Genomic DNA, 54090 nt, shown 5'->3' on the forward strand with positions numbered 1-54090 from the left:
CCGACGTTGAAGTTCCATTCGACACCTCCGGGCTCTACGAACCTACTACAGGTGTCCACTCATTCGGAGGAGGTTCATAACTTCTGGCGCAGGATTCAACGGCATCACCGGCTGTTGCATCGGCGAAACCTGGAGTGCGATCTCAAGCCAATTCGGAACGACGTCCGTATCCGGGACGTCAGCGAACGGAGGATCCGGGCAAGCTGCTTTTACCGCGAGCACCTCTCCCTCAGCCCTGGCCACTCTCAGTTTGCAGGCCGGACCCACGAACGCTCCCTCTAGTGGCTACATGGGAGGAGCTGCGAGCGGGGCCGTCACTTACTACTTCGAAGTTCTGAGCTCTCAAAACCGAAACGTCACCCTGGATGTCAGCGCGGCGGGCCGGATCTCGGCCTCAGGCACTCTGCTGAACATCAGAGACGACTCCGCAATTTCCATGCTGCTCATTGACCGCGGATACGCGACGCAGGCTGTCGGCTCCGGTCTTCGACTCGGGCTCAATCAAACAGTGGATTGTTGCGGGGCGCCGCTTCACTCGGCAACCTGGTCCGAAACCGACAAACTTTTTACGGTCTCAACCAACGAGATCTATACGGTGACCTTGTACACCTATCTGTTTGCGAATGTTTACTTTGGCAAAAGCGCCTCGATATCGTCGTTCGTTGATCCGACATTCGCGATCAATCCTGCGACGTTCGACCCCGGTGAGCTGAACCTGATTTTCAGCCCCAATATCGGAGCCGTTCCTGAACCGGCGACATGGGCCATGATGATCCTCGGCTTCGCGGGTGTCGGCTTCATGGCATCTCGACGTCCCAAGAGGGCGATGCTCGCAGCCTGACGGTTTGCAGGTCTCGATATCGAACGATCCCTCGAACGAAGGACGCGCGCTTTCACCGCATCGGTTATGGAATCATCGGGCAGGCCCGTTCCGGCGTTGCACGAATTGATTCCCCGACCGGCGCTGGCATCGGGCCGACCCAATCGAAAATTCAGCCATAGCGCTCGTTCGGGCGCGGCGCATCTTTTGGGGTACAGGAATGGCGAGCTTGAGAACGGCTGCCGCTACGGCTTTTGCTGTGGCGATCTCGGTCAATACCGCGTCTGCGATCACGGTTTCGGAAAACTTCGACAACACGGCCAACGGTGTCAACGGCTGGATCGCGGCGGACGCGAATTCCTCGTTGGGTCTCTCTCCGTTCAATTCGCTGGTGTACAACGCGACAGGCGGCATTGGAAACAGCGGGTACATCTCCACCATCGATCCGAGTGCCGGAACGACAGTCTTCGTGGCTCCCAAATCCTTTGCCTCGAACATGACCTCCTATTTGGGCGGCACGCTCAGCTTTTCGCTGTTCGACGCCCAGCGAGCGGATATCAACTCGCCTGTCGTCATCGTCTATGGCGCCAATGGCAAGACGATCAGCTTCGCGCTTGGAGACCTGCCGAAGCCCGGAACGACTTTCACGCCCTACAGCATTGCGTTGAATGCGCGCGGATGGACGTTCTACAACGGCACTGATGTTAACGGAACGGTGCCGGTCAGCGCTGCCGATTTCGCTGGTATCCTTGCCGACGCGACCTTGACCATCCAGGCCGATTGGCACACCGGCGATGACAACACCGGATTGGACAGGGTCTCGCTCACATCGGCGGTTTCGGCCGTGCCTGAGGCCTCGACGTGGACGATGATGATCCTCGGCTTTTTCGGCACGGGGTTCATGGCCTACCGCAGGAAGAGTGCGCTGCGCTGGCTTTGACGGCACGACGGGGAAAGTTCGGCGAGGCCGCCCCTGAGCGGCCTTTTGCTTGGTGGGGCTCGCGCTTAACCGTGGCCACCATTCGCCGCTGCAGATCACTACCGCGACTAGCCTCCCTGACGCAGAGCCTCGACAGGATCGAGCCGCGCGGCGCGCCATGATGGGTAGAGCGTCGCGATGAACGACAGCGTCAGTGCCATGGTGACGACCGCCGCGGTTTCCAAGTAGTCGACGTCCGCCGGCAGCTTGGACAGAAAATAGAGTTTTGGCGGGAACAGGTCGGTGCGCGTCAACCAGGACATGAATTGTCGGATCTGTTCGATATTGACGCAGACGAGGAGCCCGACGACGAAGCCGACAAGCGTTCCCGCCACGCCGATTGCAGCGCCGGTGATCATGAACGTTCGCATGATCGCCCCCCGCGAGGCGCCCATGGTCCTGAGGATCGCGATGTCGCTGCCCTTGTCCTTCACCAGCATGATCAGGCCGGACACGATGTTCAGCGCGGCCACCAGCACGATCAGGCTCAGGATGAGAAACATCACATTGCGCTCGACCTCGAGGGCGCCAAAGAAGGTCGCATTGCGCTGCCGCCAGTCGACCAGGAAGATCGGCCGGCCAGCGGCTTCCGCGACCGTCTTGCGAAACAGGTCGATGCGATCGGGATTGGCCGTGAACACCTCGATTGCCGTGACGTCCTGATTGCGGTTGAAGAACGCCTGCGCCTCCGTGATCGGCATGAAGATGACGCCCGCGTCATATTCGGACATCCCGATCTCGAACACGGCTGCGACCTGATATTTCTTGACGCGCGGCATCATGCCCATGGGCGTCACTGCGCCGCGCTGCGCAACGAGCGTGAGACTGTCACCGGCGTGGACCGAGAGTTGATCGGCGAGGACCTGGCCGATGGCGACGCCCTGGCCGTCGTCAAAATGTTCGAGTGATCCCTGCTTGATGCTGCCAGCGATCGAGGGAAGCGCATCGAGATCGGCAGCCCGAATGCCGCGCACCAGGACGCCGAAGGCGTTTGACGACGAGGCAAGGGCCGGACCGTCAACGACCGGTACCGCCAGACGAACGCCCTCTACCTGGCTGATGCGCTCAGTGACATCCTTCCAGTCCGTCAACGGCGTTTCCAGCGGCTGCGCCACGATATGCCCGTTGAACCCGAGAATCTTGCCGAGCAGTTCTGTGCGAAAGCCGTTCATCACCGCCATGACGATGATCAGCGTTGCGACCCCGAGCATGATGCCCAGAAACGAAAACCCGGCGATGACCGAGACAAACCCTTCCTTGCGGCGGGCCCGCAGATAGCGTGCGGAGAGCATCCACTCGAAGGGGGCAAAGGGGCCGGCTTTTGCGGAATCCATCGCTATCTCGTCCGTCATCCGATCAGATCGTCATTCTCCCCTGATGTGGCCGGATTGGCTACGGTGGCATGCCGGGGGCGAAATCCGTACCCCGCCGGGCTTTCCCTTGGGGCCGGTATGGCCTATTACGCTGCAACGCAAAATTCCCCAAAAAGACCCCATGATCCGCCTCGACAACGTCAGCAAGCAAGCCGGCCACCAGATCCTGTTCATCGAAGCCTCCGCCGCCCTCAACAAGGGCGAGAAGATCGGCCTCGTCGGCCCGAACGGCGCCGGAAAGACCACCCTGTTCCGGATGATCGCCGGCGAGGAAATGCCCGACGAAGGGCAGGTCTCGACCGATCGCGGCATCACCATCGGCTATTTCAACCAGGACGTCGGCGAGATGTCCGGCCGCAGTGCCGTGGCCGAGGTGATGAATGGCGCGGGTCCTGTCAGCGAGGTCGCGGCCGAGCTGCGCCAGCTCGAGGCTGACATGGCCGACCCCGACAAGGCCGGCCAGATGGACGAGATCATCGCCCGCTATGGCGAGGTGCAGCACGCCTTCGAGGAGCTCGACGGCTATGCGCTCGACGGCCGTGCGCGCGAAGCTCTCTCCGGCCTCGGTTTCAGCCAGGAGATGATGGACGGCGACGTCGGCAAGCTCTCGGGCGGCTGGAAGATGCGCGTGGCGCTGGCGCGCATTCTGCTGATGCGCCCCGACGTCATGCTGCTCGACGAGCCGAGCAACCATCTCGATCTCGAGAGCCTGATCTGGCTGGAGAAGTTCCTGCACGATTACGAAGGCACGCTCTTGATGACCTCGCATGACCGCGAGTTCATCAACCGCGTGATCTCGAAAGTGGTCGAGATCGATTCCGGCTCGCTCACCACCTATACCGGCGATTACGAGTTCTACGAGCAGCAGCGTGCGCTGAACGAGAAGCAGCAACAGGCGCAGTTCGAGCGCCAGCAGGCGATGCTCGCCAAGGAGATCAAGTTCATCGAGCGCTTCAAGGCGCGCGCCTCGCATGCGGCCCAGGTGCAGAGCCGGGTGAAGAAGCTCGACAAGATCGAGCGCGTCGAGCCGCCACGCCGCCGCCAGAGCATTGCCTTCGACTTCCCGCCGGCTCCGCGCTCGGGCGAGGACGTCGTGGCGCTGAAGAACGTTTACAAGGGCTATGGCGCCAAGCGGATCTATGACGGGCTGGATTTCATGATCCGCCGCAGGGAACGCTGGTGCGTGATGGGCGTCAACGGCGCCGGCAAGTCGACGCTGCTCAAGCTCGTCGCGGGTGCGAGCGAGCCGGACGAGGGGACTGTCGCGCTCGGCGGCAGCGTCAAGATGGGCTATTTCGCCCAGCACGCGATGGACCTGCTCGACGGCGAGCGCACCGTGTTCCAGTCGCTGGAAGATCAGTTTCCGACCGCGGGGCAGGGTAGCTTGCGCGCGCTCGCCGGCTGCTTCGGCTTCTCCGGCGACGATGTCGAGAAGCGCTGCCGCGTGCTCTCAGGCGGCGAGAAGGCGCGCCTCGTGATGGCAAAAATGCTGTTCGATCCGCCGAATTTCCTGGTGCTGGACGAACCGACCAACCATCTCGATCTCGCCACCAAGGAAATGCTGATCACGGCGCTGGCGGATTTCGAGGGCACCATGCTGTTCGTCTCGCATGACCGCCACTTCCTCAGCGTCCTGTCGAATCGCGTGCTCGAGCTGACGCCGGATGGCATCCACCAATATGGCGGCGGCTACACGGAGTACGTCGAGCGGACCGGGCAGGAAGCGCCGGGGTTGCGGAGCTAGCCGGGACGGGCGCCGATCGGCGCCCATCCGTTGTCGTCGTCAATCCCTACCGCAAAATCTCGTTCAGCACTTCACCATCGACCCCGTGCGGCCTGACGCCCAGGATCTGCATGATGGTTGGAGCGACGTCGAAATTGTGCATGCTGCGGATGGTCGTGTTGTCGCGGATCTGCGGACCGGAGGCGATGAAGGTCGCGCTCATCACCGGCAGCTTGGGATCGTGGCCGTGGGCCCCATAGAAGTTGGGCATCGACAGTATGGTCGTGGCTGCGCTGAACGGCGCATCGCCAAGGCGGGCGACGCCGGGGTTTTGGATGCCGTCGAAATTGTAGCCCGGCGCCATCAGCGCGAACACATCGCCAAAGTCCTGGCCGATGGTCTTGCTGGTGCACTGCCCGAGGCCGGCCTCGCATTGCGCCGGACGGGTCTCGACCACAGTGAAAATCTTGCCGTTGTCGAGCGAACCATTGAACTTCGGGTTCGGGTCGACAGCGTTCTGTACGGCGGCGGTGATCTGCGCCAGCAGCGCCTGATAGGTCGCGGGATCTACGGTGCCGCCTTGTTCGCGCTGCTGCAAGTTGATGTAGATGTTGGCCGCGGGACCTGAGGTGCGGATCGCGATCTTGGTGGTGTCGATGCCGGCATTCTTCAGGATGTTGGTCATGCTGACCGAGGTGTGAAACGGCGCAAAGCCGTGGTCGGAGACGACGATGACGTTGCTGTCCGGGCCGGCCGCGTCCATGATCCGCTTCACCGCCTTGTCCGCGGTCTGATAGGCGAAGCGGATATAGGAGGCGTAGCGCGCGACCTTGACGGGATCCTGGTTGGCGCCGATTGAGTTCGGGTCCTTCGGGTTGGTGCCCTGGCGGGGATCGGTCAGCAGGAACTGGTGCTCGGAGCCGTCGGGCTGCTCGATATAGACCATCACGAGATCGGCATCGGGATGGTTCTTGATCGCGCGCTCGCCGATCTCGGCCTGATAACGCACGAAGGTCTTCACCATGTCCTCGAACATCGCCTCGATCTCGACGTCGGGAAAGTTGGTGAAGCCCGGGCTCAGGCGCTCCGGAATACGAAAATCAGCCTGCGGACGCCAGAAGCCGATGCTGGTGTTGATGTCGTCGACATCGGCCAGCACCGGCGCATTGCGCGGAATGAAGTTGGCGCCGTAGCGGGCGAAGCGCACCACCGAGAGATCGGACGCGAGCTGCGAGACGAAATAGGCCGCGCCGACCTTGGCGCCGCTCCCGTCGAAGAAGAACGGCGAATTCTCGCCGCCGAACTCGACGTAGGCCGGACCAGTCGCCGGCGGGGCGAATGGTCCCGTCGTGATGCCGCGCGTAGCGTCGAAGAACACCAGCGTGTCGTAATTCACGACGTTGTCATTCGTGGTGTCGAGCGCTGCAACGCGGATGGCGTATTTGAGGTCGAGCGTTGCCGCGCTGGTGCAGGTTGCGGTCGAGGCCGACGCGCAGGAGAACGTCTCGATCGGATTTGCGGTCGTCAGCACCGGGCTGAACGAGAAACGGCCGGCTGCCTGCAGCGCCGCGGCCACCGCCGCATCTGGGGCGAAGTCGGTCCGGGTGAGCGAGAAGCCCTGGGCGCCGAGGCCGCCGAAGGCGCCGAACGGCACGGTATAGTCCGTGACGCGGGTCGGCTGGGCCGGCTGCACGACGGTGCCGTTGATGGAGATGTCGGCGCCGTCGCCGCCCGGCCAGGTCGCGGTGACGACCTTCTTGCCCTGCTGGCGCAGTTGCACCCAAAGCGGCGAGGCCGTCGGTCGCGGCGAGGGCCCGAGCGGGCTCTCGCGATAGCCGCCGATCGGCGCTGCGAAGCCACTCAGGCTCGAAGTGCTCGGCCCGACGATGGCCTGGAAAGTGTTCGAGGGGATGTCGTTGTGGACGGCGGTCGATCCGGTTGCGATCTCGATATGCGAGACAGCGGTGAGCGACGGCGAGGCCGTGATGTTCTGTATCGCAATCGCGCCATGGCGGCTCAGACGCGCCAACCCGCCATCGCGCGGCAACACGCCTTCCGCGATGAACTGCTGGATGAAATCGGGCTTTGCCCCGTCGAGCGAAATGAGGACCACGGGCGGCGAACGATGTCCGTGATGTCCGCCGCGATCGTGGTCACGAAAATTGTCCGATCCGCGATCGCGGCCGTTGCCGTCCTCATCGGCGTAGACGGGCATGGCCGTGCCGGTCAGCGATGCTGCGAGCGAGAGCGACGATATCAGGGTGAAAAGCCTTTTCTTGTCCACGTGCTGCCCCGTGATTTTTGCTGCGCAATCTGCGCGCGCTTCATCTGGAATGACACGTGGAGTATCGAGTGCGGCTGACGACGCGCGTGTGACGCTTGAGCGACGCGTCCGCGTCGCCGGGTGATCGTTGTCGCGGGAGTCCAACTCAATCTCTGTCGTATGAGTAACGGGAACTCAGCAATGCAGTCCTGCGCTCACGCGCCTTGAACGCCGCGAAGGCGTTCGTTACGCTTGAGAAAAATCGGGAGGGGCGCATGAAGCAGCTTCGGATCGGCGACATCACCATCGACGCGGTGATCGAGCGGGAAGGGCCTTGGCGGCGGCCGCAAGATTTTTTCCCGACTTATGACGACGGCGTGTTCAAGCGCCATCTCCCCACGATGGAGCCGGAGACATTCGATGTCGCGCGCGGCATGATGGTCATCACCTATCAGACGTTTGTCGTGCGCACGCCGCGCTACACCATTCTGGTCGACACCTGCACCGGCGAGGACAAGGGCCATCCGCCGCCGTTCGATTTCCCCGGCAAGGAGCGCTGGCGCAACGAATTGTTCGCGCTCGGAATCGGCTTCGAGCAGATCGACTATGTCTTCTGCACGCATTTGCACATCGACCACACCGGCTGGAACACCACCCTGCGCGATGGCCGCTGGGTGCCGACCTTCCCGAATGCGAAATATGTCTTTCACAAAGGCGAGTACGCGGCCTGGGAAGCCGAGCATGCCAAGGGCCACAATCCGCCCGGCACGGTCTTTCGTGACAATTGCCTGCCGATCGTCGAGGCGGGGCAGGCGCTGCTGGTCGACGACGACTATGCGCTGGACGACACCGTGACGCTGACGCCGACGCCGGGGCATTCGCCGTGTCATTGTTGCGTGAACATTCTCTCGAAGGGCCAGCGTGCTGTGGTCGCGGGCGACCTCATGCATCACCAGATCCAGTGCCGCGAGCCGGACTGGTCGGCCAGGCCCGATTGGGATGCGAAACAGTCGGCGGTGTCGCGGCGGAAGTTCTTCGCTTCCGTCGCCGACACCGACACGCTGATCCTGCCGATCCATTTTCCGGCGCCGACGGTCGGCCTGATCAAGCCGCTCGGCGCCGCCTTTGATTACCGCTTCAAGCGGGAATAGAGCCCCGCACGTCGGATGCTCTAATAGGTATAGAACATCCGCTGGATCTCCTTGCTGTCGCTCGTCTTGGTCAGCGCTAGCATCAGCAAGATGCGCGCCTTCTGCGGATTGAGCGTATCCGAGACGATGAAATCGTGTTCGTCGTCCTTGGCTTCGCCATTGCGAGCGACGATGCCATTGCCGACCCGGCTGCTGCGAACGATCGCGACACCTTTCTTGTGGGCCTCGTCGAGAGCCGGCTCAACCGCGGGCCGGGCCAGGCTGCCGTCACCCACGCCAGCATGCACGATCCCCTTGGCGCCGGCGGCGACAAAAGCGTCGATCGCGACCCGGTTCATGTTGGCGTAGCCGTAGACGATATCGACTTGTGGCAGGGTATCGAGATTGGAAACGTCAAACTCGGAATCCACCGTGTGCCGGCGCGTCGATTGGCGATAGAAGTACGGCTTGTTGCCCTGCATGTAGCCGAGAAAGCCAAGCTCAGGCGTGCGGAAGGTGTCGGCCGTCGAGGTATTGTTCTTGGTGACGTCGCGCGCCGCGTTGATCTGATCGTTGAGAGCAACGAGCACGCCCTTGCCGACGGCTTCTTCACTGCCGGCGAGGATCACGGCATTGAAGAGGTTGATCGGCCCATCCGCGCTGATCGCCGTCGACGGCCGCATTGCGCCGACGATGACGACAGGCTTCTTGCTCTTGACGACCAGGTTCAGGAAATAGCTGGTTTCCTCGATCGTGTCGGTCCCGTGCGTGATCACGATCCCGTCCACGTCGTCCTGCGCGAGGAGCGTGTTGACGCGCTTTGCGAGCTTCAGCCAGTAGTCATTGTTCATGTTCTCGCTGGCGATCTGGAAAACCTGCTCGCCCTTGACGTTGGCGACCGTTTTCAGCTCGGGGACGGCGTTCAGGAGGGTCTCGATGCCCACCGTGGCTGCAGTGTAGCCGACCACGGTGGTGCTGCTCGCCCCGCTGCCGGCGATCGTTCCGCCGGTTGCGAGAACCATGACGTTGGGCAGGCCGACGCCCCTCGCGTTTGCGACGTCAAGACTGATGAGCAGTGCAAAAAGCAAGCTCATTGTCGCCAATATCTGATTACGCACTCGAAGTTGCCACATCTTGACGTTCCCTTTCCTGGAAAGCCCTGTCGATGCGCCCCGTTTCGCTCAGCACTCCATGATCCGTCAGCCGACGGTTTCTGTCTAGGGTTGTGATGTTCAGGGATGATTTCGTTTGGGCGCGCGGGGAGGCGGCGAAAGGACTGTCTTCACCTCGCCCCGCTTGCGGGGAGAGATCGAATTTGCGCGTCGCGCAAATTCGGGTGAGGGAGACTCTCCTCGAAGTCCAGCTTGCACCGTGATCGCGGAAGCGGCCCCTCACCCCGACCCTCTCCCCGCACGCGGGGCGAGGGGGTAGATCGCGTAGCGCCTTACGCGCCCATCTCGCATTTCTTCATGAAGCTGTTCTTGGCGGCGCCGGCGAGCGGCTTGCCGTCGGAGCCGACGGCCTTGGGTGCGCAGGCGTCTTCCTTGCACTTCTTCATGAACGAGGTCTTGGCCGCTCCGGCGAGCGCCTTGCCGTCCTTGCCGACCGCCTTGCTCTCGCAGGTGTCGTCGGCAAGCGCCGAGCCCGCCGCAAAGGTGGCAACGATCGCAGCCAGGAATATTCGCTTCATCATGGGTGTCTCCCTAAACCAAAAGATGGCGCTGCGAATTGGAGCCCGGAATCGTGGCGCAATCAAGCAGCGGCGTCCGCGTGCGGCTCATTTTTTCCAGCGGGCGACGATGGCGATGGCCTTGACGAGGGCGTCGTCCAAGGCCGCCTGATTCCCGGGCGCGGATTGGCGGCGGGATGAGGGCTCGTCGAAATCATGGGTGGCGCCGGGATAGACGATGACGTCGATCGGGCTGCCCGCCTGGCGCGAGCGGTCGGCGACGTGCTGGCAGGTCGCCGGCCAGACCTCCTCGTCGTCGGCGCCGAGGAACACCGCGATCGGCGCCCTGGTCGAAATGGTCGAGGTGAGCAGTGCGGTCTGTCCGCAGCCGGGATAGAACACGAGGGCGCCGCGATAGCCCGCTTGGTTGCCTTGCTGGTTGGCTTGCCGGATCATGACGTTCAGTGCGGTGCTTCCGCCGTTGGACCAGCCCTGGAGATAGATCTGATCGGCAACGACGTCGCCGCGGCCGCGCAGGTAAGCGAGCGCACCTTCGGCGTCGAGCGGCCGCACATTGGTCTCGTTGACGTCCGCGCGGTCGGGATCGCCATGGGTGAAGCGGCCAAAGCCATAGGCCTTTCCACGCGGACCAAAACTGTCCGGCAGCAGCGCGAGGTAGCCGTGCGCCGACCAATATTCGCCCCACATCGTATGGCGCTTCGACAAGGTGCTCGCATTGCAGGGTGAGGCGGTGCCGGCGCCGACGAAGCTGCAATCTTCGTTGTCATTGCTGGAATAGGGTCCGCCGCGCCCGTGCAGCATGACGATGGCGGGCCAGGGGCCGGGCGTGGTCGGCTGGAACACATAGCCCGTGAGTGCCGTAAGGCCATCGGCGCTGTGGAAATAGACGGTCTGTGGCGCGGCCGAGACGGCAGTGACCGAGAGCAGCGCGGCGACAAGGCTGACAAGGACGCCGATGAGGGGATGCGGTAATTCAGTTCGGCCCAACGTGATCAGACCCCGCGCGCCAGCAACGCGCTGAAATCGGCGCGTGCACGCTGCGCCTCCATGCGGGCGACCTCGGAGGCGTCGCCGATGCCGAAATAGCCATGGATCAGCCCGGCGCCCTCGTGATGCTTCACCCGCACGCCTGCCATCTCCAGCGCTTTCGCGTAGGCTGCGCCCTCATCGCGCAGCGGATCGAACCACGCGGTGGTCACGACCGCAGGCGCGAGGCCTGCGAGCGAGGTGGCGCGCAGCGGCGAGACCCGCCAGTCGGTGGCGTGATTGACCTCGGCGAGATAATGACCGGCGAACCATTCCATGACGGCACGCGACAGGAAGTAGCCTTCGGCGTTCTCGGCGCGTGACGGAAACCGCGCGTTCTCGCGCGCGTCGGCATAGAAACCCACTGCGTCGGTCACGGGATAGACCAGCAGCTGCGCCGCGAGCTTGATGCCGGCATCGCGGCAGGCGATTGCGGTTGTGGCCGCGAGATTGCCGCCGGCGCTGTCGCCGGCAACGCCGAGACGCCTGGCATCACCGCCAAATTCCGCGACACGGTTGAACACGTCGCTGGCCGCGGCGAAGGCGTCCTCGAACGCGCCGGGAAAGCGCACCTCCGGCGGACGCCGGTAGTCGACGGATACGACGACCGCGCCGGTCTCGATGGCGAGATTGCGCGCCTGCCGGTCGTGGGTATCGAGGTCGCCCGCGACCCAGCCGCCACCGTGGAAGAACACGACGGTGGGCGCCGGCCCGCTGCCAGCCCGATAGACCCGCGCATCAAGCGGACCGGCGCCGCCTTTCACCTTGATATCGTGCACGGCATCGACGGGCGGCGGCGGCACCGCCGCGCGCGCGGCAGCGAGTGCGCGCAAGGAATCGCGGGCGCTCTGTGGCGTCATTGTCGCGGGATCGCGCAGCGGCAGCAGCGGAATGATCTGGGCGATGACGGGATCGAGCGGCGCGGGCATTTGCAGGTCCTCACGGGGTTCTTGGTCTTGCTTGGCCGTTAGCATAGATTTTGCGCACCGCATCGGCAACCGCCGCACGCTGCAATTGCGCGGCCGGCGGAAGACCGGGCAGGGAGGTCCTTGAGGTGGAATTCAAAACGCTGGTCCAGTCGCGCCGCAGCGCGCGCGGTTTCAGGAACAAGCGGTGCGGTGATCGAAGCGTTCATCAAGAGCGCCAAACGTGCGCCCTCGTCGATGAACACCCAGCCTTGGTATGTCCACGTGCTCACCGGGAGTCCGCTGGAAGAGGTGCGCCGCCGTAACATGGAAGGAGATGGTGGGCGGCGGTCGTCATTTCGATCTCGGCGCGCTCTGCTACGGCATCGTGCTCGCGGCCTGGCACCGCGGTCTCGGCTCTGTCGTCAACGGGCAGGGGATCATGCGCTCCGACATCGTGCGCGAGGTCGCACGGATTCCGGAAGGCGAAGTCATCATGACCTGCGTTGCGATGGGTTATCCCGACGACGGCTTCGCCGCGAACGCCGTGCGTTCCGACCGCGAGGAAAATGGCGATTTCGTGCGCTTCGTCGGCTTCGCCGAATAGGGCGTGCGGGCGCGCGAATATCGGAGGGGCGGGATGCCGCTGCTTGTTTCGGCGGCGCCCCGTATCGCTGCCGAGAATATTTGATCTAGATCAAATGCGCCGACGCGATTGGTATCATGAGCCCGCGATGCGATGCGGTGCCGTAGTCATACGGTGTCAATCAGCTGCATGAGCGCCGCTACGTCGCGTGGTTCCTAACCGGATGGCAATTTCGAATCCGTAGTTCATTGCGTTGAGACGTTTCACGCGCCGAACAAGGATATTGCCATGCTCTCGTTGTTTTCCCAGGCTCGTCATAAGCAGCCCGCCCCATCGATCGTTCCGGAAGCTCATGATGACGCGCCGGCTTTCCGTGAAGCCTGTGCGGTCAGGGTGTTGGAAAGCGACGATAGGCTGCAAAATATTTCCGAGGCTGACTTCGTTGTAGAGTGTGCGCGCGCGCCGCTCGCCATCGCGTTCATCTCCCCGCACTGCGATTTTGCGCGTGTGGTGTCGTCATTACAGCGGCTGGCGGGTGCGACGCCGGTGATCGCGATGTCGAGCGCCGGCGAGCTGTGCTCGGCGGGCCCGTCGCTCTACAAGCCGACAGGGGCGAGCTGGTCGTCCGTCGTCGTGCAGGTCTTCCCGGCGGATCTGATTCAGTCCGTCAGCATCCACAGTGTGGGTCTGCACAATGATGACATCCGCAAGGGAGAGCCTTCCAAGGCACACGATGCGCGCATCGAGGCGATCGCGCGCGAGGTCGCGGCGATCAGGACGCCCTTCGCGGTCAACGTGCGCGATACGATCGCCTTCACGCTCGTGGACGGCGTGTCGGCGTCGGAGAACTATTTCATGGAGGCCGTTTACAGGAGCGGCAAGTTTCCATGCGCTTTCGTCGGCGGCTCCGCCGGCGGCAAACTCGATTTCAAGAACACCTATCTCTATGACGGCAGACGGATTCTGGAAAATCATGCCCTCATCGCTTTCCTGAAGCTCGCGCCCGGGCGGGCCTACAGCATCTTCAAGACGCAGAACTTCAAGAAGACCGGAAAATCCTTCGTCGTGATGGGCGCCGATCCCGATCGGCGTACGGCCTCGGGCGTCATGGAGGCCAATGAGATCAAGCCGTTCGCGTCCACCGTTGCGAAAGCGCTGAACACCACGCCGGCGAACCTGATGTCGATGATGACGAAGCATTCCTTCGGCATCGAGGTCGGCGGAGATCTGTTCGTCCGCTCGGTCGCAGGCATCGATCCGGCCAGCGGTGTCGTCTCCTTTTTCTGCGACGTCAATTCAGGCGACAGGCTGGAGCTGCTTGAGGCTACCGACTTCGTGGATCAGACGCGGCGCGATCTCGAATCCTTCCTGCGCGGCAAGCCCCCGGCGATCGGCGCGATCCTCAACGACTGCATCCTGCGCCGGCTGAACAACGAGACCCAGCTCCGTAACATGAGCAACATGTGGCCGATGCCGGTCGCGGGCTTTTCCACCTTCGGCGAACTATTCGGGATCAACATCAACCAGACCCTGACCGCGATCGTGTTCTTCGACGTCAGCGAAAAGCCGCTGGACGATCCGTTCATCGAGATGTTTCCGATCCACTACGCGCATTTCGTCGAATATTTCACGCGTACCCATCTCAATCGCATGGTGCTGCTGAACCGGATCAAGGACGGCATCGTCCAACGTCTGACGGAATATCTGAGCGCCAGCGCCACGTTGAGCGGAAAGGTCGAGGGCGCCCTGCAACAGACGGCTTCGATCAACACGATCGTGAAGGAGATTCGCTCGGTCATCCTGACCAGTGCGCAGTCGGCGGCGAAGGCGACCGACACCACGGCGCTGTCGCAGGAGTTCGCCGGCCTCAGTCAGGCGATGAACGGGCTACGGGATATCCTGAAGATCATCGATACGATCGCAGGCCAGACCAACCTGCTCGCGCTCAACGCGACCATCGAATCGGCGCGCGCCGGCGAGGCGGGACGGGGCTTCTCGGTGGTGGCAACTGAGGTGAAGAAGCTCGCGCAGGATACCAGAAGTAGTCTCACGCGGACCCACGCCTCGATCGGAGGCATGGAAACCTCCATCGAGTCGCTCGGAGCCAACATCAACGAGACCCGGGGCCAGTTGATCCAGACCCAGGACGGCTACAACAGCATCGTGACGCAGATCGAGGAGATGTTCAAGAATCTTCAGATGATCAACACCGTGTTGGCGGACCTCGAAGCCTTCGTCCGCGACCGCAATGGCGCATTGACCAGCGCCATGAACGACATCGAGACGCTCAAGCGGATCGGCTAGAGGGTAATACCGGACCGTTTTGCAAAATTCGGTGACGACGCTGCAGTTGGGTCTTGCAATCCTGTCGCGCTAGCAGGAACAATATGCCTCGCAAGAGGTTTGTTGCTGGCGCGAGGGAATTGACATGCGGCGGCTGGCTAGCCTGGTTCGATGGTTCTTCGGCCCGCGGATGCGGCGTCCGATCGATGATGATCCCAGCCTTCCTTTTACACCCGAAGAGTTCAGCAGGCTGATCCGCAGCGGTCGTCGCGAGGACATGAAGCTGCTCGCCGAAGGGCTGGCCTGTCGCTCGATACCGCGCCGCATCAAATACCGGGCCACGCACTAGGCTGGCTCTTGGCGTGAGTCCTGCCGCGTGCTCAGCGCGAGAGCGCGACCTCCTTAAAGGACGTGACGAGCGCCTTCTCCAGCTTTCCGGTCATCCCGCAGAGAATGTCATAGGCCTTGGCGCGCGGCATCGTCGGCTTGTAGTGCCGGTGCTCGATCAGCGCGGCGAATATGTCTGCGATCGTAAGAATGCGCACGATGTCGTTGATGCTCTCGCCAGCCAATGCATCGGGATACCCGCTGCCGTCGAGATATTCGTGGTGATGTCGGACGGCATCGAGGATCTCCGGTGAAATCCGGTCGTGGCCCTTCAGAAAGTCGTAGCCGGCGACGGGATGCGTCTCGACCAATGCGCGTTCCTCGGGATCGAGTCGGCCGGGCTTGTCGAGGATGGCGAGCGGGATCTGGGCCTTGCCGATGTCGTGGAACATGGCCGCCGTATAGAGGCGCTCCAGATCGGCTCGCCCGACGCCGAGGCTTAGGCCGAAGTCGATGGCGACGCCGGTCACCAGCAGGCAATGCTGATAGGTTCCCTCGTGATGGCGCCGCACCGTTGTGAGCCATTCCGACAGGCCATGCTGGGTGATGCGATCAGCGATCTGGCGGCCGGCTTCCCTGGTGCCATCGACATCGAGCGGCTGGCCGAGGGTGACGGATGTGAACATCGATGCAATCGCCGTTGCGGCGGTCTCGACGGCGTTGTCCGGCTGCGCCGGGCCGACGGACGCCGGCTCGGCTGGATCAGCCAGCGCCGCCAGCAGCCTGGTCTTGTTGATGGGGCCGGGGAGGACGAGCGTTGCGCCGAGCGCATAAGCTTGCGAGATGCTGACGTGGGTGGACTGCTCGACGAGAAAGATGCGCTTGGTGGCCTTTGCCAACCCGGCGGACCGCCTCTTGATGGCGGTGATGTTGTCGACGTCACGCAGCTCCGCGCGGATGACGATCGCGAAAGGCACTTGCGACAGCTTGGATGCCGCGTCGAGCCGTTCGCCCGCGACGGTGAAGCGCGGTTCAAGCAACGCGCAGATGCCCGACAGTTTAGCGGAGGAATCGGCCAGCACGTGCACGAAGAGGCGTTCCGATCGCGCGGATCGGATGCCGTCGTCACGTTTGACGGGGCCGCTGATGGATCTCGCGTTCCGCACGGCAGACCTGGGCCAATTGGAGTTGAGCAAGCTCGCTGATGCCTTGAGCCGAACGGCCTACTTGCTCTGCGCGGCGGCGTTCGCGGATTTCCTTTTGCCGTCCGCACTGATGAAGTGCACGCCGGCCGTGGTGCCGTCAATCCAGACCAGCTCGCAGCGCCGGTAGGCAAGACCCGTCGACGACAGCAACATGAAGAATTCCTTGGCCTGCAGAACGTCGAGAGTGCCTTCGACCTCGATCTTGGCGCCCGACTGCGAGACGTCGAGCAGGACGCAGCTGCGTCGCCAGGTACCGTCCGCGCCCATCAGGTTCACGGCCTGCTTGTGGTCCATCCGGACACGAAGCGCCTTCCGACCGTCCAACTTCATCGGCTCCCCCCCATTCTTGCGCCCCGGTGCCCCGGGTCGCTCTTGCCGGCGTTGGTTGCGATTTCTCCCCAGCGCACCGTCCACTGGCTGGTCGACAAGAGCAGCGTTTCGAAAATCAGCTGTGCGCGCTCGCGCTCGGCGAAGGAGAGCCGCGTGCCGCTGCGGTTGCTCAGGATCGCAAGCGTGGTCGTCCAGTTCAGGCGCGATGCCCGGCAGGCCATCACCAGGCCCTCGCAATCCTCGTCGATCATGACGTGCTCGACGATCTCGATCGGCGCCCCCGAGAGCACCGACAAGGCGGTGAACAGATTGGCGGTCTCGCCGCGGATGGCGAAGCGGTTCACCGTGGAATCGTTCAGCTTGCCAACGCGGTTGAGTGCCACGATCTCGGGTCTCGCATTCGCATAATCGGTCGAGGAGGGAAGCTTCTGCAGAGCCGGCGTCGCGTCCTGTGCGGGCGGAACGGAGGATGCGCTGGGCTTGGCCGGCACTGTCTTGCCTGACGGGGCAGAGAGCAACTTCCGCACGACTAGGTCGGGTATGCCGGGCCGGAGCACCAACGCCTTCGCAATCTCGCCGTCCTGGTCGGCCCCGGCGATCAGGGTGGCATACGCTGCCTCGGAGAACTTTGTCCCCGGGTTCTTGATCAGCGCAAGACAGATCTGGTCGCCGCGCTTGATCAGCGCCTCGGTCACATCAGGCTCGACGCAGTTGCGCGCCGCGATTGCGCGCTGATGCCGCTCGCTGCACGTGGTCGCGACCGTCACGAGATCGGTCGTGGAGAGTGCCTGCGATTTGAGCAGGACGGGACACGCCACGTCCGGGTCGTCGTGCATGGCAAGACGGCGCAATGTCTCGGGCGGGGCCACGGCAAGCGCGGCGAGCGCCGCGCCGAGCTGGACCAGGGCGCTGGCTGCCACCCGTTCCGTCAGGCGCAGCAAGACGCCGTCGACCGCGGCGGCAAGCAGTTCCAGGGGCCGGTCGCGGCTCGCCGTCAGCAGATTGACGATGCCGGAGAGAATGTGCGCGCAACGCTCCGGCGGGCACGCTGCGACCGCGTCTTCCAACTCGACAAGACTATCGGCAGGCGAATTTGCCATCATGGCAGGGGCCTGAACTGAAATAAATTTCGACTATCCAACGCCCCGCATTGCACCTCACAGTTGTTAATTTGGATTTTAAACTTACAGATCTAGGTATTGGGGCACCATCCGCGCGACTGGAAACGATATCGAAATTTGGCAGGACACGATCCGTTTGCTTGTCCTTTGGATTGAACCCTCGCTCAACTGGTTGAGCGGGCGAGGACGATTCTTTCGGACTCACGGGGCATTCGAAAGGGGAAAATCGGACCGGTGTCGTGCCGGATGCGCGTCGCTTGGCGACGCCTTTTCATTTTGTCATGACCAACATTGATAATGCGCCGGCGTTGGCGCCAAAGATATTTCGTTTTGCAGACGTCGACGAGTTTCGGAACGCGATCCGCGGCCTCAATTTCGATTTCACGCCGCTAGTACGAACGATTGCGACCGAGCAGATCATTCTGCAATTGCCTGGCTGCGACGTGAACATGACGCGGACGTTTCCGCGCGTGGTGGATGCGCAGCTGGTCGCGGATTGCACGGCCATCGGCTTTGCGATGGACGACCTCGACGTGCCCATCCGCTTCAACGGCGCGCAGCGGGATCGCGCGGTCATCGTCATCGGCTCCAGCGGGGCGGCCTACAACACCATCGAGGAGGTACAGCGGCAGATCGCATCGGTCATGTTCCGGCCGGAGGTGAAGGATCGTGGCTGGCCCGAGACGAGCGCCAGCTTCAAGATATTCGAGACCAGTCCGTTGGCGCTGCACAGCCTGCGGAACGTGGTCAGTGAAGTGCTGGCGGCGGCGTCTGAGCCGATCGATCCCGCCGAGGTGCCGCTGAAGGCGGCGGCGATGAAGGAGTCCTTGCTCGGTGCGGTCGATGCCGCGTTCGCCAATGTCGTGCCCGCGCGCTGGACGCTGCGGCCGAACGATGAACGCCAGTTCAAGCTGTTCCGGGACATCCGCGCGCTTCTGGCCGACGATCTCGCCCAGCCGATCTACAGCGAGGAGATTGCGCGTAAGCTGGGGCTGTCCGTCCGCACCCTGCACGATGTCGTGCGCCGCTACCGCGGCATGAGCCTGCACCGCTATTTGCGGCTGCGCCGGCTTTGGCTGGTGCGCCGGCGGCTGCTCGCCGGCGCCGACAGCGTGAAGGCCGTCGCGCTGGCCTTCGGCTTCTGGCATCTCAGCGATTTCTCCCGAAGCTATCGCGACCAGTTCGGCGAGACGCCGTCGGAAACCCTGGAGCGCGGACGCAGGCGATAGCACGGCAAAGCGATTGGGGTCGACCTCCGGTTTCGTGCTAGTCTGTGGTCCATGAGCAACCGCATCCTCGTCCTCTACGGTTCCTACCGTTCCGACCGCATGGGCATCCGCCTTGCAAATTTCGTCATCGATCGTCTGCGCAGTCGCGGCGAGGACGTCGAGTTCATCGACGCCAAGGCGATCGGCCTGCCGATGCTCGACCGCATGTACAAGGAATATCCCGGCGGGACCGCGCCGGCGGCGCTGGAGAATCTGGCAGGTCAGATCCGCGGCGCCGACGGCTTTGTCTTCGTCACTGGCGAGTATAATTGGGGCATCCAGCCCGGCCTGAAGAACCTCACCGACCACTTCCTGGAGGAATGGTTCTGGCGGCCGGCCGCGATCGTGAGCTATTCGGCCGGCCGTCTGTCCGGCGCGCGCGCCTCGACCGCCTGGCACGGCACGCTGTCGGAAATGGGCATGGTGGTGATCTCGAGCACCATCGGCGTCGGTCCGATTGCGCAGACGCTATCGGCCGAAAGCGAGCCGGTCGGCGAGGGCGGCAAGGCCCTGGAACGCGCGTTCCCGCGCTTCGCCGATGATCTCAGCTGGTGGATCGAGGCGGCCAAGGCGCAGCGTGCGCGCAAGGCGCCGCCTTATTGAGATAATCGGGTCACGCCGGCTTAACGCCCGGCGGTCGCACGCGAGTGTGTTCGTCAAAGCACAGCCGCGGCATGGAAGTGACGGTTCAACCGAACGGTTGATGTGCAAGCGAATGCCGCTCGCTACGCATTCCAATGCGGATTTTGGTCCGCCAGCGCAGGCTCGGCTGGCGATTTTGGCGCGAAGCGGGTCCACATGACATGCGGGACCCGACATGGCCGGCTCAAAGGTTGTCAACGACAGATCAAGCAAGCGCCGCATTGCCCTTCTGCTTGGGGGCACCGCGCTGGTCGCTGTCGCGACGTTCGGGCCGGCCGTTGCCGCCGACTCCACGTGGACAGGCACCGGCGGAGCGTCCTGGGGCGCGGGAGCAAACTGGGATACGAACCCAGCGGCGCCGACCACGGCTGACCGCGCGCTCTTGACCGGTGCGGGCGGTGGTAACCAGCCCACCGTGTTCGGCGGCAACAATTTCAGCGTTGGCGCCGGCGGCATGACAGGCGCAAACACCCTGACCATTCAGGCCGGCGGCACGCTCAACGTCGTGACGAGCGGCGGCCAGAGCGGGCTCTTCACCATGTCGGCCGGCACGTTGGCCGGCGGCGGCAATCTCAACGTCGATACGTTCACGATTGCGGGCGGCACGGCGACCGGGGTCACCATCACGGCGGGGACTGCGTTCAATCTGACAGGCGGTTCCGTCAGCGCCATACTTGCGGGAGCCGGCGCGCTCAATGCAAGCGGCGCGGTCACGCTCAGCGGGGTGAATAGCTATACCGGCGGGACGACGATTTCCGGCGGCCAGCTCACGCTTGGGAATGCCGGCGCGCTTGGCAACAGCTCGAATTCGCTCACCATGACTGGCGGCGTGCTCGATCTCGGCGGTTTCGTGGTGACGCAGAATGGCGGCCTGCTGCTCCAGGGCGGCACGGTTCAGGACGGTTCGCTCAATTCGTCGGCAAACTTTGCGCTCCAGAGCGGGACGGTGGACGCCTCACTCGCCGGCGCCAGCGCCGTCAGCAAGACGACGAGCGGTACGGTCATGCTCAACGCTGCGAACGGCTACACTGGCGGCACGACGATTTCCGGTGGCCAGCTCACGCTTGGGAATGCCGGCGCGCTTGGCAACAGCTCGAATTCGCTCACCATGACCGGCGGCGTGCTCGACCTCGGCGGTTTCGTGGTGACGCAGAATGGCGGCCTCCTGCTCCAGGGCGGCACGGTTCAGAACGGCACGCTCAGTTCGTCGGCAAGCTTTGCGCTCCAGAGCGGGACGGTGAACGCCTCGCTCTCCGGCGCCGGCGCGGTCAGCAAGACGACGAGCGGCACGGTCACGCTCACCGCCGCGAACGGCTACACCGGCGGCACGATGATCAGCGCTGGAGCAGTCAATGTACAGAACGGCGCGGCGCTCGGCAGTGGCGCAGTCGCGGTCGCCAGCGGCGCTGCGCTCGAGGTCCAGGGCGGCATCACGATCACCAACGCGCTGACGCTGAACGGAACGGGTGTGTCCGGCGGCGGTGCGCTACGCAACGTGTCCGGCGCGAACGCCTATGCGGGCGCAATCACGCTGGCGGCGAATACGCGCATGAATTCGGATGCCGGCACGCTCACCCTGAGCGGTGGCATCACCGGCGCCTTCGACCTGACGATTGGCGGGGCCGGCAATGGCGCCATCACGGGCACCATCGACGGCACCGTGACGTCGCTGACCAAGGACGGGACAGGGACCTTCACGCTCGCCGGCAACAATACCTATAGCGGTGCAACGGCCGTAAATGGCGGCACCCTCGCGGTGCAGGGTTCGCTCGCCTCGTCGGCTGTCGTGGTGAATGGCGGTGGGGTCCTGACGGGGACCGGCGTCGTCGGCGCCACGCAGATCAACGCAGGCGGTGCGCTTGCGGCGGGTGATGGCACGCCGGGCGCGTCGATGACGCTGTCGAGCCTCGCATTGCAAGCGGGCGCGCAGTATCTCGTGTCGATCAATCCGACGACGTCGAGCTTTGCCAACGTGACAGGCAGCGCGACGCTTGGCGGTGCAACTGTCGGCGCGACATTCGCGAGCGGCAGCTATGTCGAGAAGAGGTACACCATTCTCACTGCCGGCAGCATCACCGGCAGCTTCGATCCCACGACGGTGAGCACCAACCTGCCTTCGAACTTCAAGACGGTGCTGAGCTATGATGCGACCCACGCCTATCTCGATCTGTCGCTGGCTTTCGTCGCGCCTTCCGGCATTGGACTGTCCGTCAACCAGCAGAACGTCGCTAACGCAATCACCAACTATTTCGACACTAATGCAGCGATTCCGCTGGTGTTCGGCGGGCTGACCCCGGCCGGGCTGACGCAGCTCTCCGGCGAGATCGGCAGCGCGCCCCAGCAAGCGACATTCGACGCGATGGGGCAGTTCCTGGGCGTAATGACCGATCCGTTTATCGTTGGTCGAGGCGGTTTCGACGGCGGACCGAGTGCCTACGCCGGGGAGAACCTTGCCTTTGCCGCCACAGGGGCGGATCGCAGCGAGCGCGAACGCGATGCTTACGCCACCATGTACGCCAAGGCGCCGGTCGCGCCGTCCTTCGAGCAGCGCTGGAGTGTCTGGACGGCAGGTTTCGGCGGCTCGCAGAAGACCGATGGCAACACCATCATCGGCTCGAACAACACGACCAGTAATCTGTACGCCACCGCGGTCGGCGCGGATTACCGCATGTCGCGCGACACAATGGTCGGCTTCGCGCTTGCCGGCGGCGGCACCAGCTTCACGATCGCCGGCAATCTCGGCGGCGGCCGTTCTGACCTGTTTCAGGCCGGTGCTTACTTCCGGCACGCCATCGGACCAGCCTACGTCACCGGCGCACTCGCCTATGGCTGGCAGGACATCGTCACCGATCGCACCGTGACGGTCGCCGGCGCGGACCGCCTGCGCGCCGAGTTCAATGCCAACGCCTATTCCGGCCGCCTCGAAGGCGGCTACCGTGTCGTCGCGCAGGGCTTTGGTTGGACGCCTTACGCTGCCACGCAGTTCACCACCTTCGATCTGCCGGCTTATGCCGAGCAGGCGGTCGCTGGCAGCAACCAGTTCGCTCTGGCCTACAATTCGAAGAGTGTCACAGACACCCGCACCGAGCTCGGCTTGCTCGCCGACAAGGCGTTCGTTCAGACCGACGGCATCGTGAAGCTACGCAGTCGCGTGGCATGGGCGCACGACTTCAATCCCGGCCGTGCTGCCGGCGCGACCTTCCAGACGTTGCCCGGCGCGAGCTTCGTGGTGAACGGCGCGTCCGTGGCGTCCGACTCCGCGCTTTTGACCGGCGCCATCGAAAAGGTCTGGCGGAGCGGCTGGTCGGCAGCAGGGATATTCGAGGGGGAATTCTCCAACGCCACGCGTTCCTTTGCCGGCAAGGGCGTCGTGCGTTACGCGTGGTGAATCCCCATCTTCCGTCTACGCCGCCCTGACTTCACCGAGGAAGCGGTCGAACTGACCGGCGATGTCGCGCGACTGCGTCGAGAGCTGCTCGGCGGCGCCGAGCACCTCCTGGGCAGCCGCACCGGTATCGTCGGCAGCGCGCTGCACGCCTGAGATGTTGGTGTTGACCTCCTGGGTGCCGCGGGCGGCCTCCTGGACGCTGCGGGCGATCTCCTTGGTCGCCGAGCCCTGTTGCTCGATGGCGGCCGCAATCGCGGTGCCGATCTGGTCGATCTCGGCGATCACGTCGGCGACGTTGCGGATCGCGGTCACGGTCTCGTCGCTCGCGGTCTGGATCGCCGTGATCTGCTCGGAGATTTCGGTGGTGGCCTTGGCGGTCTGGCCGGCCAGCGATTTCACCTCGGACGCAACCACGGCAAAGCCGCGGCCGGCGTCGCCGGCGCGGGCGGCTTCGATGGTCGCGTTCAGCGCGAGGAGGTTGGTCTGCTCGGCGATGCTCTGGATCAGGGTGACGACATCGCCGATCTTCTGGGCGCCGTCGGCGAGAGCGCGCGCGGTATCGCCGGTGCGGCGGGCGTTGTCGACGGCACGGGCGGCGATCTCGGTGCTCTGCGCGACCTGGCGGCCGATCTCGGCGATCGAGGAGGTCAGCTCTTCCGTGGCGCTGGCGACCGTCTGAACGTTGGTCGAGGTCTGCTCGGAGGCGGCGGCCACGACCGCGGCCTGGCTGTTGGTCTGCGCCGCCGTCGAGGTCATCGACTGCGCAGTGCTCTCCATGGTGGAGGACGCCTGCGATAGGCCGCCGACAAGCTGGCTGATCTTGGCTTCAAAGGCGCGGGTCAGCTCGTCGAGCGCCTGGGCGCGCCGCATCTTGCCGTCGTTCTCGACCTGCTTCTCGGCCGCGAGCCGGTCGGCCCGGATCATGTTGTCCTTGAAGACCTGGACGGCTGCGGCCATCGCCCCGATCTCGTCGGAGCGTTCGGCGCCGGGGATGTCCTCGGCAACGTTGCCGTCGGCGAGCCGCGACATCCGGGTCGTCAGACCGACGATCGGGGCGCAGACGCGGCGGCGGACCATCACGATGAGGCCGACGCTGGCGATCAGGACGGCGAGGAGGCCGGCGAGTGCGATCGTGAAGCTGGTCCGCGCGGCGGTGGAAGCACCGGCGAGGATCTGCTCCGCATTGTCGTAGAAGGCGTCGCGGACACCGATGATCGCGCCGAGACCGACTTGCGATGCGGCGTAATAAGTATCGACGTCGTGCTCGTACTTGCCGGTGACCGCGCCGTCCTTGACGAGCTTCTGCTCGCGGCCGAAGCCTTCGACATAGACGGTGTTCATCGTCTCCAGAGCGGATGCGACGTTGGCGGGCGTGGTCGGGTTGCCGCGCAGCTCCTGGAGCGACATCACGATCTGGTCGTTACGGCCCTGGGTGCGGGCGATGTCGGCCTTCTCGGCGTCGTTCGCCACCTTCTTCGAACCGAGCAGATTCTTGTGCAGGCTGGCATTGAGGCCGCCGATGTCACGCAATGTCATCGCGATATTGGCATAGCTCGCCTGGCGATAGGCGTCGCCGTTGAGGATCGCCATGCGGCGGACCTGCTCGTTGAGCAGCGCGGTGACGGCGGCGTTGAGCACGGCATTGTCGGCGACGATCTTCCTCGCCGCGTCCTTGCGCGCCTCCGCAGGTCCCGCGATCGCCTTGTCCACGGCTTCGCGCAGCGCGGTGAATTTCGAATTGAGGCCGTCGATGTTGCTGCCGATGGTGGTGCCGTCGTCGAACGGGCCGGGCAAGTCCTTGCGTAGCGCGTTCATCCTGTCGCGGGCGCCGTCGGTCTGCTTGCGCAGCTTGTCGTGCTCGGAAAGCTGGGCCGGGTCGACGGTCGCAGGGCCATAGAGGATGTTGGTGGCAAAGCCTCGCTCAGGGTTGAGATAACGTGGGATGTCGCTGACGGCGCGGACGATCGCGAGCCGGCCCTGCGCCTCGGTGACGCGCTCGATCGTCTGGTACTTCGTCACGGCGACGTAGACGGCGAGACCGCCGCCGACGGTCGAGAGCGAGACGATGGCGGTGGTCAGCAGCGTACCGATTTTCATGGTCTGTCCGGCAATCGACGCAGGGAGAAAGATATTCTCCAAAAATAGGCGGCGCGTATTAATCGCCGGTTTACGCTGGTAGCGATGGTTGTCGCAGGCGCCTTTCGTTCACTCGGTCTTCCGGTCGAGAGCAGCCAGGATCTGCAGCGTTGCAGCATCGCGTTTGCCGGCGAAATACTTGGCCAGCGCCTCGTTGAAAACAGGCTCGTCGGAGACCGCGCCGAACAGCGTCATCGACGAGCGGAACTTGGAATCGTCAGGTGCGCCGAGGATCGCGTTGATGGTCCGGCCCTCGACGGCAAGCACGAGGCGGGTGCATTCGATCAGGCGCGGGCCGAGGACGGGGTGGGCAAGATAGGACTTGGCCTCCGCGTGCGAGCCGATCGCGTAACGCTGGGACATCGCGCTGAAGCCGAGGCCAGTGACCTGTGGGAAGACGAACCACATCCAGTGAGTCTGCTTCCGGCCCTTGGCCAGCTCCCCCAGGACGGCGTCAAAAACCGGGTCCTGGGCCCTGAGGAAGCGCTTTAGATAGAAAGGATCGGTCATTGGATACCTCCGGCGGACTTGCCGGCCGCGATTATGCCTAACTTTTGGCTCCCAATGTGCTAGCTGGTATAGAGTCTCCGGGTGGGGGTTGGGTCCCCCGGGGGTCGATTTGGGGATCTGATGGTTTCCGACCGCGCAAGCGCCGAGAGGCTGTTGTCGCGCCGCCGTGTTGGGCGAGCCGAGACAATACTGCTGTCTATGGCAGCCGTCGCGCTGGCGCTGGGCGCCGCCGCGTGGGTCGCGGATATCGGCAACTCGACCCCGCTGGTCACCGCCGCACTGCCACCGGCCAATTCCCCGTCGTTCGAAGACCGTTTCGCATCGCTGTCCGGTAACCCGCCGGCGCGCGATCTCGGCTTGCGGACGCTGGAGCGTTCTGCCCTGAATGCGGTCCAGCTCAAGCTTCGCGATGCCAAGGCGATGCTCGCCCAAAAGCTCCAGGGCGACGACTGGCGTTCGACCCTGACCGACAACGACCAGCCGGCGGCCGAAGAGCCCGCGAAGCCCTCGCAGCACGCCGACGCTGTTCCGATGCCGCGCTCGCGGCCGGTGCAGGCGTACTTCTCGGCGCAGATCGCCTCGAGCCAGGCCTTTGCCGACACCAATCCCAGGGTCGACAACCGCAACTTCTTCGAAAAGTTCACCGACAAGATCAAGCTCGCCTCGCTGACGCCCGACAGTGGCCTGTTCGGCAAGGCACCGGATCTGGCCGCGCTCGGCTACGATTCGCGGACGGCGGTCTATGACATCAAGGCCAAGGCGCTCTATCTGCCGAGCGGCGTCACCATCGAGGCTCATTCGGGCATGGGCGCGCTGATGGATGACCCCGACCATGTCGACCAGCGCATGGTCGGTGCGACACCGCCCGCAACCTACGACCTCAAGCCGCGCGAAAAGCTGTTCCACGGCGTGCGGGCGCTGCGCATGACGCCGACGGACGGCACCAGCGCGCTTGGACGTGTCGGCCTGCTCACCCACACCTACATGCTCGGGCCGCGCGGCGATTCCAACGGCTGCGTGTCGATCAAGGACTATGATCGCTTCCTCAAGGCCTACGACAATGGCGAGTTCAATCGCCTCGTTGTCGTGCCGAGCCTGAGCGGGGCGGCAACCGCCTCGCAGCGCGCCAGCACCGACTCTTGATAGTTGCTAGGTGCGGCTGGGTTGCCGTTTTCCCTTCGTTAAGCCGTTGTCGTCCAGAAGCAGCCCATGAGTGATCCAGCAAACTCCGAGACCCCGCTGCGTACGACGTTCAAGATCAAGCTGAACGGTGACACGCTGGCGATCGCGACCGTCGGCCAGGCCTATCAATTCCTCACCAACTTCAAATCGGTCGAGTGGATGGAATTCCGCTCGCTGCATGACGACGCCGTCCACGCGCTGGAAGGCGCCGCCGACAATGCCATGCTCGCGGTCCAGGCGACCAACGCGGTGCGCGCGTTGTTCGTGAGCGCGAAGCTGCTCTAAGCAAAGCAAACGTTCTTCTCCCGCCTCGAACCGGCTCCCACCTCGCCGCGACGAAGCCATGGCGCGGCGCACGCGCCGAGGAGAGGAATGCATGGACATCGCCAATTTCATCGCGGGCATCGACAGCACGAGCGCAGAACCGCCGAGCGAAGCCGCGTTGGCTTCGTTCGAAGGATCCATCGGCTGTCGCCTACCGGACGACTATCGCCGGTTCCTGCTGGGCTGCGCCGGCGGCTATTTCCAGGGCTCGGCCGAGTTCAACTGGCCGCAAGGTCATTGGGCCGGTGCGATCCAGGAGGTGCTGGGATTGCGGGGTGACGAATGCTCACTGGCACGGACACGAGCGACGCCGCAATGGCCGACCGTTGATGAGCTCCTGTGGATCATGAGCGATCACGGCGGCAATCCGATCTGCATGACGATCGACAAGGCGCATTTCGGCCGGATCTGGTTCATCGATCACGAGATCGCCGAATACGACAGGCAGTGGACGCTTGTAGAGGCGATGTCCGACAATTGGGGCTACGTCCTGCCGCTTACGCCGACATTCAGCGACTTTATCGCGGGCCTGTACGAGGAGGCCGCGTAAGCTCGCGCGGAGCGAGGCGTCCGCGTACGAGGTGTATTGAAGTATCGCGCTGTTGCCCACGAGGATAGAGCGTTTGTCTGGTCAAATCCGTGCCCCGGATGCGCTGCGTCCGGGGCACGGGAGCAATGAGCGGGCTTAGTGTCCGCCGCGTCCATCGTCATCGTCGTGGAAGTCGTGATCGCCGCCGTGGCCGAACCCGGGATCAACGCACGCAAAGTTTGCGGCGTCGCTGGTCAGGCCGCTGCCCTTGTATGTCGCGATCTGGGGATAGACGCAGAGCGGCCGCGTGCCTCCCGTCGGGAAGTTCTGGGCGATGCGCGGATCGAACAAGCCGCCGGTCGGGTAGGGCGAGGCGGTGTTGGTATTGGCCGCGACGATGCGTTCCGGTGCGATACCGGCTTCGACCCAGTCGGTGATCGCCTTGAGCTGGTTCGTCGCGAAGCTGGCGGTGGCTGCGCCGCCGCCGCAATGCGCCATGTTGGGCACCATGAACAGCCGCGCGAAATCGGTTGCATGATTGCCCATGCGCTGGTTCATCTTGCGATACCAGCGCGCGATCGCGGCGCCCGAAAAGATGCCGTCATTGACCGAGGACGAGATGATCAGCTTGCCGCCGCGCGACCTGAACGGACGCAGATCGGTTGCGACCGCTGCCATGAAGTCCATCGAGCTTTCCGGATAGGCCGCCGTCTTCGTGAAGATCTTCGGCGCATCGGTGTCGAAGTTGAATTTGAACACGAAGGCTTCCTGGCCGTTCGGTCCGTTGACGGGAGTGACGACGGGCGGCGTCTGGAAGATCATCGGGATCGCGCCGGCGCCGAGCGTCAGATTGATCGCGGTGTTGACGCCAGGCACGGGGGCGGTGACGACGTTCCACAACTGCCAGCCCGCGCCGGGCGCAGTGGGTGGCGTCCAGATGCCGGCATCCCAGAACCAGTTCGAATAGAGCCGCTCGCCGTTTGAATTCACCGGCCCCGTATAGATCTTCTTGAGCGCATCCACTTGGCCGCTGGTGAGGCAAGTGCCACCGTGCGGCGTGCTGCCATGCGAGCCGGTGCCGCAGGTGTAGCTCGCGAGTGCCGGGTACACTTTCTTCGCCGTGCAGGCATGATAATTGTCGATGATGCCGTCGACGAGGCCATCCAGTGCATCGCAGGCGCTCAGGATCGCAGCCGATGCCACCTGAAGATCCTGCTGCGGGAACGTGTCGGGAATGAAGGGCTGCCCGTTGATGTCCTTGCTGGTTGAAAGCGTACCGAGCACCTGCTCGTTCCAGGCTTCCGCCAGGCCCGCCTGCGGCAGGTTGAAGCCGGGATTTTGCGAGATCACGCCGTCGAACAGCCAGGGCGATCGCTGTGACGCGACCATCGCGTCACGGCCGCCGTTCGAACAGCCCATGATGTAGGAATAGACGGTGTCGAGGCCGTAGAAATAGGAGATGATCTGCTTGGCGGTCGTCGCAGTCTTCTCGATGCCATTGTAGCCGTAATCCCGGCGTGCCTGGGCATCGATCGCGAAATGCGCGGAGCCGCCGGCATTGACGTCGTCGTCCTGATAGCCGCCGACCACATTGGCCGCGTTATCCTCGTGGCCGCCGTCATCGGCTGCGACCACCCAGCCTTGGCCGAGCTCGACGCCGGCCGCGCCTTGCGGGTCGGCATTGAGGCTGCCGTCGGTGCCGCCACCGCCCATCATCTCGAAGCGGCCATGCCAGGTGTTGGGCAGGTTGAGCGCAAAGCCGATGCCGTAGGTGAAGTGATCGGGATCCTGCGTGGAGACGCGCTTGTTGATGATGCCGATCACGTTGCAGTAGCCCGACTTCTGCGTCGCGCTCAGGATCTGCGTGTTCGGCAGCGTGAGGCCGGTGAGGGCAGTGCAGGACGAGCGCGGGGCCACCCCGCTCGGCGGCAGCCCGTGCGCGGTGGCCTGCGGGCCGAGCGACGCCCATGTGGCTATGATCGTCGAGGCGAGGAAAAGTCGTTTCATGTCATGCCCTCCCAGTTTCATCTTGGATGATTGAACGAAAGCGCCCGACGCGCCGCCGGTTGGCGTGACGTCGAGTGGTCAGAAAACTTTTCGAAAACGCTGCTGGGAGACACGCGCACGTGGGCGATGACCCACGACGCAATTGCGGTTGCGCGCAAAACCATTCCGCCGCGATGCGCTGTGGCATGCGGATCGGCGCCCACCCCTGATGACGGCACGAACGTTCGCTCCCCTTGAACCCGCTCATGATACGGCAGGCCTTCACGATCCTTAGGCGAGCGATGTTGCCGTGTCAACATGACGCATCGCGCGATATTGCCGTGCAACCTGTCGTGGAAGCTGTAGGCGGCAAGGCCGCGTATGCGCCCGGCTTCTCGATCCGGCCTCGCTGCGTTAGACTCGCTGTCCGAATCCTCGAGCCCCAGCCGGATGCACCTCTGCCGGCTTTGCGAAAGATGCGCATCGATGCAGTCAGGCAAGGCACGGGCGGGAAAACGGGTCGCCGCCAAACAACCGCGGCGAGCGGCCGGCGTGCCAAAGCTGTCGCGACCGGCGCCGCATGCCGTGTCCGGCACGAAGCCGAGCCGGGCAAAGCCGCTTGCCCTTGGCGATCTCTCGCAGCTGTTGGGCTACTCCCTCCGCCGGGCGCAGCTCTGGATCTTCAGGGAGTTCAGCCGGCAACTGGCGGCCTTCGAGATCAGTCCGGCGCAATTTTCCGTGCTTTGCGTCATCGATGCCAATCCTGGCGTCAATCAGCTCGCCGTCGCACAACTTCTGTCGATCGAACGGGCCGGGCTTGGCAGGCTGGTGGATCATCTGGAAGGTCGCGGCCTGGTGCGGCGCACGGCGTCAGCGATCAATCGCCGCTATTACGTGCTCTATCTGACCGAGACCGGTACGGCGCTCCTGGATCGGCTAAAGCCGGCGGCCGCCGCAAGCGACGAGGCACTTGCGGCCAAGATCGGGTCGCGCGCGTACAAGGAATTGCAGCGGGCGCTCTCGATCTTTGTCGGAGACGCCTGAGCGATCCGGAGGCCATGCCGCTACGACTTGGTTTGGCCAGCCGCCCCTCCTTTATCATGGCTTGAACTGCGTGGCCGGAACAGGCAAACGGTCCGCGAAGATCGTGGCTTGGATCAGTTGATCTGGCCGCTCGTTTCAAGCTGACCTCAAGGGAGAGACCCCATCATGAAACGCCGTACATTCCTCAAGGGCGGCGCGGTCGCCGGCGCGACGACGCTGGTTGCGGCCCCTGCGATCGCGCAGAGCGCGCCCGAGATCAAATGGCGCCTGACCTCGAGCTTCCCGAAGTCGCTCGACACCATTTACGGCACGGCGCAGACCTTTGCGAAATATGTTGCAGAGGCCACCGACAACAAATTCCAGATCCAGACCTTTGCCGCCGGCGAGCTGGTCCCGGGCCTGCAGGCGCTCGATGCCGTCAGCGTCGCCTCGGTCGAGATGGCGCAGACGCCGCTCTATTTCTACATCGGCAAGGAGCCGGCGCTCGCCTATGCCACCGGCGCGCCGTTCGGCATGAACCATCGTCATCAAGAATCCTGGTGGTACTTTGGTGGTGGTGCCGACCTCGCTAACGAGGCGCTCAAGCCGTTCAAGGCGCACGCGATCCTCTGCGGCAATTCCGGTACCCAGATGGGCGGTTGGTTTCGCAAGGAGATCAAGACCGTCGACGATCTCAAGGGCCTCAAATTCCGCATCGCCGGCATGGGCGGCCATGTGCTGGCGCGGCTCGGCATCGTGCCGCAGCAGCTTGCCGGCGGCGACGTCTATGCGGCGCTGGAGAAGGGCTCGATCGATGCCGCCGAATTCGTCGGTCCCTACGACGACGAGAAGCTCGGCTTCCAGAGGGTCGCAAAATACTACTACTTCCCCGGCTGGTGGGAGGGCGGTGCCATGCTGCACATTATCGTCAATGACGAGAAGTGGGCAAGCCTGCCGAAGCAGTATCAGGCGATCGTCAACCAGGCGGCCTCTGCAGCCGGCGCCTGGATGCTCGAGAAGTACGACAGCGTGAATCCGGCGGCGCTGAAGCGGTTGATCGCCAACGGCGCCGAGCTGAAGGCATTCCCGCAGCCAGTGATGGAAGCCTGCTACAACGCGACCCAGGAGCATCTGAGCGAGCTCGCGGCCAAGAGCGAGCTGTTCAAGCGAACCAAGGAAAGCCACGACGCGTATGTGAAGGAGCTGCTGTTCTACACGCAGATCGCGGAGAATTTTTACGACAGCTATCTGCTGAGCAAGATGCGCAACAGGACATGATGATGAGGAGGGCGCGACACTGCGATCGCGCCGCGCTATCGTAGGGCGCGCAACGGCGCATAGCGCCGTGCCCACCACTTCTTGATGGTGGGCACGCTAGCGCTTTGCCCACGGGTTCGGAGCATGTAGCCCGAGTGTCCGCCCCCACCGCGATCCACGTAACCCCACGGAGAAATTAACCGGCCATTAACCATATCGGCGGCATCGTTAACCATTCAATAACAGGGAACGAGTCGGCCGCCATGGAGGCCCTAGCAAAACCTCAACGCCAAATGGTGCGCCTGCGCGGGCGCTCCTATGTGGCCTTCGTCTTCGTGCCCACGGTTCCGATCCAGGACTGGCTCGCCGAAATCGACGCCACCATCGCCCGCTCGCCGGGCTTCTTTGCCGGCCGGCCCGTGGTGATCGACCTGTCCTCGGTCGATCTCAGCCAGGCAGGAATCGGCCACCTGCTCACCAGCCTGCAGGACCGCAACATCCGCGTGCTCGGCATCGAGGGCGTAGAGGAGGCGCGGCTGACGCCCTCAATGCCGCCGCTGCTCTCGGGCGGGCGCAGCTGCGTGATCGAGCCGACTGCGCCCAGGAAACCCGAGGCCAAGGTCGAGACCAAGCCGACCTCGCTGCTGCTCGAGAGCCCGGTGCGCTCGGGCCAGACCGTGATCTTTCCTGAAGGCGACGTCACCATTCTGGGCTCGGTCGGCTCCGGCGCCGAGGTCGTGGCCGGCGGGTCCATCCACATCTACGGCGCGCTCCGCGGCCGCGCCATGGCGGGCGTGAACGGTCACACGAGCGCGCGCATCTATTGCCAGAAGATCGAGGCCGAACTGCTTGCAATCGATGGATTTTATCAGACCGCCGACGACATCGACAGCGCCTTGCGCGGCCGGCCCGCTCAGGCCTGGCTGCAGGGCAACACCATGCGAATTACCGCGCTGAACTGACCAGAAGGAGATATTTGAGATGGCCAAGGTACTGGTCGTAACGTCAGGCAAGGGCGGCGTCGGCAAGACGACGACGACCGCCGCATTGGGGGCTGCGCTTGCACAACGCGGCGACAAGGTCGTCGTCGTCGATTTCGACGTTGGCTTGCGCAACCTCGACCTCGTGATGGGCGCCGAACGCCGCGTCGTGTTCGACCTCATCAATGTGGTGCAGGGCGTGGCCAAGCTGCCGCAGGCCCTGATCAAGGACAAGCGGCTGGAGAACCTCTGGCTGCTGCCAGCCTCCCAGACCCGCGACAAGGACGCGCTGACCGAAGAGGGCGTCGGCAAGGTGATCGCCGACCTGCGCAGCCGGTTCGACTGGGTGATCTGCGACAGCCCGGCGGGCATCGAGCGCGGCGCTTCCATGGCGATGCGCTTTGCGGATGAAGCGGTGATCGTCACCAATCCCGAAGTCTCCTCGGTGCGCGATTCCGACCGCATCATCGGCATGCTCGATTCCAAGACCGTGCGGGCCGAGAAGGGCGAGCGGGTCGAGAAGCACATTCTCATCACCCGCTACGATCCCTCACGCGCCGCGCGCGGCGAGATGCTGACCATCGACGACATCCTCGAAATTCTCGCAACGCCGCTGCTCGGCATCATCCCGGAGAGCCAGGACGTGCTCCGCGCCTCCAACGTCGGCACGCCCGTTACGCTGTCGAACGCCGAAGGCGCACCCGCGCGGGCCTATATCGACGCGGCGCGACGGCTGTGCGGCGACACCGTGCCGATGCAGGTGCCGACCGAGCGCAAGGGCTTCATGGATCGTCTGCTGCGACGGAGGGCTGCATGAGCATGGGTCTGCTCCGGCTTCTCCGCGGCAACAAGGCGTCCGCACCCGTCGCTCGCGAACGGCTGCAGATCCTGCTGGCCCATGAACGCGGAATGCGCGGCCAGCCCGATCTGCTCGGTGTGCTGCGTGAGGAAATTCTCGCGGTCGTCTCCAAGCACGTCATGCTGGATCCGACCAAGGTGATCGTCCGGCTCGAGCGCGGCGACGAGGTCTCGACCCTGGAGGTCGATATCGAGGTGCCCAACGATTTCGAGCGCAAGAAGGTGGCGGTCGCGTAGGGGACGCGGCCGACGAGGTCCCGTTTGGGGTGGGTGAGAAGGCGGTTCGCTGGGCACAGCGGGCCGCCTTTTGCGTGTTGAGATAAGTGCCACGGAACGAGGCGAGGGGCTCAATCGTTGTGAGACACCTGCGGGAGCGATGCGCCGTGGGTCATCAAACCGGAGAGCGCCCATGATGTCCGAGGTCCAGGTTCATACTGTCGCCCGGCAGATGCTGGAAAAGCATGGTTTCGCTGCAATTGCGAAGGCGGCCGAGCAGGCCCAGGTCTGCGAGGGCCGCGGCGAGGCGGATGAGGCGAAGGAATGGCGCCACATCGAGGATGCCATGAAGATCATCCGCGGCCCGCATCAGAGCTGATGGGCCAGCCTGCCAGCGTTTCGACGCCTTGGTAAGGATCTGAATGCTGCCGCGAGCCGGCCGGGTCCCGCTCAGTTGGGCCTAGTGCTCGCCCTGTTCGCCGCCCTGGGTCATCGGCCTATGCTGGGTCTGCGGCTGAGCGCGCTCGCCGGTCTCCTTGCAGGGGAGCCGCTCCCACGATCCGTCCGCCGCCTGTTGATAGGCGCTGCAAGATGATGAGATCGCCTTGTCCTCGCCCTTCTGGGCATCGGAATTTTTCGCCAGCGCTGGCGCTACCAGCACGGCGCTCGCTGCCAGCAAGCCGGCGAGGACGAGATGGGTGATCCGCATGGGGGTCTCCAGATTGAAAACGCCTGCATGCTCGCCACGAATGTGACGATTATGGGCCGGGACGGCAGTTCCGTCCCGGCATTCTTAACGGCTCGGAAGGTCCTAGCCGCCCTTGCTGCGGATCAGGCCAGCGAGGCTGGTCTTCTGCTTTTCGCACCAATTGCTCATGCCGAGCCGACGCTGGTCGAGATCGGTCGTCTGGGTCGCGACCGCGACCTCCGCCATGATGTCGTCGGCCTGCTTCTCGCCCATCTTGCCGCCGGTGTGCATCCAGGCAATGGCCTTACGCACCTGCTCGGTGGTGCCGTCGGGAAGCTGCATCTGCTGCGCCTTCTGCACCAGATCCTGGTAGGCGACGTCCGTGTTCGGGCATTCGACCTTGGCGGCAAAGGCCTGCAAGACCATCGTCACATAGGTCGAGCGCGTATGGTCGTCGGCCGCTTGGGCGGGAGCGGCGATCAGCAACAGGCCTGCCATCAGCAAGGGGTAGCGCATCCTTAAGGTCCTCCTCGTTTTTTGGGAGGCTAGCGTCCTGCGAGCGGCTCTGCAATGGCTGCAGGGGTCGATTGTCGCTCATTCGCGGGGTGCGTTAGATTGAGCCGTCCCTGGTCCCGGAGAGCGACATGAGCCTGTTCAGCACGCCGTTCGATCGCGAACGTGACAGAGCGCTCGTCACCGGTGCGGGCAATGGCATCGGCCGCGCCATCGCGCTGGGCCTGGTCGGCGAGGGCGTGCGGACGCTGTTTGCCGATGTGAGTGCCGAGAGGGTGAAGGCCGCCGTCGGTGCGAGTGAGAGGCCTGACCTGGCGCTGCCCTGGGTCGGCGATCTCGCGAGACCGGACGCGTGTGACGAGTTGCTTGCAACTGCCGACGCCGCGCTGGGCCAGGTGTCGCATTTCGTGCACAGCGCCTCGCCGCCTCGACGCGAGTCCGATCACGCGCTCGCCGTCGATCGCGGGACCTGGCAACAGATGCACGCGGTCAATCTCGATGCTGGCTTTCATCTGGCGCGCGAGCTCGCAAAGCGCCTGATCGCAGCGAAGCGGCCCGGCTCGTTCCTGTTTCTCACCTCGCTACATGCGGGCACGCCGCGCAACCTGCCGCATTATTCGACGGCGAAGGCGGGGATGGCGATGCTGGTGAAGGAGCTCGCGAAGAGCTTTGGTCGTCACGACATCCGCGTCAATGCGCTGGTGCCGGGCGCTATCGCGGCGGGCGGATTTGTCGCGGATGCTTCTCTGGCGAAACACATTCCGCTCGGGCGTCTCGGCGAGGCCAACGACCTCGTGCCTGTCGCGCTCACCGTGCTGTCGAACATGCTTTCAGGTTACGTCACCGGCGCAGCCTTCGTCGTCGACGGCGGGTTGTCGCTGACGAACTGGTTCGACGCGCCTGAGCTCGAAGAGTAGCTAGCGCCGCCAGGCCGGTACGGGATCGAGCGGCGTGCGATAGACCTCGTTGTGATCGCGATCGGTCACGCGCACGGCGCAACCCTTGCGCTGCAGCTCCGGCTTCACCTGCGACAGTTCGGTCGCCAGCTGAACGGCGCGATCGGAAGCGACCTCGATATCCTCGAGGATGATTCCGCCCTGGTTCTTGAACTCTTCACCAACCACGAGATCGAAGGAATAATAAGGCATCCGAATTCCCCGGTGTGACGACCCAAATTCTCAAAGCGAAGACTTCAACGTAAGTCTTCAAAACATGCTGGATCGTACCACTGAGTCGACATCTATCCGATGAACGAACCGCGCAATCTCTGTGCTTATGGCGCAGAAATGATGTGCAACGTTCGAGGGCCTTAAGATTTTATTAAATATGTTGGCGTGATCATGAGGCATGGAATTGCAGTAGAACCGGGCTCCGGGAACCGGCAGCTGCAAGAGAAGGCCGGCGGCATAGATCCCGACGGCCTTTTCTCTTTGCACTCAGCTCTTCATCACCGTAGTTGCACGGACTCAACGCATCGCAGCGAGTCGGACAGCTTGCATTGACGTTTGATGCTGGTCTCTCGACGCAGCTCTAATGCACCGGCATTGGCGGACGCACGACGGGGCCGTCATCATCGGCAACGGCTTGCGTCGTCACGACAGGCGGTGCCGCCGGCGACGGGACCGCGGCAGCCTGTGAAGGCGGCGGTGGAGGCGCGAGCGGCGGCGAATAAGCCGGCATGTAAGTGTGCGACACGACCGGCTTCGGTTTGCGAGCCGGTGGCGGCATCGGAGCCGGCGCTCGCGGCGGCAGCGCCGACAAACGTGCGCGCGGATCGACCGGCTTGATCTCGGCCACTGGCTTTGGTGCCGGCGGCTTCGCCATCTCACGGACCATCTGCTCCTGACCAGCCTTCAAGTCGGCGATGTTTGCCTTGAGCTGCTCGATCTGCTGCGACATCGCGGCGATGTCGCGTGTCATTGCTTCCACCGATGGTGTGGCATCGGCGGCTTGCGCGGCGGCAGGCGCAGGTGCGGCTGCGGCCGCGACAACCGGTGCTGCGGGCGGCGCCGCAGTTTGGTCAGCGGTCTGATCTTGTTCGACGGGCGGCGCGGCTTGCGCGGCTGCGACCGGCGCGGTCTGCGACGTCGAGGGCAGCAGCGATGCCAGGGCCGGTGTCCACTCGGCGAGCATCTGCGTCGCCGTGTCACCGTGCTTCTCCCAGGCGATGGTGGCAGCGGCGCTGCCACCCGCAAACAAGAACGTCACGAACGCACCGCGCAGCCATCTTCTGGCAGCCGATCGCTTCGGTCGGCTGTGACCATCATTCGTCGTCACGCGCACGGCGGTGTCGACCGAGGGCGTTGCCGCTTGCGGCGCCGCGACCGCCACGGCGGGAGGCTCCGAGACCGGAATGAATTTCGGCTCCACACCATGCCGGGTCTCCGGCAAAAACTTCGGCTCCGGGCGGGCCGTGAACTCTGGTGCAAGCGTTGGCGCATCGCTGCTCGCGCGCGAAGCCCGCACCACGTCGGGCGAAATCTGGATCGCGTCGTGCGGATCGTTGTCCTTGACCGTGTCCTTCACGATCTCATCGACGATTTGCCGACTGTTCAGCGTCGCGAGCATCGCAGCTCCTCTGAAGCGTTGGTCGTCCGCATTAGCGCGAGCCGATCGGTTGAATGGCCCATCCCAGTCTGATGCGGTTGGCCCGATGGCGCACGAGTCCAGCCGGGTTTGACCAAAGCAAGGCGAGGCGATGGAGAGACTGCGACGGTCTTCCGCCGTTTGTGGTGTTGGAACCGGATCTTCCGAACACGGGCACGTGTTCCGCGCTGCCTTGTTTTCAGCACGATTTGGGCAGCATCTCGCTGTGCTGGGGGCGCTGCTATCCGCTATTGGGGGGCCGGCGGTGCCAAGATCTCTACTCGTTTTGTTCGTCCTTGCTTCGCTGCCGCTCGGCGGCTGCATGCAGACGACGCTTTCGCCATCGACGGATGCGAGCATGACGGCGCGCGACCGCCAGTTGCTTGCGCACACGCCTTACGCCCAGGCGAATGTGCCTGAGCAATATCTCCGCCACATCGTCGATTATCCGCGTAAGGAGCAGCCGGGTACCATCCTGGTCGATACCGATGCGCGCTACCTCTACTATGTGCTGCCCGACGGTAAGGCGATCCGCTATGGCGTCGCCGTCGGCGAGGAGGCGATGGCCTTCTCGGGCGTTGCGCGCGTCGGCCGTCTGGCGGAATGGCCGGACTGGGTGCCGACGGCAGACATCCAGGCGCGGCTCGGGCCCTATCCGGCGCGCGTGCCGGGTGGGCCCGCTAATCCGTTGGGCGCCCGCGGCATCTATCTCTTTGTCGGCAACAAGGACACGCTCTACCGCATCCATGGCACCAACCAGCCGGAATATATCGGGCAGGCAATCTCCTCGGGCTGCATCCGGATGCGCAATGAGGACGTGATCGATCTGTTCGACCGGGTGAAGCTCAATGCGACCGTCGTGGTGCTGCCGCCCGGACAGAGCGCTCAGTTCGATACCGGGCCCAGCTGGCGCGGGTGAGACAACTGATCTGACCCGTCACGTCAGTCGCATCACTGAACCTTGAATGGCAGGCCGTGTCGATCGATGCCAGGCGGCCGCCAAAGGTGAATTGCTTCACAGGCGCCTCGCGTCGTTTGGGCTATGTCTCAGTGGCTCGTTGCCATTGGAGGCATCATGCAAAATTTCATTGATCAATTGAACGAGGACGACCGTCGCGTCGTGCGCAAGTGGCGTTTGGCCGCGCTCGGTCTCTACGGATCGATTTTGGCCGGTGTGGTGCTGTACGCAGCGCTGCACTGGACGCCCGAGGTGAATTACGCCTCGGTCGATTCCGCAGCTCATGCCAAGCTCGCGGGTACGTCGAGTGGCGGCCGCGGGCCGTTTGCGCCTTAGTTGTCAGGCCGGGCGATGCGCCATTGCAGCGTCGTGGCGTTGCCATTGGCATCGCCCGGCGCCTTGTCGGCCGGTGACGTGTAGAGCGGACGATAACGGTACGCCCACATCTTGCTGCCGTCTTCACGGTTGATCACGGTGAAGTCGCCGATGGCCTTGGCCTCGGCTGTTGCGGCGAGCGGCACCCAGCTTTCGGCACACTTGCCGTTGCAGTTCGACGTCTTGCCACTGGTGTCGCGCTCGTAAGTGTAGAGCGTCATCCCCTTGAGATCGACGAGCTTGGGACCTTGCTTGGTCAGGACCACCTTCGCAGGCGCGGCGGTCGCCTCGGGCTTCGGCGGAGGAGGGGCATCGCCGCCGCCATGGCCGTTTGCGAGCGCATGGCCGGCGGACAGGGCGATGACTGCGGTCGCAATGACGAACCTGAACATCCGAAACTCCAAGCCGGCAAAGTTAATCGCGCGTTAAGCGCAAAATTGGGGCCACGATAGCAGCCGAAGGTTAGCTCCTGGTTTCGCAGCACTGCGACAAATACGGACACCTGGAACTGCTACGCCTGCGCATTGCGCAACGGCGCGCGACTGAGCTCGTTGCCGGCCGCAATGGCCTTGCGCAGAAGGCGCATCAGCTCCTCGCCTTCCTTTGGACTGAGACCCCGCAGCATGAGGCGCTGGGCGGCTTCGACGGCCGGTGTGATCTTGCGCAGCGTTCGGCGACCCTCGTCGGTGATCTCGAGTTCGCGCGCACGTCGGTCGCGGGGACTGGCACGTCGCTCGGCGAGGCCCTTCTGCACGAGGCGATCGACAACGCCGGTGATGGTGGTGCGGTCATAGGCGATCAATCCTGCGAGCGTCACCTGGTCGAGGCCCGGATTGACCTTGATGGTCGCGAGCGCGGCGTATTGCACCGGCGTGAGATCAAATCCGGCTTCGCCGACCTCGGCGAGGAAGACAGCGACCGCGATCTGCTGGAACCGGCGCGCCAGATGGCCGGGCATGTCGTTGTTGTCTTTCACCGAAGTCTCCTCGAGGGCAGGGACGGCGCGGATGATTGACAAGTATACTGATAGTCAGCATACTGAGCAATATCCAAACAGAACGTTTCCCGGGAGAGGTGCTCATGCAATTCCATCTCAACGGATTTCAGCCGGGCGATCCTGAGATCGCTGATCCCGCCGAGCGCGTTCAGCCCCCGGGCGCAGCGGGCGCCGTGCCTGCGGAGGTCGATGTTCTCATCGTCGGCTGCGGCCCGGCGGGCCTGACGCTCGCTGCTCAGCTGGCACAATTTCCTGATATCAAGACCTGCATCGTCGAGCAGAAGCCGGGCCGTCTGCTGGTCGGGCAGGCCGACGGTATCGCCTGCCGCACCATGGAGATGTTCCATGCCTGCGGCTTCAGCGAGCGCGTGCTGAAAGAAGCCTATTGGGTCAACGAGACGATGTTCTGGAAGCCGGACGAGCGGGCACCGGAGAAGATCGTTCGGAGCGGCCGGGTGCAGGACGTCGAGGACGGGCTGTCGGAATTCCCGCATGTCATTCTCAACCAGGCGCGCATCCATGACGGATTTCTCGACGTCATGCGCAAATCACCGGCCAAGCTTGAGCCCCATTACGGAAGGCGCCTGCTCGACCTCCAGGTCGATCCGGCCGCAGGGCCCACCGATCATGTCGTGACCGTGCGCCTCGAACGTGTCGATGCCGCCGATGAGGGTAAGGTCGAGACCGTCAAGGCGCGTTACGTCGTCGGTTGCGACGGCGCGCGCAGCACGGTGCGCAAGTCGATCGGCCGTGAGCTGCATGGCGATTCCGCCAATCACGCCTGGGGCGTGATGGATGTGCTGGCGATCACCGATTTTCCTGATATCCGCTTCAAGGCCCTGATCCAGTCGGCGAAGGACGGCAGCCTTCTCATCATTCCGCGCGAAGGCGGCTATATGGTCCGCCTTTACGTCGAACTGGCAAAGCTCGAAATCGGCGAGCGGGTTGCCAATCGTAATATCACCGCCGAAGACGTGATCGCGAAAGCGCAGCGGATTCTGAAGCCGCATACGCTGGAAGTGAAGGAGATCGCGTGGTGGTCGGTCTACGAGATCGGCCAGCGCCTGACCGACAAGTTCGACGATGTGCCGGAAGTCGAGATCGACACGCGCCTGCCGCGCATCTTCATCGCCGGCGATGCCTGCCACACCCACAGCCCGAAGGCGGGGCAGGGCATGAACGTCTCGATGCAGGATGCCTTCAATCTCGGCTGGAAGCTTGCTGCCGTGCTGCGCAAGCAGTCCGCGCCGAGCCTGCTGCATTCCTATTCGGCCGAGCGACAGGCGGTGGCGAAAGAGCTGATCGATTTTGATCGCGAATGGGCCGGCATTCTCGCTTCCGCAGCCAAGGTCGGCGGCGCCGATGCGGCGAAGACACAGGACTATTTTGTCCGGCACGGACGCTACACGGCGGGTACGGCGACGCACTACACGCCGTCGATCCTCACTGGCGCCGCTTCGCATCAGCATCTCGCGCAAGGCCTCGTTATCGGCAAGCGCTTCCACTCGGCGCCCGTGATCCGGCTCGGCGACGCAAAGCCGGTGCATCTTGGCCACGCGGCGCAAGCGGACGGCCGCTTCCGCGTCTATGCATTCTCCGGCGCGGAAAATCCGACCGCGGCTGGCTCCGCCATTCGCGCATTGTGTCATTTCCTCACCGAGGCCGAGGAATCGCCGGTGAAACGATACACGCCCGAACATGCCGACATCGATGCCGTGATCGATCTGCGCGCAGTGTTTCAGCAGGACCATCGCGAACTCGCCATCGAGGCGATGCCCAAGCTGCTGCTGCCGCGCAAAGGCCGCTACGGACTGGTGGACTACGAAAAGATGTTCTGTCCGGACCTCAAGAGCGGACACGACGTTTTCACGATGCGCGGTATCGATCGGCGGGTTGGCTGCATCGTCGTGGTGCGGCCGGACCAATACGTTGCGCAGGTGCTGCCGCTCAATGACTTCGCTGGGCTTGCCGCCTATTTCGACGGCTTCATGTTGCAGGTGAACCGAAGCGCGCCGCGCCGATGAATGGCGGATGAATATTGAACTGCGCACACGGCGTGCGTCTCAATCTTTTGGCTGATGCGACCTTTGCGAGCGGAACGCTTCATTCCTCTCGCGCGTTCCGCCTCTCAGAGGAGGACTTCGCCATGAGGCTCAGAACCGCTTTAGTTGCAGCACTGTTGCTCGCCCCGACGGCCGCGTTGGCTGCGCCGGGTATCGTCACCGTCTCGACCGGTCTGCGCGCCGGCCCCGGTGCGGGCTTTCCCCTGGTCGATCGCATTCCCGAGGGCGCCCGCGTCAACATCCACGGTTGCCTGCGCGGCAATGTCTGGTGTGACGTGAGCTTCTCCGACGACCGCGGCTGGGTGTCGTCGCAGTATCTCGAATATCTCTACCGCAATCACTACGTCTATCTGCCCGATTATGCCGACGAGGTCGACTTGCCCGTCGTTCCCTTCGTGCTGAGCTCGTACTGGTCGAGCTACTATGCGGGACGCCCCTGGTATCAGCGCCATGCCTATTGGAATAACTACTGGACCTCGCATGAACGTTTCGCGACGCGGATGACGATCGATCCGTACGCCGCTCGGATCGGCCGCGCGGCGACACATGATGCCGCGGTCGCTCTGGGACGCGAAGGCATGCGCGGAAAGGGTAATGTCAACGGCGCCGCTGCGATCTCCGGGCGTGATGCTGCGACGGCACGGCGTGACGCTGCCATCACGAAGCGCGACGTTGCCGTGACGGCCGATCGGGCCGGCGCCGGGCGAAGCGAGCGCATCTCGCATGAGCGGGCCGCTATTCAGGCGCGCAATCCCCGTGACGCCCAGGCACGGATGATGCACGAACCAGCCGCCGCTCGGGCCGCGGCGCGTCCGCAGCCGATGGCGCGTGCACATGAAGCGCCACGTGTGTCCGCTGGGCCCGCTGCTCGACCTGCCATGCCGCACATGGCTCAGCCGAACATCAGCCATGGTGCGCCGATGAATGCGCACGCGCAGATGCCGGCGCCGCGCGCGGCTGCGCCAGCGATGCCGCATCCGGGTGGTGGCGGTGGTGCTCCGCACATCAATGCCGCTCCGCACGGCGGTGGCCCCGGCGGCGGTCACGAGAAACACTAGCATTTGCCAACGAAAGCCCGGCCGCCGCGCCGGGCTTTTTGTTGGGCTGGCGCGGGTTCCGTGCGCATACAATTTAAGAAAGTTCTTCGCGGGCAGATTTCATCGATCGTAACATGTGTACTCAAAGCTGTAAGCATCCACTCGGGGCAGCGGGGCTACGGGAGGATGAAGATGAGACAGAACCAAGCGGAGACGCGTCGCCAAAATGTCGCGAAGCGGTCGATGACCAAAGAGGCCAAGCAGCTGGCCGGCCTGATTGCCGGCCTGCGCAAATCCCTTGACGGCATCCACAAGGAGCGGGCGAGCACAAAGCTCACCGGCGCCGAGATGGGTATGCTCGACGAGCGTCGCAATAATTTGTTGCTTACCATTGCTGCACTGGACGACCGTCTATCGGCCGTGCAGGGCCTGATTGATCTCGGCCGGCCACATGTGATCCGCGTCCACTGAGCGGATGCCGGACGCTATCGGTTCTATCGCGGCGGCGATAGGCCGGAGCCCGGCTGACGGCTCTGCACCTCCGCGTCCGCGGGCGGGGCGGCGACCCAGCTCCCGACAAGCAGAATCGCATTCAAGATGCGGCACGGCGCGCAATGCACCGTGAAGGGCACCAAATTGCCATGCTCCCGGCGAATTGCCGCCAAAGCCCGCTGCCACGACGAGGACGGGTGCGGGGCAACGCAAGGGGATGGGCATTGGCCTATAAAATGGTCGCAGAACGCGACAATGAGAAGTACAGTTTTGCCCGCGAGAGCCGCTTGCTCATCGTGGCGAAGGCAAAAGTTTGGGCGAGCGAAGGATGGCAGGTCGTCATCACTGATCAGGATGGCAAGGCCTACGCGCCGCCGGAGTTCGATCAGTTGCTGGCGGCGTGATCGCAGGACGGGCTAGGGGACGACAGTGAGATCGCTATTTCGACCGGGGCGCGGGGTCATCGCGCCTCTGGTGATTCTTGGGACCATTGCTGCGGCAGGCGTTGTGCTGACGGCGCCGCTTGCGTCCGCGCAAAATCTCGACGCTGGCAAATCGCCCGAAAAACTCTTCGCGGATGGCTGCGCGGCCTGCCATCGCAGCCCGCGGGGGCTCGCGAAGGGGCGCTATAGCCTGACGCTGTCCTGGTTCCTTCAGGACCATTATTCGGCCGGCCCCGACACCGCCAAGGCGCTCGCTGCCTATCTGGTGTCGGTCGATACGCCGCCTCCCGGTGCCCCGGCAAAATCTGGCGCTAAATCATCCAGAGCCAGGCCGAGGCCGCCCAAGCCGGCGCAAGGCCAGTAGTCCGGATCTCGGCTACCCGCGCCGGTAGGTCTGCGCGATCAGCCGGTCATGCATGGCGCGCAGATCGGCATTCATGCGGGTTTGTCCTGTCGTGACGAAGGACAGCCAGGCGCCGTCGGCGGCGAGACGCACGATCTGGAGTTCCGGCGTCGCATCGGTGGCGCGGTGGCGTTTCAGTCGCGTCTTCATCCAGTCGTTCCAGAGCTTGCGCAGCGAGGGATCGGTGACGACCACCATGCTCAGTGCCGCCCAGGGGGTGGCGAAGCCGAAGGCTTTGCCGGTGAACACCGCATTCACATAAGCGCGCGTAAAACTGCCGCGCGGCTTCGGATCCGCTTCGATGGCCGCGTCGATCTCGGCGTCAACACGGGCGAGCAGATCCGCGAACAGGCCCTCGATCAGCGCCTGCTTGCTCCCGAAATGATGAAACAGCCCGCCCTTGGTGACGCCGGCCGCCGCGGCGACGGCTTGAACCGTAACGCCGGAGACGCCGTGGTCCATGGCGATCGCAGCCGCGCGATCGAGCAGGGCGCGCCGCACCTGCTCGGGCTGCTTGGCGCGGGTGTAAGCGCTCACGGGCATCAATGCGCCGTCGTCTGCGAGAACAGGTTGATGACCACGACCCCTGAGACGATCAGTCCGATTCCGACGAAGGCTGCGGCGTCCAGCATCTGGCGGAACAGCACGAAGGAAACGGTGGCGGTCAGGATGATGCCGACGCCGCCCCAGATCGCATAGGCGACGCTCAAGGGAATGACCCGGATTGCGACCGACAGCGCGTAGAACGAGGCAACATAGAACAGCACCATCGCCAGCGTCGACCAGGGCCGGGTGAATTGCGCAGACTGCTGCAGGAAAGCGGACGCCGTCACCTCGAAAACGATGGCGAGGGCTAGCGCGGCGTAGGAGGTAAAAGCGGACGTCATGGCGATCCCGAGCATGGCGCGCGCGAAAGATACCGCACGGTAGGTATGTTTAGCACGCGCAAGTGCTTTTTGCCGGGAACGGGTATCACGTCTGAGTGACGAGCCTGCGACACAGAGCCGCCGCGCGAGGAAGTGCGCGGCGGCTCCAGGATTGTCGCGGGCTGCTCGATGCTGCTTTAACTGATCCGCACGGAGAGTTCGACGTCGTCGGCGAAGGGCGTTGACATGTAGCCGCTGCCGGGCCTGCGGACCCGGGCCAGATAGTCGGGGCTGTCGTCGGCGTTGTCGGCAACGATGATTGCACCTGGCCTCAAACGGTTTTCGACCAGATCGAGGATCTCCGGGTAGAGCGCCTTGGCTCCGTCCAGCAACACGAGATCGATCTGATTGGGCAGGTCGACGCTCAGCGTCTTCAACGCATCGCCTTCGCGGATGTCGACCAGATCAATCAGCCCGCCGTCCCTGAGGTTCTCTCGCGCGCGTGCCGCCTTGGAGGGCTCGAACTCGCTGGTGATGAGGCGGCCGCCGCCATTGTCTCGTAAGCCTGCGGCCAGGTGCAGCGTCGAAATGCCGAACGATGTGCCGAACTCGATGATCGCCTTCGCGCGCGAGCAGCGCGCCAGCATGTAGAGCAGACTGCCCGTCTCGCGCGAGACAGCGAGCGGTGCGTCCTTCAGGCGTGCATAGAGATCGCGGTAATCGGTCTTGCTCTGCATCATCCGGGCTCGGTCGGCGTCGCTCACATCGGCGAGGGCGGCTCGCGTCGCGCCGCGTGCTGCTTCGTCCTCGTCGAACAGGCGATCCAGCAGCGGCGCAAGCGAGGTGATGGTTGGATTGGTCATTCGGTGTCTCCAGTGTTCGCGGCAAAGCGCGTGCTTGCGTGCGGATTAAAATACGACTAATTCGTCGCGTTTCCTATTCGCATTCCCCTGGGCGGACCAATGGCCGATCGTCGAAGTCGTTCAGTTTCCTCACGAAAACAGCCGCAACAGGCCCGCTCCAACGAGCTGGTGGCTGCCATTCTGGACGCTGCTGTTCAGGTCCTGGCGAAGGAAGGAGCACAGCGTTTCACCACCGCGCGCGTGGCGGAGCGGGCTGGAGTGAGCGTCGGGTCGCTCTATCAATATTTTCCGAACAAGGCGGCGATCCTGTTCCGCCTGCAGAGCGACGAGTGGCGGAGCACAAGCGAGCTCTTGCGCGAAATTCTCGCGGACCGGATGAAGCCGCCACCGGCGCGGCTGCGCGCGCTCGTCCACGCCTTCATCCGCTCCGAATGCGAGGAGGCCGCGATCCGCGGCGCGCTCAGCGATGCCGCACCGCTCTATCGTGATGCGCCCGAGGCGCAGGAGGCGCGGGCGGCCGGCGAGGGCATCGTCGCAGCCTTCATGCGCGAGGCGCTGCCGAAAGCCTCTGACACGACGCGCGAGCTCGCCGGGGAGCTGATCAAGACGACGTTGGCCGAGGTGGGAAAACGCTTCTCGGAGACGCCCCACAGCGATGCGGAGATCATCCGTCACGCCGATGGGCTCGCCGACATGTTCTGTGCCTATCTCGAGGAGCTTGCACGACGCGGGCGTCATTCCTGACATCTGGATTTGCGGCCCAATATCGTTTCGGAATCGTGGAACGATGGGATAGCCTTGCACCGCCCACCGCCCACCGCCCAGCTCAAGCGTCGCGCCATGCATGTCCTTCGCCCCCAATTCCGCATCGAGGAGCAGCGCGCACTGGAATTTGCGGGCCGACGTGGCTTCGGTGTGATCGTGGCGGCGGATGCGAACGGCCCGTGCGCCTCGCACGTGCCGTTCGTGCTGGATCGTCGCGATGGGCGTACCATCGTGCAGATCCATCTCACGGCAAATAATCCGCTGGTCGAGCTTGCCGACGGCGTCAGGCGCTTTCTGCTGATCGTCGCCGGCGACGATGCCTACATCTCCAACGATTGGTATTCGTCGCCCGACAACGTCTCGACCTGGCTGTACGAGGCCGTGCATTTGTCGGGTGTGGCGCATCTGCGCGCGCAAGACGACAACCGCGGCCATGGCGACGCGCTGCTGGCGGTCGCCGAGGCGCGGCTGCCGAAGCAGCCGTGGGCTCTCGCGCAGATGGAGCCGGGCAAGCGCGAGAGCATGCTGGCCGCGATCCGCGTCGTCGATCTCGTGGTCGATCAGGTCGAGGGGCAGGCCAAGCTCAATCAGCACAAGAGCGACGCCGACCATGTCGCGATCGCCGGTCGATTGGCGCGGTCGGAGGAGAGCGGGCACCGGCGGCTGGCGCGGACGATGCGGGCGCTGCGGCCGGGGCTTGACTACGACATTTCGTGATCAGGACGGCGCTTGCACCGCGGCGCGATTGCTTTTACGGACCTCTGCATGCTCGTCATCTCCATTCAAAGCCAGGTGGTCCACGGCCATGTCGGCAACAGCGCGGCCGCCTACGCCATGCAGGCGGAGGGCGTCAACGTCGCCGCCGTGCCCACGACGCTGCTGTCGAACCATCCGCGCTACCCGACCTTGCGCGGGCGAGTGCTCGACGCTGAGCTGGTCGCCGATCTGCTGCGGGGTGTCGAGGAGCGGGACCTCGTCGATGAAGCGGCCGTGCTGGTTACCGGCTATCTCGGTTCGACCGGAAATGCGGGCGTCATCGCCGATTTCGTCGAGCGTGCGCTGTCGCGCAATTCGAAGCTCGTCTATCTCTGCGATCCCGTGATCGGCGACGACGGCCGCGTCTATGTCGCCGACGGCATTCTGGACGTGGTGCGGCACCGGCTGTTGCCGGCCGCTCGCCTGATCACGCCGAACCAGTTCGAGCTCGAGCTGCTCTCCTGCGTCAAGATCACGGACACGGACGGCCTGCGCGCCGCGGCGGATGCGATGGCGGCGCAACGCCGGATCGACGTCGTCGCCACTGGCTGCACGCTCGTCGACACGCCGGCGGGGCAGGTGGAGACGATCCTGTGTGCTCACGGGCAATTGTCGCGCTTTGCAACGCCGCGGCTGCCGATCCGCCCCTATGGTACCGGCGATCTTCTCACTGCTCTAATCGCGGCGCACCTCGCCAAGGGCAGCGAGATCGAGGCGGCGGTGCGGCTTGCGGTCGAGACCATTTTTGCCGTGCTCGTTCGCACCGAGCAGGCAGGATCGGCCGAGATGCGTCTCGTGCCGTTGCCGGTGTCAGGCACCTAAGATCAAGGTTAGGTCGTCCGCTTTCCGGCGGATTGCGCCGACTTCTGCGGTTTTGCCGAACTCTTTTGTTCGCGTGCGGCTTGCGTCTTGGATGCCTTGGATGACTTGGCGCTGGCCACAATGCGCGCCTTCTTTGGTTTGGCGTTGGCGGCCTCCTTGCGGTCGGTCGCGCCGCCACGCTTCGAGATATATTCCTGGCCGTCGATCGGACCGACATGCGGTGGATCGCGGCCGAGATAGGGCCGGCCGATGCCGAGGGCCTTGCCGTTGGCATCGACCCATTTCCACAGCACTTCGGTCGAGGCCCAGCGCTGCGCGCGGTTGTTGCCCTGAGTGCTGACGATGTCGGCGGCCATGCCGTGACCGTAGCCGCCGCGAAGACTGCCGCCGTGATAGGAGCGGTTGGAGGCTGCCTTCAGGCCGCTCGCGATCTCCTGGCGATAATCGTCACGGAATGCGCTGGTGATTCCGGGCGAGAGACCAGCGGCTTCCGCCGCGAGCAGCATGCGAAACAACTTCTGCTTGAAGCTCTTGTCCATGCCGCCAATGACATAATCCATCAACGCCATGTTGGCGTGCGCAGCTGCCTTCGGATCTTTCCAGGCAAAATCTTCGTCGACGAGCTTCGTGAAGCTGCGCATCACCGTGACAGTTTTGCCTCTACGCTTGACGGCGACGGCGCGGCGGTCCTCGACTTTGATCGAGTCTTCCTTCGGTGTGCGCTGATAGAGCGTCCAGAGATAACGGTCGATGCAGGCATCCATGACGAAGCATTCGTCGAGCACGGCTACGGTGTCGGCGGGCGGCGATGCCTTGCTTTCGGCGACGGGCCCGCTCGCTATCGCGGCGGGTGACAACGCCTCCGAAGGCATGACGTCGCCGGGATCGGCGGACGCGAGCTTGACGGTGGGCTCCGGCGCGGGCTCGGCCTCGGTTGGAGCCTCAGCTTTAGTCTCAGCCTTGGCCTCGCTAGCGACAGGCTCGGGCTCAGGCGCGACCTGAGGTGCCGGCGACGCCGCCGGCACGATGTCGGTCGGATCGGCCGAGGCGAGCTGAACGGCGGGGGCGGGCGTCTCGGCCGCTGGCGCTTCGACCAGCGCGACGCTCGGAGTCACAGCCGCGGCGGCGGCGATGTCGGCAGTCAGTGCGATGCCATCGTCAATTGTCGCTGCACGCGGGATGTCGGCAAGCTCGAGGCGGGTGAGATCTTTCGCGCGGGAGACGGTGGCTGCATTGGCGCCGCTGTTCTCGATCAAGGCCGGGGCATAAGCAGAGAGGGAGAGCGCCAACCAACCGGCCATCACGGCCGAGGGGCACGAGACCGCCACCAGAAGAGACCGCCGATCATTCATGATCCCTGCCTCCAAGGTTCGTGAGCGAACCAGATTGCACAGCCAAGCACGCGGCGCGTCAATTGTTCGGAGGACGGTGTGGCGGTGCAATGGCGCAAATCCCCGCGGACAGGCTTTTCAAGCCAGTGTTGCCCAAATGCAACTTTGGTTCCCTCCGCTTCCAGCAGCGGGATAACATGATGACTGGCTGAACAAGCTATGGGGCGAACGATTCGTCCAAGGCCTTGGGCGCATTAAACATATTGCCATGCATGGGGCGCGATATTGCGTTGCAGCGATGCATGTCGCGATGCAGCAAATCAGGCTTACATAGGCTCCGAACTTCTCTTTGGAGCATCACCATGAACAAGAAGACTCTGTCGATCGCAGCCGCTGTCCTCGCTATCGCGGGCACGACTGCCACCTTCGCCGCCGAGCTGCCGGCCTATGAGGCCAACGGCATTCCGGCCTCGCCGATGCAGGTCCGCGTGCTCGGCGCCGCCCATGTCGAGCAGCAGGTGACGGCCCCCGCCACCAGCGTGACGGCGCTCCAGGCCAGCGTCCTGGCGCCCCGCAAGGTGAAGACTGCGACCGTGGGCTCTGCCCGCTAAGCCGCTGTCGCGCCGAGCCGATGGCTCGGTGCCAGGGCTTTTCACGACGTCATGGCCGGGCTTCGTCCCGGCCATTTTTTTTTGGCGCAGTCCCCCGTGTCGCGGGCGTTGATGCGCGGGCTGAGAATCTTCTCGCAGAAAAAGTTCTCGTAACGCGCGACTTGTGTACCGCGGTTCAAGACGAGTGTGATCTCCTTAATAGTTGTTTCGCAGATCGCGGCGCTTGATGCGGGCGCCGCATATTGGCGGCCAAGAATCGTTTTCATAATGGAGACCGTCATGCCCGTTGCGCAAAAAGCCGTTGTTGTCACCACTTCGCCGCGTGAATTCATCGTGCGGCATCTCGCATCGTTCGCAGCCGCCGCGCTGTTCGTGTTCGTGCTGAGCCTGACCTATGGGCTCGATCTCAGCCCCGGCTTCTTCTGAGCGATTGCGCCCTGCGCACCGCGCGCAGGCTCGACGGCGAACGGCCATAGAGCTCGGCGAAGGCGGCGTTGAAGCGGCGCAGGCTGCCGAAGCCGGACTGGAATGCAATGTCCGTCATGCTGTGATCGCCGGCATCGAGCAGGCGCTTGGCGCGCTGGACGCGAAGCGTTCTGGCAAGCTGCTGTGGTGTTGCGCCGACATGGCGCTCGAACAGCCGTGCGAGATGACGTGATGAGATGCCGAGCCGCGCTGCGAGCGTCACCACGCTATCCTCGTCGAGCGCGCCCGCATTGATGAGCTTCACCGCGCGCGCGACCGTCGAGCGCGTCCCGTTCCAGGCCGGGCAGAACGGCGCGGTCTCGGGCCGGCAACGCAAGCAAGGCCGGAACCCGGCAGCCTCGGCTGCGGCCGCCGTCGGATAATAGGCGACGTTGCGCGTCAGCGGATGCTTGGCCGGGCAGACCGGCCGGCAATAGATCCCCGTCGTCTTCACCGCGGTGAAGAAGCGGCCGTCATAGCGGGGATCGCGGCGCAGCCGCGCGGCGTTGCAGGTCTCGAAGCTCAGCATCGGCGGATGATAGCGCATGTCGGTGCGGGTGGAAGAGCCGCGGGATGACCGAGTCCGATTGTGGCGAGCCGCAACACACGTCCCGGCCTAGAACGCCACCCTCACGCCGACACAAACGAGGGAGCGCATCGTGACCAGCCCGAAGGACGTCGTACTCAACGCCTGGAAAACCTTTTCGTCACGCGATGCTGATCGCATTGCGGCGCTGTTCACGGAGGACGCCGAGTGGATCGCGCCGAAAGGCAACGCCACGGCGGTCGCACTCGACCACACCGACCACATGATCGGCGCCAAGCAGATCGCGCGCTTCATCGCGCAGGAGATGCACCGGATGTTCTCTGGAATCGATGTCGCCTTTCGCGGCGTCTACGCCGACGGCGATGTCGTGATCGTGGAAGAGCGGATGCGCGCGACGCTCGCCGGCGGCAAGGCTTACGAGAACGACTATTGCTTCGTGTTCACGCTGGCCGGCGACCGCATCCGCGAGGTGAGGGAATACATGGACACGCGCAAGGGATGGCGCTTGGTGTTCGGCGAGGAGGCACCTCGCGCAGCGGCAGAGCTCGAGCGTGCCGAGGTCCGGCGCTCGTGAAGGCCTCACAGCAGAGGCCTGCGCCCGGCAGATCCACAAAATCGCGAAAACAACCCCATGCACAGTAGAAGCGCCGATGTCTGGATTTCGGCGATACCGAATATGGGTTGACCCGTCGGGCAAAACAGGCGCATGATGCCATGATGGACGGTTGCGCGGAGAATCGGCGCGCACCTCGTCCGGCGATCCGCGTCCGCGCAGGCTCACGCCTTCTTCACGAACTCCGACTTCAGATTCATGGCGCCGATGCCGTCGATCTTGCAGGCGATGTTGTGGCCGTCGGTTGCGTCCTGGAGACGGATGTTGCGGACCTTGGTGCCGCCCTTGACGACCGAGGACGAGCCCTTGACCCTGAGGTCCTTCATCACGATGACGCTGTCGCCGTCAGCGAGCGGATTGCCATGGGCATCGCGCACGCCGGCCTCCTGCGGAGCTGGCGCGGCCGCATCACCCGCAGCGCTCCATTCATGGGCGCATTCCGGGCAGACCCAGAGGTCGCGATCCTGATAGGCGTGCTCCGATTGGCAGTTCGGGCATTTGGTGGCGTCGGTCATGATGGGTCTCGAAGCTGGAGGGTGGACATTGGCGGGCCGTCAGCGAAACAACGCGACGAAGATCACGTAGAGCCAGCCCAGGATCCCGTGGATGATCGCCCACAGGATCGAGTGGTTGTTGGTATAGGAGATCGCGATGGCGAGCGCCGAGCCGAAGCCGACGCCGTATTTCGCGCCCTCGACGCGGACGCCGTAATAGCGATTGCCGTTCATGGTCATCCTTCCCGGAAGATGGTGCTGCACCTCTTCCTATGCGCATCGCGCCGGCCACTTGACGCAGATCAATTGTCCGCCGCGCGCGCGGACCTACGCTTATCAAGTCACCGCAGCAAAGGCGAGGTCAGAGCGATGTCGCGCAGCGTTCGAGTTTACATCGGGCTCGCCGTCCTGATCGCGTTGTCGGTGCTGTTTCTCTTCAGCGTGGTCCATACCGCTGCCGGTGCATCCGGGCTGTCGCCACGCAAGGTCTCGGAAGGACATCGCCTCGCGCAGGCTTGGTGTCAACAGTGCCACGCCATCGAGCCGCACATGGCCGGGTTCTTCGACCTGGCCCCGAGCTTCCAGGCCGTCGCCGACCGCAACGGCACCACCACGCTCTCTCTCAAGGTATTCTGGAGAACCAGCCACCAGAACATGCCGAACCTCGTGATCGCGCCCGATCAGGCCGATGCGCTCTCGGACTACATCCTGAGCCTGAGAGGCAATTGACGGCGCCCCAGTCGGCCCCCGTCGTCAGGGGGTTTTGCATCAACTTTCCATGAAACGCGCCGTGCCCGAGACCCGGATCGAGCTGCCTTTGGCCGCGCCGATCTCGGCGCGGATCAGCGAGCGCGCGCCCATGTCTTCGCCCTGGACGATGTCGACGGCGCCGCCATGCGGCCAGCCGATGTCGCGCAAGTAGCCGGCGAACGCGGCGGCGGCCGCGCCCGTGGCGGGGTCCTCGACCACGCCGCCGGCGGCAAAGGCGTTGCGCACATGGAACAGGCGCGGCGTCTGTGCCGTCACCAGCGCGATCGTGACCAGGCCTGCTTGCTCCATCAGGGCGCGTCCGCGGTCGAAATCATAGGCCATGCGCGCGAGCGCATCGCGCGATTGCAGGGCGAGGAGAACGTGGTCGGCCCCGCCGTGAATGCTGGCCGGCGGCAGCTTTGGGTCGAGATCGGAGCCTGCATAGCCGAACAGATCCAGCAACGCTTCCCGCAGCGACGCATCGAGCGACGCGCTGCGCGTCGGCGGCGACTGCAGCGCGGCTGCGATGGTGCTGCCGTTACGCTGTCCCGACACGGAAATGGCTGAAGCGTTCAGGTGCAGCTCAAAACTC

At 64.1% G+C, this 54090-nt stretch carries 59 protein-coding genes and 2 pseudogenes (1 of these 61 only partly in view); 34 read left to right on the top strand and 27 right to left on the bottom strand.

Annotated features, from left to right (window positions below; translation table 11 throughout):
- Positions 1-742 precede the first annotated feature (742 nt).
- A pseudogene (locus JQ587_RS37240) lies at positions 743-841 on the top strand (PEPxxWA-CTERM sorting domain-containing protein); the annotation flags it as partial.
- A 199-nt stretch (positions 842-1040) separates the two neighbouring features.
- On the top strand, positions 1041-1760 hold the full coding sequence (locus JQ587_RS35160; protein ID WP_212428415.1) for a laminin B domain-containing protein: 720 nt from the start codon (positions 1041-1043) through the stop codon (positions 1758-1760).
- A gap of 107 nt (positions 1761-1867) precedes the next feature.
- Here JQ587_RS35160 and JQ587_RS35165 read toward each other — a convergent pair whose 3' ends face one another.
- Positions 1868-3133, bottom strand: coding sequence for a lipoprotein-releasing ABC transporter permease subunit (locus JQ587_RS35165; RefSeq protein WP_212428416.1), 1266 nt, complete (start codon positions 3131-3133; stop codon positions 1868-1870).
- A gap of 160 nt (positions 3134-3293) precedes the next feature.
- Between JQ587_RS35165 and JQ587_RS35170 the strand changes: the two genes are divergently transcribed.
- A complete protein-coding gene (locus JQ587_RS35170; RefSeq protein WP_212428417.1) occupies positions 3294-4916 on the top strand; it encodes an ABC-F family ATP-binding cassette domain-containing protein in 1623 nt (540 codons plus the stop codon).
- 46 nt (positions 4917-4962) lie between these two features.
- On the opposite strand, the gene JQ587_RS35175 is transcribed toward JQ587_RS35170, so the two are convergent.
- Positions 4963-7179: an alkaline phosphatase family protein gene (locus tag JQ587_RS35175; RefSeq protein WP_349629556.1), complete on the bottom strand. Its 2217-nt coding sequence runs from the start codon at positions 7177-7179 to the stop codon at positions 4963-4965.
- 254 nt (positions 7180-7433) lie between these two features.
- Here JQ587_RS35175 and JQ587_RS35180 point away from each other — a divergent pair, with 254 nt between their 5' ends.
- On the top strand, positions 7434-8309 hold the full coding sequence (locus JQ587_RS35180) for an MBL fold metallo-hydrolase (protein WP_212428418.1): 876 nt from the start codon (positions 7434-7436) through the stop codon (positions 8307-8309).
- 20 nt (positions 8310-8329) lie between these two features.
- On the opposite strand, the gene JQ587_RS35185 is transcribed toward JQ587_RS35180, so the two are convergent.
- The 4 genes from JQ587_RS35185 to JQ587_RS35200 form a co-directional block, all read right to left on the bottom strand.
- Complete coding sequence (locus JQ587_RS35185; RefSeq protein WP_249148749.1) at positions 8330-9382, bottom strand: type II asparaginase; 1053 nt, start codon at positions 9380-9382, stop codon at positions 8330-8332.
- Between the two features lie 350 nt (positions 9383-9732).
- Positions 9733-9981 (bottom strand): hypothetical protein, encoded by a 249-nt coding sequence (locus tag JQ587_RS35190; RefSeq protein WP_148753029.1) that lies wholly within the window; start codon positions 9979-9981, stop codon positions 9733-9735.
- A gap of 84 nt (positions 9982-10065) precedes the next feature.
- Complete coding sequence (locus tag JQ587_RS35195) at positions 10066-10965, bottom strand: dienelactone hydrolase family protein (RefSeq protein WP_212428420.1); 900 nt, start codon at positions 10963-10965, stop codon at positions 10066-10068.
- Between the two features lie 5 nt (positions 10966-10970).
- Positions 10971-11933 (bottom strand): alpha/beta hydrolase, encoded by a 963-nt coding sequence (locus JQ587_RS35200; protein ID WP_212299551.1) that lies wholly within the window; start codon positions 11931-11933, stop codon positions 10971-10973.
- A 125-nt stretch (positions 11934-12058) separates the two neighbouring features.
- Between JQ587_RS35200 and JQ587_RS35205 the strand changes: the two are divergent.
- The 3 genes and pseudogenes from JQ587_RS35205 to JQ587_RS35215 all read left to right on the top strand — a co-directional run bounded on the left by JQ587_RS35205 (position 12059) and on the right by JQ587_RS35215 (position 15127).
- Positions 12059-12516: pseudogene (locus JQ587_RS35205) on the top strand (nitroreductase).
- A gap of 267 nt (positions 12517-12783) precedes the next feature.
- Positions 12784-14799, top strand: a complete 2016-nt coding sequence (locus tag JQ587_RS35210) for an FIST N-terminal domain-containing protein (protein ID WP_212428421.1) — start codon at positions 12784-12786, stop codon at positions 14797-14799.
- Between the two features lie 124 nt (positions 14800-14923).
- Positions 14924-15127, top strand: coding sequence for a hypothetical protein (locus JQ587_RS35215; protein WP_212299553.1), 204 nt, complete (start codon positions 14924-14926; stop codon positions 15125-15127).
- 31 nt (positions 15128-15158) lie between these two features.
- Here JQ587_RS35215 and JQ587_RS35220 read toward each other — a convergent pair whose 3' ends face one another.
- Genes JQ587_RS35220 through JQ587_RS35230 form a run of 3 tightly spaced genes read right to left on the bottom strand, consistent with a single transcriptional unit; the run spans position 15159 to position 17743 of the window.
- Positions 15159-16271, bottom strand: coding sequence for an HD-GYP domain-containing protein (locus tag JQ587_RS35220; RefSeq protein ID WP_212428422.1), 1113 nt, complete (start codon positions 16269-16271; stop codon positions 15159-15161).
- Between the two features lie 57 nt (positions 16272-16328).
- A complete protein-coding gene (locus tag JQ587_RS35225; RefSeq protein WP_212299555.1) occupies positions 16329-16640 on the bottom strand; it encodes a PilZ domain-containing protein in 312 nt (103 codons plus the stop codon).
- A complete protein-coding gene (locus JQ587_RS35230; protein ID WP_212299556.1) occupies positions 16637-17743 on the bottom strand; it encodes a DUF2336 domain-containing protein in 1107 nt (368 codons plus the stop codon). Before JQ587_RS35230 ends, JQ587_RS35225 begins: the two co-directional genes overlap by 4 nt.
- A gap of 299 nt (positions 17744-18042) precedes the next feature.
- On the opposite strand from JQ587_RS35230, the gene JQ587_RS35235 reads away from it, so the two are divergent.
- The 3 genes from JQ587_RS35235 (at position 18043) to JQ587_RS35245 (ending at position 23059) form a co-directional block, all read left to right on the top strand.
- A complete protein-coding gene (locus JQ587_RS35235) occupies positions 18043-18990 on the top strand; it encodes an AraC family transcriptional regulator (RefSeq protein ID WP_212428423.1) in 948 nt (315 codons plus the stop codon).
- 51 nt (positions 18991-19041) lie between these two features.
- A complete protein-coding gene (locus tag JQ587_RS35240) occupies positions 19042-19632 on the top strand; it encodes an NADPH-dependent FMN reductase (RefSeq protein ID WP_212428424.1) in 591 nt (196 codons plus the stop codon).
- Between the two features lie 214 nt (positions 19633-19846).
- Positions 19847-23059, top strand: coding sequence for an autotransporter outer membrane beta-barrel domain-containing protein (locus JQ587_RS35245; RefSeq protein ID WP_212428425.1), 3213 nt, complete (start codon positions 19847-19849; stop codon positions 23057-23059).
- A 15-nt stretch (positions 23060-23074) separates the two neighbouring features.
- On the opposite strand, the gene JQ587_RS35250 is transcribed toward JQ587_RS35245, so the two are convergent.
- Positions 23075-25156, bottom strand: coding sequence for a methyl-accepting chemotaxis protein (locus JQ587_RS35250; protein WP_212428426.1), 2082 nt, complete (start codon positions 25154-25156; stop codon positions 23075-23077).
- Between the two features lie 108 nt (positions 25157-25264).
- Positions 25265-25705: a DUF1810 domain-containing protein gene (locus JQ587_RS35255; RefSeq protein ID WP_212428427.1), complete on the bottom strand. Its 441-nt coding sequence runs from the start codon at positions 25703-25705 to the stop codon at positions 25265-25267.
- 189 nt (positions 25706-25894) lie between these two features.
- On the opposite strand from JQ587_RS35255, the gene JQ587_RS35260 reads away from it, so the two are divergent.
- From JQ587_RS35260 to JQ587_RS35270, 3 genes are all read left to right on the top strand, one after another.
- Positions 25895-26848 (top strand): DUF2778 domain-containing protein, encoded by a 954-nt coding sequence (locus JQ587_RS35260; protein ID WP_249148806.1) that lies wholly within the window; start codon positions 25895-25897, stop codon positions 26846-26848.
- 66 nt (positions 26849-26914) lie between these two features.
- Positions 26915-27172 carry a hypothetical protein gene (locus JQ587_RS35265; protein ID WP_212299563.1) on the top strand — a complete coding sequence of 86 codons (258 nt, stop codon included), beginning with the start codon at positions 26915-26917 and terminating at the stop codon, positions 27170-27172.
- A gap of 91 nt (positions 27173-27263) precedes the next feature.
- Positions 27264-27761, top strand: coding sequence for an SMI1/KNR4 family protein (locus JQ587_RS35270; RefSeq protein ID WP_212428428.1), 498 nt, complete (start codon positions 27264-27266; stop codon positions 27759-27761).
- 135 nt (positions 27762-27896) lie between these two features.
- On the opposite strand, the gene JQ587_RS35275 is transcribed toward JQ587_RS35270, so the two are convergent.
- Entirely contained in the window at positions 27897-29747 is a 1851-nt protein-coding gene (locus tag JQ587_RS35275) for a tannase/feruloyl esterase family alpha/beta hydrolase (RefSeq protein WP_212428429.1), read from the bottom strand.
- Positions 29748-30212: 465 nt separating this feature from the next.
- Here JQ587_RS35275 and JQ587_RS35280 point away from each other — a divergent pair, with 465 nt between their 5' ends.
- From JQ587_RS35280 to JQ587_RS35305, 6 genes are all read left to right on the top strand, one after another.
- The gene (locus JQ587_RS35280) at positions 30213-30770 is read left to right on the top strand and encodes a MarR family winged helix-turn-helix transcriptional regulator (protein ID WP_212428430.1); all 558 of its coding nucleotides are present in this window, start codon (positions 30213-30215) and stop codon (positions 30768-30770) included.
- Between the two features lie 165 nt (positions 30771-30935).
- Positions 30936-32027: a TRAP transporter substrate-binding protein gene (locus tag JQ587_RS35285; protein ID WP_212428431.1), complete on the top strand. Its 1092-nt coding sequence runs from the start codon at positions 30936-30938 to the stop codon at positions 32025-32027.
- Positions 32028-32269: 242 nt separating this feature from the next.
- The gene (gene minC, locus JQ587_RS35290; RefSeq protein WP_212299568.1) at positions 32270-32968 is read left to right on the top strand and encodes a septum site-determining protein MinC; all 699 of its coding nucleotides are present in this window, start codon (positions 32270-32272) and stop codon (positions 32966-32968) included.
- Positions 32969-32987: 19 nt separating this feature from the next.
- The gene (gene minD, locus JQ587_RS35295) at positions 32988-33803 is read left to right on the top strand and encodes a septum site-determining protein MinD (RefSeq protein WP_200516394.1); all 816 of its coding nucleotides are present in this window, start codon (positions 32988-32990) and stop codon (positions 33801-33803) included.
- Positions 33800-34081 carry a cell division topological specificity factor MinE gene (gene minE, locus JQ587_RS35300; RefSeq protein ID WP_097660833.1) on the top strand — a complete coding sequence of 94 codons (282 nt, stop codon included), beginning with the start codon at positions 33800-33802 and terminating at the stop codon, positions 34079-34081. The genes minD and minE overlap by 4 nt, the downstream gene beginning before the upstream one ends.
- 172 nt (positions 34082-34253) lie before the next feature.
- Positions 34254-34439 (top strand): hypothetical protein, encoded by a 186-nt coding sequence (locus JQ587_RS35305; protein ID WP_212428432.1) that lies wholly within the window; start codon positions 34254-34256, stop codon positions 34437-34439.
- 81 nt (positions 34440-34520) lie between these two features.
- Here the strand turns inward: JQ587_RS35305 and JQ587_RS35310 are convergent, their stop codons facing one another.
- Both JQ587_RS35310 and JQ587_RS35315 read right to left on the bottom strand, forming a co-directional pair.
- Complete coding sequence (locus tag JQ587_RS35310) at positions 34521-34769, bottom strand: hypothetical protein (RefSeq protein ID WP_212428433.1); 249 nt, start codon at positions 34767-34769, stop codon at positions 34521-34523.
- A gap of 102 nt (positions 34770-34871) precedes the next feature.
- Positions 34872-35264, bottom strand: coding sequence for a hypothetical protein (locus JQ587_RS35315; RefSeq protein WP_212299571.1), 393 nt, complete (start codon positions 35262-35264; stop codon positions 34872-34874).
- A 128-nt stretch (positions 35265-35392) separates the two neighbouring features.
- Between JQ587_RS35315 and JQ587_RS35320 the strand changes: the two genes are divergently transcribed.
- On the top strand, positions 35393-36178 hold the full coding sequence (locus JQ587_RS35320; RefSeq protein ID WP_212428434.1) for an SDR family NAD(P)-dependent oxidoreductase: 786 nt from the start codon (positions 35393-35395) through the stop codon (positions 36176-36178).
- Here JQ587_RS35320 and JQ587_RS35325 read toward each other — a convergent pair whose 3' ends face one another.
- Together JQ587_RS35325 and JQ587_RS35330 are read right to left on the bottom strand one after the other, a co-directional pair.
- Positions 36179-36409, bottom strand: coding sequence for a DUF6894 family protein (locus JQ587_RS35325; protein ID WP_027530842.1), 231 nt, complete (start codon positions 36407-36409; stop codon positions 36179-36181).
- A gap of 382 nt (positions 36410-36791) precedes the next feature.
- The gene (locus JQ587_RS35330) at positions 36792-37829 is read right to left on the bottom strand and encodes an FtsB/FtsL family cell division protein (protein ID WP_212428435.1); all 1038 of its coding nucleotides are present in this window, start codon (positions 37827-37829) and stop codon (positions 36792-36794) included.
- 340 nt (positions 37830-38169) lie between these two features.
- Here JQ587_RS35330 and JQ587_RS35335 point away from each other — a divergent pair, with 340 nt between their 5' ends.
- Entirely contained in the window at positions 38170-38766 is a 597-nt protein-coding gene (locus tag JQ587_RS35335; RefSeq protein ID WP_212428436.1) for a L,D-transpeptidase, read from the top strand.
- 156 nt (positions 38767-38922) lie between these two features.
- Positions 38923-39141 carry a hypothetical protein gene (locus tag JQ587_RS35340; RefSeq protein WP_212428437.1) on the top strand — a complete coding sequence of 73 codons (219 nt, stop codon included), beginning with the start codon at positions 38923-38925 and terminating at the stop codon, positions 39139-39141.
- Here JQ587_RS35340 and JQ587_RS35345 read toward each other — a convergent pair.
- Positions 39138-39572: a COG4315 family predicted lipoprotein gene (locus tag JQ587_RS35345; protein ID WP_212428438.1), complete on the bottom strand. Its 435-nt coding sequence runs from the start codon at positions 39570-39572 to the stop codon at positions 39138-39140. The two genes, JQ587_RS35340 and JQ587_RS35345, sit on opposite strands and share 4 nt — an antisense overlap.
- Before the next feature lie 119 nt (positions 39573-39691).
- Positions 39692-40156 (bottom strand): MarR family winged helix-turn-helix transcriptional regulator, encoded by a 465-nt coding sequence (locus tag JQ587_RS35350; RefSeq protein WP_212428439.1) that lies wholly within the window; start codon positions 40154-40156, stop codon positions 39692-39694.
- A 104-nt stretch (positions 40157-40260) separates the two neighbouring features.
- Between JQ587_RS35350 and JQ587_RS35355 the strand changes: the two genes are divergently transcribed.
- The 5 genes from JQ587_RS35355 (at position 40261) to JQ587_RS35375 (ending at position 44576) form a co-directional block, all read left to right on the top strand.
- A complete protein-coding gene (locus tag JQ587_RS35355; RefSeq protein ID WP_212428440.1) occupies positions 40261-42201 on the top strand; it encodes an FAD-binding monooxygenase in 1941 nt (646 codons plus the stop codon).
- Between the two features lie 122 nt (positions 42202-42323).
- A complete protein-coding gene (locus JQ587_RS35360; RefSeq protein WP_212428441.1) occupies positions 42324-43298 on the top strand; it encodes an SH3 domain-containing protein in 975 nt (324 codons plus the stop codon).
- A 222-nt stretch (positions 43299-43520) separates the two neighbouring features.
- Positions 43521-43748, top strand: coding sequence for a hypothetical protein (locus JQ587_RS35365; RefSeq protein ID WP_246755538.1), 228 nt, complete (start codon positions 43521-43523; stop codon positions 43746-43748).
- A 218-nt stretch (positions 43749-43966) separates the two neighbouring features.
- Complete coding sequence (locus JQ587_RS35370) at positions 43967-44173, top strand: hypothetical protein (protein ID WP_212299580.1); 207 nt, start codon at positions 43967-43969, stop codon at positions 44171-44173.
- A 25-nt stretch (positions 44174-44198) separates the two neighbouring features.
- The gene (locus JQ587_RS35375) at positions 44199-44576 is read left to right on the top strand and encodes a hypothetical protein (protein WP_349629557.1); all 378 of its coding nucleotides are present in this window, start codon (positions 44199-44201) and stop codon (positions 44574-44576) included.
- A 12-nt stretch (positions 44577-44588) separates the two neighbouring features.
- Here the strand turns inward: JQ587_RS35375 and JQ587_RS35380 are convergent, their stop codons facing one another.
- The 3 genes from JQ587_RS35380 to JQ587_RS35390 form a co-directional block, all read right to left on the bottom strand.
- The gene (locus tag JQ587_RS35380) at positions 44589-45158 is read right to left on the bottom strand and encodes a TetR/AcrR family transcriptional regulator (protein WP_212428442.1); all 570 of its coding nucleotides are present in this window, start codon (positions 45156-45158) and stop codon (positions 44589-44591) included.
- The gene (locus tag JQ587_RS35385; protein ID WP_212428443.1) at positions 45158-45502 is read right to left on the bottom strand and encodes a DMT family transporter; all 345 of its coding nucleotides are present in this window, start codon (positions 45500-45502) and stop codon (positions 45158-45160) included. The genes JQ587_RS35380 and JQ587_RS35385 overlap by 1 nt, the downstream gene beginning before the upstream one ends.
- A 176-nt stretch (positions 45503-45678) precedes the next feature.
- Positions 45679-46344: an O-methyltransferase gene (locus JQ587_RS35390; protein WP_212428444.1), complete on the bottom strand. Its 666-nt coding sequence runs from the start codon at positions 46342-46344 to the stop codon at positions 45679-45681.
- A 99-nt stretch (positions 46345-46443) separates the two neighbouring features.
- Here JQ587_RS35390 and JQ587_RS35395 point away from each other — a divergent pair, with 99 nt between their 5' ends.
- The 3 genes from JQ587_RS35395 (at position 46444) to pdxY (ending at position 48687) form a co-directional block, all read left to right on the top strand.
- A complete protein-coding gene (locus JQ587_RS35395) occupies positions 46444-47088 on the top strand; it encodes a TetR/AcrR family transcriptional regulator (RefSeq protein ID WP_212428445.1) in 645 nt (214 codons plus the stop codon).
- Between the two features lie 96 nt (positions 47089-47184).
- Positions 47185-47826, top strand: coding sequence for an FMN-binding negative transcriptional regulator (locus tag JQ587_RS35400; RefSeq protein ID WP_212428446.1), 642 nt, complete (start codon positions 47185-47187; stop codon positions 47824-47826).
- 48 nt (positions 47827-47874) lie between these two features.
- On the top strand, positions 47875-48687 hold the full coding sequence (gene pdxY, locus JQ587_RS35405; RefSeq protein ID WP_212428447.1) for a pyridoxal kinase: 813 nt from the start codon (positions 47875-47877) through the stop codon (positions 48685-48687).
- 8 nt (positions 48688-48695) lie between these two features.
- Here pdxY and JQ587_RS35410 read toward each other — a convergent pair whose 3' ends face one another.
- Positions 48696-50039, bottom strand: coding sequence for a hypothetical protein (locus JQ587_RS35410; RefSeq protein ID WP_212428448.1), 1344 nt, complete (start codon positions 50037-50039; stop codon positions 48696-48698).
- A 341-nt stretch (positions 50040-50380) separates the two neighbouring features.
- On the opposite strand from JQ587_RS35410, the gene JQ587_RS35415 reads away from it, so the two are divergent.
- Entirely contained in the window at positions 50381-50629 is a 249-nt protein-coding gene (locus JQ587_RS35415) for a hypothetical protein (protein ID WP_212299587.1), read from the top strand.
- A gap of 41 nt (positions 50630-50670) precedes the next feature.
- Here the strand turns inward: JQ587_RS35415 and JQ587_RS35420 are convergent, their stop codons facing one another.
- The gene (locus tag JQ587_RS35420; RefSeq protein WP_212428449.1) at positions 50671-50910 is read right to left on the bottom strand and encodes a hypothetical protein; all 240 of its coding nucleotides are present in this window, start codon (positions 50908-50910) and stop codon (positions 50671-50673) included.
- Between JQ587_RS35420 and JQ587_RS35425 the strand changes: the two genes are divergently transcribed.
- Entirely contained in the window at positions 50909-51055 is a 147-nt protein-coding gene (locus JQ587_RS35425; RefSeq protein ID WP_212299588.1) for a hypothetical protein, read from the top strand. The genes JQ587_RS35420 and JQ587_RS35425 overlap by 2 nt on opposite strands.
- On the opposite strand, the gene JQ587_RS35430 is transcribed toward JQ587_RS35425, so the two are convergent.
- Positions 51036-51641: a bifunctional transcriptional activator/DNA repair enzyme AdaA gene (locus JQ587_RS35430; protein ID WP_249148748.1), complete on the bottom strand. Its 606-nt coding sequence runs from the start codon at positions 51639-51641 to the stop codon at positions 51036-51038. The genes JQ587_RS35425 and JQ587_RS35430 overlap by 20 nt on opposite strands.
- Before the next feature lie 112 nt (positions 51642-51753).
- On the opposite strand from JQ587_RS35430, the gene JQ587_RS35435 reads away from it, so the two are divergent.
- Positions 51754-52215 (top strand): nuclear transport factor 2 family protein, encoded by a 462-nt coding sequence (locus tag JQ587_RS35435; RefSeq protein WP_212428450.1) that lies wholly within the window; start codon positions 51754-51756, stop codon positions 52213-52215.
- Positions 52216-52418: 203 nt separating this feature from the next.
- Here JQ587_RS35435 and JQ587_RS35440 read toward each other — a convergent pair whose 3' ends face one another.
- Together JQ587_RS35440 and JQ587_RS35445 are read right to left on the bottom strand one after the other, a co-directional pair.
- Positions 52419-52769, bottom strand: coding sequence for a zinc ribbon domain-containing protein YjdM (locus JQ587_RS35440; RefSeq protein ID WP_212428451.1), 351 nt, complete (start codon positions 52767-52769; stop codon positions 52419-52421).
- Between the two features lie 39 nt (positions 52770-52808).
- Positions 52809-52982, bottom strand: a complete 174-nt coding sequence (locus JQ587_RS35445; protein WP_018644642.1) for a hypothetical protein — start codon at positions 52980-52982, stop codon at positions 52809-52811.
- Between the two features lie 135 nt (positions 52983-53117).
- Between JQ587_RS35445 and JQ587_RS35450 the strand changes: the two genes are divergently transcribed.
- Positions 53118-53477, top strand: a complete 360-nt coding sequence (locus JQ587_RS35450; RefSeq protein WP_212428452.1) for a c-type cytochrome — start codon at positions 53118-53120, stop codon at positions 53475-53477.
- A gap of 39 nt (positions 53478-53516) precedes the next feature.
- On the opposite strand, the gene JQ587_RS35455 is transcribed toward JQ587_RS35450, so the two are convergent.
- A protein-coding gene (locus JQ587_RS35455; protein WP_212428453.1) for a PhzF family phenazine biosynthesis protein crosses the window boundary here: on the bottom strand, positions 53517-54090 show its 3' portion. It continues 263 nt past the right edge of the window; the window shows 574 of its 837 coding nt (coding positions 264-837); its start codon lies off the right edge, out of view; it ends in the stop codon at positions 53517-53519.

The sequence above is a fragment of the Bradyrhizobium manausense genome (genome assembly GCF_018130615.1).
Taxonomy (GTDB): Bacteria; Pseudomonadota; Alphaproteobacteria; order Rhizobiales; family Xanthobacteraceae; genus Bradyrhizobium; species Bradyrhizobium manausense_A.

Coding starts and splice junctions, on each gene's coding strand:
- JQ587_RS35160 (WP_212428415.1), top strand. CDS start 1,041: ATGGCGAGCTTGAGAACGGCTGCCGCTACGGCTTTTGCTGTGGCGATC.
- JQ587_RS35165 (WP_212428416.1), bottom strand. CDS start 3,133: ATGGATTCCGCAAAAGCCGGCCCCTTTGCCCCCTTCGAGTGGATGCTC.
- JQ587_RS35170 (WP_212428417.1), top strand. CDS start 3,294: ATGATCCGCCTCGACAACGTCAGCAAGCAAGCCGGCCACCAGATCCTG.
- JQ587_RS35180 (WP_212428418.1), top strand. CDS start 7,434: ATGAAGCAGCTTCGGATCGGCGACATCACCATCGACGCGGTGATCGAG.
- JQ587_RS35185 (WP_249148749.1), bottom strand. CDS start 9,382: ATGAGCTTGCTTTTTGCACTGCTCATCAGTCTTGACGTCGCAAACGCG.
- JQ587_RS35190 (WP_148753029.1), bottom strand. CDS start 9,981: ATGATGAAGCGAATATTCCTGGCTGCGATCGTTGCCACCTTTGCGGCG.
- JQ587_RS35200 (WP_212299551.1), bottom strand. CDS start 11,933: ATGCCCGCGCCGCTCGATCCCGTCATCGCCCAGATCATTCCGCTGCTG.
- JQ587_RS35210 (WP_212428421.1), top strand. CDS start 12,784: ATGCTCTCGTTGTTTTCCCAGGCTCGTCATAAGCAGCCCGCCCCATCG.
- JQ587_RS35215 (WP_212299553.1), top strand. CDS start 14,924: ATGCGGCGGCTGGCTAGCCTGGTTCGATGGTTCTTCGGCCCGCGGATG.
- JQ587_RS35225 (WP_212299555.1), bottom strand. CDS start 16,640: ATGAAGTTGGACGGTCGGAAGGCGCTTCGTGTCCGGATGGACCACAAG.
- JQ587_RS35230 (WP_212299556.1), bottom strand. CDS start 17,743: ATGATGGCAAATTCGCCTGCCGATAGTCTTGTCGAGTTGGAAGACGCG.
- JQ587_RS35235 (WP_212428423.1), top strand. CDS start 18,043: ATGACCAACATTGATAATGCGCCGGCGTTGGCGCCAAAGATATTTCGT.
- JQ587_RS35240 (WP_212428424.1), top strand. CDS start 19,042: ATGAGCAACCGCATCCTCGTCCTCTACGGTTCCTACCGTTCCGACCGC.
- JQ587_RS35245 (WP_212428425.1), top strand. CDS start 19,847: ATGGCCGGCTCAAAGGTTGTCAACGACAGATCAAGCAAGCGCCGCATT.
- JQ587_RS35250 (WP_212428426.1), bottom strand. CDS start 25,156: ATGAAAATCGGTACGCTGCTGACCACCGCCATCGTCTCGCTCTCGACC.
- JQ587_RS35255 (WP_212428427.1), bottom strand. CDS start 25,705: ATGACCGATCCTTTCTATCTAAAGCGCTTCCTCAGGGCCCAGGACCCG.
- JQ587_RS35265 (WP_212299563.1), top strand. CDS start 26,915: ATGAGTGATCCAGCAAACTCCGAGACCCCGCTGCGTACGACGTTCAAG.
- JQ587_RS35270 (WP_212428428.1), top strand. CDS start 27,264: ATGGACATCGCCAATTTCATCGCGGGCATCGACAGCACGAGCGCAGAA.
- JQ587_RS35275 (WP_212428429.1), bottom strand. CDS start 29,747: ATGAAACGACTTTTCCTCGCCTCGACGATCATAGCCACATGGGCGTCG.
- JQ587_RS35280 (WP_212428430.1), top strand. CDS start 30,213: ATGCAGTCAGGCAAGGCACGGGCGGGAAAACGGGTCGCCGCCAAACAA.
- JQ587_RS35285 (WP_212428431.1), top strand. CDS start 30,936: ATGAAACGCCGTACATTCCTCAAGGGCGGCGCGGTCGCCGGCGCGACG.
- minC (WP_212299568.1), top strand. CDS start 32,270: ATGGAGGCCCTAGCAAAACCTCAACGCCAAATGGTGCGCCTGCGCGGG.
- minD (WP_200516394.1), top strand. CDS start 32,988: ATGGCCAAGGTACTGGTCGTAACGTCAGGCAAGGGCGGCGTCGGCAAG.
- minE (WP_097660833.1), top strand. CDS start 33,800: ATGAGCATGGGTCTGCTCCGGCTTCTCCGCGGCAACAAGGCGTCCGCA.
- JQ587_RS35305 (WP_212428432.1), top strand. CDS start 34,254: ATGATGTCCGAGGTCCAGGTTCATACTGTCGCCCGGCAGATGCTGGAA.
- JQ587_RS35310 (WP_212428433.1), bottom strand. CDS start 34,769: ATGCGGATCACCCATCTCGTCCTCGCCGGCTTGCTGGCAGCGAGCGCC.
- JQ587_RS35315 (WP_212299571.1), bottom strand. CDS start 35,264: ATGCGCTACCCCTTGCTGATGGCAGGCCTGTTGCTGATCGCCGCTCCC.
- JQ587_RS35320 (WP_212428434.1), top strand. CDS start 35,393: ATGAGCCTGTTCAGCACGCCGTTCGATCGCGAACGTGACAGAGCGCTC.
- JQ587_RS35325 (WP_027530842.1), bottom strand. CDS start 36,409: ATGCCTTATTATTCCTTCGATCTCGTGGTTGGTGAAGAGTTCAAGAAC.
- JQ587_RS35330 (WP_212428435.1), bottom strand. CDS start 37,829: ATGCTCGCGACGCTGAACAGTCGGCAAATCGTCGATGAGATCGTGAAG.
- JQ587_RS35335 (WP_212428436.1), top strand. CDS start 38,170: ATGCAGACGACGCTTTCGCCATCGACGGATGCGAGCATGACGGCGCGC.
- JQ587_RS35340 (WP_212428437.1), top strand. CDS start 38,923: ATGCAAAATTTCATTGATCAATTGAACGAGGACGACCGTCGCGTCGTG.
- JQ587_RS35345 (WP_212428438.1), bottom strand. CDS start 39,572: ATGTTCAGGTTCGTCATTGCGACCGCAGTCATCGCCCTGTCCGCCGGC.
- JQ587_RS35355 (WP_212428440.1), top strand. CDS start 40,261: ATGCAATTCCATCTCAACGGATTTCAGCCGGGCGATCCTGAGATCGCT.
- JQ587_RS35360 (WP_212428441.1), top strand. CDS start 42,324: ATGAGGCTCAGAACCGCTTTAGTTGCAGCACTGTTGCTCGCCCCGACG.
- JQ587_RS35365 (WP_246755538.1), top strand. CDS start 43,521: ATGACCAAAGAGGCCAAGCAGCTGGCCGGCCTGATTGCCGGCCTGCGC.
- JQ587_RS35380 (WP_212428442.1), bottom strand. CDS start 45,158: ATGCCCGTGAGCGCTTACACCCGCGCCAAGCAGCCCGAGCAGGTGCGG.
- JQ587_RS35385 (WP_212428443.1), bottom strand. CDS start 45,502: ATGACGTCCGCTTTTACCTCCTACGCCGCGCTAGCCCTCGCCATCGTT.
- JQ587_RS35390 (WP_212428444.1), bottom strand. CDS start 46,344: ATGACCAATCCAACCATCACCTCGCTTGCGCCGCTGCTGGATCGCCTG.
- JQ587_RS35395 (WP_212428445.1), top strand. CDS start 46,444: ATGGCCGATCGTCGAAGTCGTTCAGTTTCCTCACGAAAACAGCCGCAA.
- JQ587_RS35400 (WP_212428446.1), top strand. CDS start 47,185: ATGCATGTCCTTCGCCCCCAATTCCGCATCGAGGAGCAGCGCGCACTG.
- pdxY (WP_212428447.1), top strand. CDS start 47,875: ATGCTCGTCATCTCCATTCAAAGCCAGGTGGTCCACGGCCATGTCGGC.
- JQ587_RS35410 (WP_212428448.1), bottom strand. CDS start 50,039: ATGAATGATCGGCGGTCTCTTCTGGTGGCGGTCTCGTGCCCCTCGGCC.
- JQ587_RS35415 (WP_212299587.1), top strand. CDS start 50,381: ATGAACAAGAAGACTCTGTCGATCGCAGCCGCTGTCCTCGCTATCGCG.
- JQ587_RS35425 (WP_212299588.1), top strand. CDS start 50,909: ATGCCCGTTGCGCAAAAAGCCGTTGTTGTCACCACTTCGCCGCGTGAA.
- JQ587_RS35420 (WP_212428449.1), bottom strand. CDS start 50,910: ATGACGGTCTCCATTATGAAAACGATTCTTGGCCGCCAATATGCGGCG.
- JQ587_RS35430 (WP_249148748.1), bottom strand. CDS start 51,641: ATGCGCTATCATCCGCCGATGCTGAGCTTCGAGACCTGCAACGCCGCG.
- JQ587_RS35440 (WP_212428451.1), bottom strand. CDS start 52,769: ATGACCGACGCCACCAAATGCCCGAACTGCCAATCGGAGCACGCCTAT.
- JQ587_RS35445 (WP_018644642.1), bottom strand. CDS start 52,982: ATGAACGGCAATCGCTATTACGGCGTCCGCGTCGAGGGCGCGAAATAC.
- JQ587_RS35450 (WP_212428452.1), top strand. CDS start 53,118: ATGTCGCGCAGCGTTCGAGTTTACATCGGGCTCGCCGTCCTGATCGCG.